Here is a 48,790-nt window from a genome sequence, read left to right as displayed (position 1 = left end):
CGCATGCGCGAGCAGCCGCACCGCTTGGTGTTTCTCGACGAGACCTTCGTCAACACCAAGATGACGCGCCTGCGCGGGCGCTCACGCAAAGGGCAGCGGCTGCGGATGAGCGCCCCCTTTGGACACTGGAAAACCGATACCTGTCTCGCAGGGCTGCGGTGCAGCGAGCTGTGTGCACCGTGGGTGAGCGATGGCCCGATCACCCGCTTGGCGTTCGAGGCCTACATCGAGACACAACTCGCGCCGACCCTGCGCCAAGGCGATGTGGTGATCCTCGACAACTTGGCTGTCCACAAGAGCGAGAAGGCCGCGCAGTGTCTGAGAGAACGCGGCGCCTGGTTCCTGTTTCTGCCCGCTTATTCGCCCGATATGAACCCGATCGAGCAGGCCTTCGCCAAGATCAAAGCGCACCTGCGCAAGGCCGAGGCCCGAACGTTCGACGCGCTCTGGCGAGCGCTCGGTGACATCTGCAATCTCTTCGAGCCGCAAGAATGTTGGAACTACCTCAAGGCCGCCGGATATGCGTCCGTTTAACCGTCCGATGCTCTAATCAAACTTCGGTTGCGCGGTCGCGCTATTCTCCTGCCGCTGCGCGCCAGGACTCCCTAGTGCTTCAATAGAGCCGTGCTGCTTTCCCCATTTGCCGCTCAACCTCGTTGTAGTAGCTGACGGCCTGTTGCACGGAACGGTGCTGGGACTGCTGCATCGCTTCGGGCAGCGGCACTCCTGCGCGGGCGGCCTGAGTCAGATAGCCTGAGCGCAACCCATGGGCGCTGAACAATGCCGGGTCGAGCCCGGCCTGCCGGCACCGTTTCTTGACGATGTCGTTGACTGCATCCCCGCTGATCGCGCCTTGGCCCATTCGTCCCCAGCGGTCGATTGCCCGAAACACTGCTCCATCGGCAATTCCCGACCTATCTAGCCACATGGTAAGCGCTTCGGCGGGACGTCCGATGAGAAGGACGCGGGACCCGTCATCCGCATTGCCGCGCTTTGTACGCCCGAGACGAATTGCAAAGCAGGGAAGTTTAACCGATTCCGGGTCCCGAGGGTTGGCTGGCACCGGCGGGAGAGCCTCGATGTGATCGACCCGTAAGGCCGCCAGTTCCGAGCGCCGGCGGCCGCCGGAGGCAAAGGCGGTCAGGAGCAGGGCGCGGTCGCGCCTGTCGACAAGCCGATTCAACACGCACGTGGCGAGCAGCCGGTCGAGCACCTCGCGGGTGACCGCCCGCTGGCTCTTGCGCTGCGGCGACCGGGCACTGGCCCGTACGGCGAACTTCAGAGCCGTCTTGAACGCTGGGGTCGCGAAAGCGGGGGCAAGACTGCGCCAGCGATGCAGGGTGGCCCAGCTGGCGAGACGCCGGCGGACGGTCCCCGGCGCGTGCGGCCCGTCCGCCCGCAGGAGGCCTTCGGCTTTGAGGCTCGCTGCCACCGCCACTGGCATGCCATGACCCGGATCGGTCTCGCGCCGGACCGGATCCCAGAGATGATGAGCCAGGAATTTCAAGGCGAGGCCCTCGGGCGCTGGCCAGGGGAGGGAGAGCTCGGTCGCGGCCAGCGCCCAGCCTTCTAGGTAGCCGAGATCCGAGGCAAGGGCGCGCAGGGTGTTCGCACCCATACCCTCTTCAGCCAGGTGCTTGAGGGTGGCGACAACCTCGTCCGTCAGCAGGGCCGCCAGTGCCTCGCGCCGGTCCGCCGGAAGAATGCCGGCGAGGACGTCGAGTTCATTTGTGCGCCGCAGGTGCGGATCGTCTAGGCGATTGTTCGGTGACTGGCTCAAAAATGGACCTCATGTGCCTGGCTGAATGACCTTTCTACGAGGGACGACCATAACATCCTTAATGGGAGGGACATTAGAGAGTGATTGCTGATCGACGGGGCGGTGAGCGCTGGCATCTTGCCGCGGGCTGCAACAACATCAGGACCGTGCAGGAGCCCCGTTGCTGCGGAGGGGTGGACGGTGCCGGTGGTCAGCTCATCGAACGGCTGTCCATCGCCGCCACTGCCGCGCGACGGTCGGGTTTGAGAGTAAGGCCCGAGGCTCAATTGGTGCCGACGATGTGAACCAAGGCGCCGGTGGTCACCGACTTGCGGTCCATTTGGGACCGGGTGCCGGACGACTCGACGGCAGGGCAATGAGGAGTTGGGTCCCTCCGTCCTCCTCTTCGGGTCTGTGTCAGATCACGAAAAAGTCCTTGTACGACAGCTTCAGTTGCTTGCTGATGGTCGCGAACTTGATCTGCGAGGAAACGCCTGTCCCATCGGGATCGTAATACAGAGTGCCCTTGGCTTTGTCATAGATGATACGGTCGTCCCGATCATGGGCCTTGCTACCGGTCCAGAACGCATCCTTCTTCAAGACACCAGCCTTGCCGATCTTGGAGAATGCCGACCGCGCGAGGTGGATGCTGTCATCTGCGACGTTGAAATCAGCGATCCGATCGTAATCGGTCTTACTCGGCCTGGTCTTGAAAACGAACGCATCCTTGCCAGCCTCCCCGCGGAGCGCATCAATACCTGCACCTCCGATGAGAGTGTCATCACCGTTCCCGCCGGACAGGGTGTCTTTGCCCCGTCCTCCGACCAGGCGCTGGTCAATCGGCGGCGTCACTACTGGCGGGGTGGGGTTATCTTCATAGGTCACGTCCGTGACAAAAATCGTATAGGTCTTCTCCAGGTAGAGCCCCTTCGGATCCGTGACCCGAATTGTGACCTGATGGGACTGCGCCTGCTCGAAGTCGAGTTTGCTCGGATCGGCAACCACGAGTGTGTTGTTGACGATCTTGAAGCGGCCGCCGGCGTCATCCGTCAGAGAGAGGCGTAGATTTGGCGTATCACCCGCGTTGGGATCACCAGGTGTCAGTGCGCCCACGTAAGTTCCGGCATCGGATCCTTCGGCGACTTTGTTCCAATGGAGGGTCAGCGTGGTGGGAGCATCGTTGGCATTCTCTATCACCACGGACGACGTGGTGACGCGGCCACCGGCGTCCACGACACGGATTTGGACCGTCTTCTCACCAACGGACAGATAACCCGTCTCCAAATTCTGGTATGTTACGGCCCGTAGCACCTCGGTGACCCGCTCGGACGTGGCGTTGCTGTTGAACGAAAACGAGAGAGTCGTGGCCGCTCCAAAGACACTGTATGTACCGATCGCGATCCCATCGACGTAAACAGTTCGAAAATGTTCGCTCGTGCTGTAGGTGACACGGTCCGAAGCTGTCAGTCGCAGTGATTGCTGCGGACTGAAATTGTCCTGTATCGAAACCTGAAGCCCGTGAAGTGTTCCTTGATCATCAGAGACGGTTGCGTTCTGTCCAACGTCCAGCAGCACGGACTGCCCCGCTGCGATGATCACCCGGTCTCCCATTAATCCATCGAGGTGAGGGGCTTCGTTGCTGGTTGTCACGCCAGAGGCATCCGTGACGTGGTCGATGCCACGGTCGCGGAGCTGTAATCTCTGCTCGTCTGTCAGCGTCACACCGTCAAGAATTAACGCATCATTGTCGGTGCTCCAGGACTCGAACCTTAGCGCAAGGCTAAGGCTATCGGTCTTCACAGTCGTGCCATCCGACTGGATCGCGATGCGATCGAAGTCCAGGACGGCCTTGCCTCTGAGATCGATGTCAGATCCACTGAGCGAAAGCCAGTCATAGCCCCCACGGCCATCGATCGTTTGGACGCCCGCGAGTTGTGCGCCGGTGATAACAATGGTTTCGTTGCTGGCTGACCCGTAGATTTGCTCAAAGTTTCTGAAACCGGCGGCACTTGCCAGATTGAAGCCGCCACCGCCGAGGAGTTGGAAGGTGTCTAGGCCCGAGCCTCCGTCAAAGTAAGCGCCTGCGAGCTCGTAGTCATAGACACTGACAATATCGTCGCCATCGGTCGCCATGCTTTAGCCCGCCCTTAACCCAATCCTTGCCCGGGCCATAGGCCCGAACTTAGATCCAGTTGTATATCCCGGCTGATAGATGAGGAAAAGGTTCTTGCTCCCTCACCGAAAGTCGCACCTTGGCTGGGCCAGAGCGAGATCTGCACTGATGTTGCTTCAGCGAAGGATTTCAGGATACAATCTTTCACTGCGTCACGTTAGAGATCGAGTGCTCGTGTGCGACAAACCGGGCTTGCCGAGGGCAGCGTCTTCCCGGTTCCAGAAAGAGCGCAATGGGGCACCCCGCTCTTATTCCAAGAAGACAGTGTGGATGCCGGATGTAGCCCTGCCAAAATCCTGCTTCCATGGCAGGCGTGGACCACGAACTGGCTGGCGCTCGGGGGCGCTGCTCCCGCCTAAATAAGAGGCAGGTGTTGTGCCCGGGTAGGGTCGGGGCTCGCCACGGCTCGGAACGGAGACCGAGCTTGGGAGGCACAATCGCGGCTGCTGCAGCGTCTGCAGGGTGCGTGGAGAGACTGCTCAGACTATGCGCGAGGCATCACCGTCGTCACCACAGCCGCCGAGGCCGGTTAGCGCTGTGGCCGCTGAAACAGCCGCAAGCCGATCGGCATGGCCAGTAGCCGGATCTGGTGCAAGCGCCGGTACCAATGCCAAGGCGGGGCGGGTTGTGTGACGCTCCCGATAACCAGGAATTATCGGGAGTGAGAGGGCTTTATTGAGGACATGTTGACAGATTGAAGCTATGGTTGATTTTGGTCTATTTAGCGAAGTTTAAGTGAATGGTATTAGTGACTTAGGATCAATAGCACGCATTCTTGCGTTTTGCGCCTACGTCCCTTTCAGCGAGAGATGCATCTCGAAGAAAGCACAGTGCCGCCTCTGGGCCGTTACGATCTACTTGCCATGCCTGAACTGAGATCATTCCGCCGGGCTAAAAGATCTCGCATGTCGGCGTTATGCAAGTCAGCCAATCAAGACAATCCGGGATGACGTTGTCGAGATCCTTAAGCTGAAGAACGGTGAAGCATCTGCACTCGCGAATATCCCAATCTCGGTGACGCCACGTCTTTTCCTAGATAATAGTTTCCGGACCAATTCGGTTCTCTCAAAGACATTTGTCTTGATGCTTGCACAGCTCAATCCGCGTTCGTTTATATCTGGTGTAAAGACCAACCTTAGTGCTGTGTTGAAAGAGTACAACCGTAATGAATTTCATCATGTTTACCCGCGGCAACTTCTGAAGCATTCCAATCAAGATGCGTTTGATGACACATGCTTTGCCAATATTTGCTTCCTGTCGCGATCAGATAACAACACGATCAGTGGGGCAGCACCCAGCGCCTATAGAGCGAAGCTGCCTCAAGGCATCACGGAAATTCTTGAGTCGAACTTGTTGCCAGCTAGCACTTTCAGCGATGACTTCACAGTCTTCGCTAATGAAAGAGCGGACTTGCTCTCGGCTTACGCCTCCAAGCTTGTAAGCTAACATGCAATGCACTTCGACTTGCCCCCGTCCTCGTAGGCTTGGGTCGTCACTGGATAGTGATGAATAGCGAGGATTAGATGCCAGATCTCGGTTATCGGGAACGCGCGAGAAGCCACCTTCAAGAGGCGGCGGGTCTGTTAAATCAAGGCAGCGAGTCCGCGTTGCGGGCAGCCTGCCTTGAGTTACGCATGTGTATCGAGGCCCTCACCTACGAGATGCTGCAGCGGTACCTGAGCGAGGTGCCCAACACAGCCATGGAGGCTTGGCAGCCGAAACGAATTCTAAGTCGTGGGCTCATAACTGCGGATCCAAATGCGGGCTGACACCAGCTTGATGGCGGCCGGAAGTTGTCTGGGTTCTTGTCGTAGCGGGTGGCAAGGCCGCGGAACTGTTTAAGCTTGTTGAAGAAGCGCTCCACCAGATTTGTGTAGCGGTACACAAAGGCGCTGAAGACAAACGAGCCCTTGCGGTTGCTCTTGGGCGGGATGTTGGCCCAGACATCCTGCTCCTGGACCTGCTGTCGAATGGCATTGCTGTCGTAAGCCTTATCGGCCAGCAGGGTTGCGCCCGGCGTCAGGTTGGCCAACAGTTCCTCGGCTGTGGTGCCGTCATGGGCTTGGCCCGGTGTGAGAGCCATGCGGATCGGGCGGCCTTCGGCATCCACCAGAGCATGGATCTTCGTCGTCAGGCCGCCGCGGGAACGTCCCATGCCACCATCTCGATCCCCTTTTGACCCGTCGCGCCATGCTGATGGACACGAACGCAGGAGGAGTCGATCATGATGAGATCGCCGTCGTAAGCGGCTGAGACCGCGTCCAGAATGCGGTCCCACACGCCGGCCTCACGCCAGCGCACGAACCGATTGTAGCATGTCGTGGAGGGGCCATAGCGCTCGGGGATGTCGCGCCAGGGCGAGCCGGTGCGGAAGCGCCAGAGAATACCGTTGAGCACCCGTCGGTCATTCACCCGCGGCACGCCGCGTGGCTTGTTGGGCAGCAAAGGCTCGACGATCTTCCACTCGAAGTCAGTCAGCTCATGACGACGCATCACATCCTCCCGTGACCGGGAGGTGAATCATCAACTCGCTGCAATGGAAAGATCTTTTATGAGTTCACGCCCTAGAAGAGCTTCTAGAAACGGATCCACTCGCTCTTGTCGAATGGACGATGACGACCAAGGGCCGCGATGGACAGGAGGTTTCTCTTAGTACCGAGCGCAAGCTGGACCCAAGTTGGGCCACGAAGGTTTATGATACCTTGGGTAACTTTTTGCACGTTCCTACTGTTCGTGATGTTAGGAAGGGCAGGGGGTTAACCTATGAGGAGAAGCGCCAGCGTTGCACTGAATATGCTGATCGCCTGCAGGCTATTCTGGGTTCTCCAATCCATAGTATTTACTTGCCGGTTCTATTCCAGATGGAGTGTGAATGCGGTTTTCAGATCACTCGGCGAGTTGAGTTTAAAAGGCCCGGTGACTTGATCACATGTGGCCAATGTGGCTCACAACACTACTTTGATAGCATCGTTGATGGAAAGGTGCGGCTCAAGCCAAGACGAGTAAATTGGACCTGCGGCTGCGGAACGCAAAACATTCTTCCAGTTCATAGGGCAAAGGTAGGAGTAGAGGTCCGATGCACGAACTGTGAGTTTTCCGGTCGCGTCGTGCAGGCCTTCAAAATATTACCGATTTCCGAGGGTGAAAGTAGCTAATTGAAAGTCAGCGGCAGCAAATTGAGAATCCCGCCACCGTCACTACTCAAGCCCCGTCGTTTTGGGCGCGCTTGCTTCCATCTCTTATACGGTCGGCTCCCGATTCCTGGAGCGCTCTCTCCTGCGAGTGCCTAAGCTCAACGGTATCTTTCCCACTGCGCTCTCCAGCCGCAACGGCTTGCAAGCCTGGCCCTTGCTCATCGGCGAACCGCGAGCCCGGGTTGTGAAATCCTTCTTTTTGAACCTCTGCCGCCATCGGAGTTCCATTTGCCGTGATGGGGAGAGCCTGCCGATTATCGTGACAAGACAGAGACGGCAACAATGCCGGAGAGGATCCTCAGCCGAAGCTCGCGGGACCGGTGGCTGCTGACTGGGCTGGCGTATCTCGAACACCAACTGCATGAAGCTGGTGTGCAGGTCTGGTAGAATAAGCGGAGCGGGGTTCCGGTTAGAAGCTATAGAGCCGGATCAAGGTAACACTCTATGTACAGATGCATCGGGAATTTTCGAAGCGTGGACAGGGTCGCAGCAGCGGCTTCCAGCTTGCTGCGTACCACTACGAGCCACGGCCGCTCGTCGGGAAGGTCACGATCTAGACGCTTATGTTCATAGCGCGGGCGCGCTGGAATCGAGGGGACGATCTCGGCGGGTGTCCGCACCCTGCACCTGCGGCGCTCCCGGTATATCGGATTGGCCAAGTCCCATCTGCAGCATGTGCTGACGGCGGCCGCCATAAACGTCATTCGGCTTGGTGCCTGGTTCGCGGGCACGCCGCTCGCGCAAACCCGTCAATCCGCATTCACCAAGATCATGACGCTTCCACCCACCGCATGAGGCATTCGCCAGCAGTATCTAAACCGAAGCAAGTCCACACTAGCGCTGACCCCGTCAGCGGAGGACTTGGCTCAAAATCTCTTCAAAAATCGGACTCATGGACGAGTTGCTCGCGCCGTAATCGAGCATGAGCCATTCGATGAGGCCTTGCGACCCGGCTGGTACGCGGTTGCAGGCTAGATCCTCGGTGATCCTTCGCAAAGCATGAAGGGACCTATAATCGATACTGATCTCCGCGCGCCGCCGCTGGAGGGCGTCATGAAAGGCGCAGCACCCTGAGGACATCTTTGGTAGCTTGGTCGAAGCGCCATTCTTTTGCTTCGGCCCAACTCAAGACAATCTCCATGTAGTCGTCGGCTCCGATGTCGTCATCTGCGCGTTTAATTGGTGCGGTGTCGAGTGGACCGGCCTCCCCAAGCGATAACGGGTTCTCACGAACCGACAGGATCAGGTCCAGCGTTGCATCCTTGGTCGGCAGAAGAGCCTCTCTAGACACAGGTGCTTCCGGGTCCACAAGATCTTCAAAAATCAGTCCGTCATGCTGCTTGAAATATCGCGAGTGGGCAACGTACTGCTCGAACAGTTCTGGATGCGATGTATGGAGAAAGAGTGCCCGTTGCGCAGCAATTCGCTGAATGCCGGGTGCCTCAACCAAACACACGGACCCGAGTCGGTTTCTACCATTGGCGCTGAGGCGCTCCCATTCCCGGCAAGAGAGTGACACCACTGAGCCGAGCTTCCCAGCGCTCCCACCGAAGGAGGCGAAGAAGAGAGCGACCCGCAGGTCCCAGGTGACGTCAATCAGCCAAGTGCCGACGCCAAACTCATCCTTATAGTGCTGCACCAAGGCGACAGCCTGCTCCTCCGAGAGTTCAGGCCGCGTGGCCCGCAACGCCGCGACCACAACGCCTAAGCGCTTCTCGGCTTGCTTGGACTCCTCATCACTGAGGCGGAAAATCCACGGGATGAGGGCGTGCTCGTGATTGTTGGAACCGCGGAAGATATGGGTTAGATTTGGGTCAGAGCGCCAGTACGGTGACTGCTGGGCGGCCACCGTCAATGCCACGGCTGCTTGGTAGACGTCCTCATAAGGAACATGGGGATGGATCCCCATTTGCTCAAACTCAAGCTCAGATTCAAGCTCAGATCGTATCTCGTTCACAGCATCCCAAAAGCCGTGGGGCGGACTGACGTTGATACGTTCCGCATCAGTCATTATGCTCTTGAGCGACTTCCAACGTGTCACGATTGCCGCACGGAAGATCTGACGCTCAGGTCCGTTGTACGATGTTGGCCAAAGCAGCTCCACTTCGCGCAAATTTCGATAGATTGTCCGCCAGCGTGACACGCGAGACCTCAATCCTGATCACAATGGCACCAAGGTGGCGCTACCAGTCAAGATCGCTAGGCTACACTATCTTCAATGAGCGCACCATATCGTTCCGATCAGGTCCGCAGAGTGGTGAGTCTGACGCCGCTGGAGACTATGCGGATAGCCTCGGCCTTTGTAAAGGCGACGGAGAATACGATTGTCAGCAAGCGCTTTGCCAAGAAGCAACAGATGCAATGGAGCCGGCGCGGCGCGCACCTGCTCCTGCAGACGCGGACCAGAGCCCTGGACGGCTCGCTGCGTGCCGCAATCGAACAATGGTATCCCGGCATGATGAACGACAACAATAGGAGCCACAGACGGGCCGTCGCTTAACTGCCCCACAAAAGCTCATGCTGTCCAACTCCACCGGTAACAGAACCGTGCTGGGCCGCCTGTCAAAGCGTGGCAACCGCTACCTCGGCTCCCTGCTGGTTCAGGCCGCCCGCGCTGCTGCTCAGGCCAGCCAAATGGCCCGAGCAGCAGCTTTGGGACATGACTCACGGACTTTCAACGCGCCTGCACCACAACGTGCTTGCAGCGGCTCTGGCCAATAAGCTGGCGCGGATTGCCTGAAGCGTGCTGAGCCAGAACCGGATCTATGAACCACGAACCGCGGCTGTAATGGGTTAAGGGCGGTATCGCCTCGCCATCACCTGCTTGGACCTCGCCGAGGTCTGCGAGAGGAAGACGAGATGGAGAACGGTTACGCCGTTGCATGGGTGCTCTGGCGACCCGCTTGGCCGTGAAGGGCCGGTCCGCTCATTAGAACGGATGCGCACGAATATCCATGACAGCCAGGAGCGCTGTGCCCCGAGGGAAGGATACATTAGCACAATGCCAACATCGCCATCTCGAAAGTCTCTTGGGACGAACGGCCGGTCCATACATTGAGGTCAAAGGCCGTCTCAAAGCTTAGCCTTATGAAATTCCACTCACCCCGCAGATGCAGATGGTCGCCTGATCTCAAACGCGTGGTGCCTCGACACCAATCTGTGCGCTCTACGGTTGTGTTCTGGCCCTCTCCTGAGTTATCCTAAATTTCCTGGTGCAACAACAAGCGCGGGGAATGACATGTCATCAAGTGCTATGGCTACTAACTTGGTGAACACAACCCCTCGCGCGAAGATCCGCGGCTTTGTTGTCGACAAGAGCACCGGCACTCCGTTGCAAGGCGTCGTCGTTCTTGATGTCGCACAACCAGACGAGAATGTACAGTTCCCGCTCGGAATGTTGGTCTCAGACAGCGCCGGCTACGTATTGTTCGACCTAGGTCCTGTCGCTGCAACTAGGTTAAAACGTTTATGGGTCGAAGCGAGCGGTGACGGTAATAACCGCGCAGAAGTTACGGCCACGCAAGCGCCCTACTTCTTCATACTAAAGGTAGATACGAAACTCGCACTTCCGGACCATCGGGTAACTTCCATCTTGCCAGAGGCCGGATCTCACCGATTGGGAGCTCTCCCCCTATTCGTTTTCTAGCAAGTCGGAGGCGATCATCGGAGAAGGTGGCTGTCAGACTCCGCAACCGTCTTCGATCGCCGAGCGTGAGTTCCGGTTCTACCGCATCGTGCGTAAGAGCGACCCGAAGGCCGCAGAAAGCGAGGGAATGCGCGAGAGAGGCGACGCCTCTTTGCACTTCATCGAAGCCGGGCAAGCAGCGGACGGCCTCGAAAGGCCGGTCCAATTCGGTGAGATCATCGATCTGCGTCAGCGCTGGTTTCCGCTCAGCCACTCGCTCGGCGAGATCGTCTACAGCCTGCCGCTAGCACCGTGCGAATCCGTCAATCTGGCCGTAATCGATTGGTCACGGACCGACGTTGCCGTCCGCACCGATAACATATCCGCTAGAGAGCAGCTCCTTCATCGACAGCGGCGCGATCGCAGCATCGAGGAAACGATTGATGCGAGCATCAGGGAGACGCAAGGCGGCTGGTCGCTGTTAGGAGGGATCGGAGCTGTGATCCCTGATACGCCGGTTGCTATAGCAGTAGGCGGCGCTCTCACGAACTCGTGGGGCAATCGCGAGCTCGACGCCAGCGACCTTCAAGAACTTAACGATACGATCGTCCAGAGCTCGTCAGTGGTACGCAACTTACAAAGCACGGTCATCGTCCAAGCGACCCAGATAGAAAGTAACGTGGTGCAGACACGTACCGTGACGAACCACAATCATTGCCACTCGCTTACCATTCAGTACTATCAGGTCCTCCGCAATTTCAAGATCACAACAGAATATGTCGGCCGCCGCGCGGCCGTTCTCGTTCCTCACCCATTCCTCAAAGTCGAGCGGGCGGAGGTGCTTCGATTTCGGACGACTCTCGAGGCTGCCCTGCTCGATCCGGCGTTGAAGCCCCATTTCGACGCACTAGTCCGCCTTCAGATTGGCGATTTAGCGTACGAGACGCCGCTCAAATTAGACAAGCCCACTATTGAGCCAGAGACTGGCGCGGGGGAGACATATTTCAGCGGCAATTTCAAAGATACTGTGCAGGCCAATGCCGTCATGGACACAGGTAAGCTGATCGAGAAGGACAGCTCGGTCCAAGTGGTCGCGACCAGCGAGGGAATCAAATTCAGCATCGACGCAGGTGTTGGCTACGGGCCCGGGGGCGATGTAAAGACCGCGGACCAGCGTTTCCCCGGCAAGGATCTACATGAATATGCGCTTCTGGCGCAAGTTGGTTCTACGTTTCATGAGGTGGGCGCCGGCGCAACATTCTCCGCAACTGAGGATGGGACGCTTAGGTTTCAGTTCAACGATTTCTTTCTCACGGACAACTCGGGCAGCGCTGAGGTTGATGTCACGGTCACAAGGCCGAGCAAAGCGCCTGAGCCGGAGCCTGGCAATGACGCGAGTAAGCCCACTCAGCCGACCAAAGCGAGCGACACTGTTGCCGAACAGGTTCTATTGACTCATCTGAAAAACAATCCCGGCTATTACTGCCGCGCCATTTGGCTAAGCATGGATCCGGTTGATCGACGGTGGCTCCTCGAGAAGATCCTGCAGGCCCATCCAAACGTCCTCGCCACGATCGACGAGACGCCATTGGGGGTCAACGGAAACTATGTTGCTTTCGCTTACAATTCTGAGAACCCAGCAGAGATCTCGCGACCGGCCCCTTGCATTGATATCGTCAGTCTACCGGTGCGGGGCCTGTTCGGCGAGGCGCAGCTAGGACATTGCAATGCATGCGAGAAGCGCGACGTGACGCGCTTCTGGCACTGGGAAGAGTCGCCGTGCGAGCGTCCGCCCACGATTCAAGGCATCACGCCTGGTCCAAAGGGACAGACTCCGGATATCCAACCTACAAACCTGCCTTCGCCTGTCGTTCAGATTATGCAGCCACCGGCGGCACCGGACCCAGTCGGATTGGCGGCAGCCATGAATCTTCTCAGTCAGCCGAACATCTTCCGCGACATGTCAGGTCTGACAGAGGTACGGCAGTTGTTGTCAGGCTTAGTCAGCGGGGCCGTTGGATTGGAACAAGCTCGCGTGCTCGCAAGCCAAGTCCAGCAGAAACTCTCGGTGGCGACAGACGGGAGCCGTGGGCCTTCTCCAACAACTGCCCCTTATGAGCCCGATGCTGCCAGACAGGTCGACCGGCTCGACGCAATCGACTATGCACGCGAAAAGGGACTAATCACTGAGGCAGATCAGCGCGATTTAGCAAAGGCTAGTCTTGGCGGTAAAATTCAACCCAATGTCACACTGGCAGGCCTTCCGTCAGCGGCGCCGCCTGTGGCGGCAGCCGCTCTTGTGAAGGCGGTCGGCGACATGTCAGTGGAAATCGTTAAGAATATCACAGCGAAATTCATTGCAGCCCCAGATTTAAACATGGACAAAATTGTGGGCGGCTATACTCACCTAGCCGGATACCCGAATGCCACACAATATGCCAAAAGCCCACCATCGCTTGAGGCGCCGGCACCATTCAATATAAATCGGCGCATTATTCGGTTCGACAACCTTCGAGGGGGTGCAGTTCTAGACGGTTTTATCGGTCGCTTAGATGTGAGCTGGATTGACGATTCCTATCTTACCTATTCAGCAATGAGCGATACAGATAAAAAGCGCGTCGATCAGCTTCAGAAAATTATGTGCAAGTCCGACATCAACGCTTTGCCCTTAGGAAGGGTGGGGGGCGCACTGAGTATGGTTGAGGTGAGTCTCGACCTTGCAGTAGATAAAAATGTACAAGAGTGGCGCCCTCAGGAAGATATCGGCGGCAACTTTTTCTTACGCCCTAAGGTTGTGCTGCTTATAACGATAAAATTAACGCCAAAGATTGTGAGTGGAACGGTGACGCAGACATTTCCGATCGAATTAGATCGCATGAAGGGAAGAGTGATCAACTATATTGTCCAGGATAGTGACGGTACAAGCGAAGAGGCATTTGACTTGCTGCAATTCGGTGAGTACATGCCGACTTATAACTTGTGACTTGCTACATTTTGGGGCAAGCGCAAGATCTGCTCCCAAACACAGCAATCCGGGAGATCGGATCGGTTTCTCGGATCTGGTTTGACGCATTTCGTGCCCAACCGCCTGAAGCGAAGCACCGGCAGTGCGATGGAGCGGCAATAGCCGAAGGTGAGGCAAATCCGCCTTACGCCAGACCATCGCCACAAACAGTCGTCAGCAGGCACCGTCAGAGCTTCTAGCTCGTTAAATTGTTGGGAATCTGATCCGCGGACCTTCATCAGGGCCAGCGGCGCGCCAGCCGCACTCACAGGCCGTAGATATGACTGCCCCCGACCACTTGCACTCACGTTCAACAAAACCCTTGCCGGCAGGCACCGTCCAGATATGACGGTGCTCATAGAGAGCTGCCACGCACTCCGGCATAATGGAAAAGCGACCACTGCATGGAGGCCGCTGTCGACGTCGCGTTCTCTACCCTGCCACGGACTTCGTCCGCGACACGAGGAAGCGTGATAAGCCGCCGGGGCGGTGCGGCTCAGTCTACATCGAACGGCGTCTGCGATCCTGAGGCGGTCGGTTTGCTGGCCGCATGAATTCCCGTGGTCGTGCGGCCATGCCGCCGGGCAAGAGCCGTGATATCCTTCAGGCCGACGAGCCGTAGAGTCAGGTGGCTAGCTGGCGGGCCGCGCCAGGCTAGGGCAAGGCGGTGGCGCACCAGCCGGCGCTCAGCGAAGCGCCAGGCGGTCGCGCCGACTGCTGCGGCGTCGGCACAGGAAAGGCTCGGCGGCTCGAACGAGATTGTAAAACTGTCGAACGGCTCCGACAGGCCCCGTCCCGTGGCCTTCACGTAGGCCTCCTTCAGCGTCCAGAGGCGGAAGAACCGATCGTTGCGCTCGCTGTAGCCGCAGTCCGCCAGCCAGTCCAACTCCTCACGGGTGAAAACCGTCGCCGCGACGCCGAGCGGGGCTTCGCGGTCTGTCGGCTCAACGTCAATCCCGACAGGCCCGTCGGGGCTCGTTGCCACGGCGACGAGCCCGTCTGTGTGGGACAGGCTGAAATGGAGGCCGTTGGGGTGGACAAGGATTGGCTTACCGTACGCCAGCAACGCAAAACTACAAAGGCGCGGTGCAACTCCCGTCTCCCCAGAGATCACCGCCCGCTTGAGCGCATGTGCGACGACGTGCTCGCGCCGATGGCGTTCGTGGATGAAGCGCTCTGCGCGGTTGCGTTCGTCCGCGTCGAGGAGTTCCCAGAGGTCCGGAGGAAGCGTGTCCGGCGCAAGCGACGGATCAGCTGCGAAAATAGAGATCCTCATGCGCTGCTCCCTCGACCCGGCCTGCGGGCGTGTGGCGCTGCGATGGCGCGCGGAAGGTTACGACGGCGCAGCTGTCCTGTCGAGAAAGGCTGATCCTTGCGGCGCTGCTTGCGCAGATCCCCAAATCGGCCGCGCGTCCTGCGCCTCAATGCGTGTAAGGCAACTATTGTCTCACGAATTCGAAGAACTCCCGCGAGATATCCTTGAAGACACGATTTTCCTCGGTGCGGTAGCCCGTGGACGCGATGCTCGGAACCGCTCTAATCTCCATGAGGGTCGAGCACAGAAAGGCGCCCTCAAAGCCGGCCAGATCGTCGGGAACGACATCGCGCTCCTCGTGCGGGATGCCGAGGCGCTCGCAGAGGTCGAGGATCACACGCCGTGTTACGCCCGGGAAGACGTCTTCGTTGAGAGGGGGCGTGACGACGCCGTCCTGCCCAATAAAGAACACGTTCGCGGCCGACGCTTCGGCAATGCGTCCTTCACGGTCGAGCATCAGCCCGTCACGGGCGCCGCCCCTCTCAGCCTCGCGGCGGGCGAGATAGCTGTTGACGTAGAGACCGCAGACCTTCCAGCGCACCGGCATCGCGCGGCTGGAGATGCGCTCGAACGTCGACAGCTGGCAGGGAACGGCCTCGGACGGTCCACGCCGGACGGGGACACCGAAGATTGTGACGTCGACCTTGCGGCCCTCGGCACCAGTGAGCCAGAGCTCGGGGCCGCCGCGATAGACAATCGGGCGAATGTAGTAAGTCTGCTTCGGCTCCCGCTCGAGCAACGCCCGGATGCCGTCCTCAAGGTGGGCGGCCGTCCACGGTACAGTCATGCCCATCTGCTGAGCGCCGGACACCAGCCGTTCCAGATGCGCGGCGGGCTCGTGGAGATAATGGTGATCTCCGTTCCAGTACGCCATGAGCCCGTCGAACACCCCGGTTCCCATATGAAACGAAATGCTCGCGACCGACGGTGAGACCTTCTCGCTCCGCACAATCGCGTCGTTGTGCCAGCAGTAACGTGTCAGCATATTAGTGGCTCCCTGTCACCGGCACGAGCGGGCGGGCGAACAGACGCTCACAGGTCTTGCTGATCGCGTCGAGGCGCGGCGCGAGCGCTGTCCAATCATCTTGTAGTCGGACGAGAGCGGCCTCCCCGTCGCCGTCGAGCCCTTGCAGTGCAGTCATGAGGCGGGCGCGGACCGACGGGCCGAACGGATTCGTCGTTTGGATCTCGACAACAGTCTCCGGATCGCCGGCCAGCATCCGCCCGAGCGCGGCGAGGAGGAGGTGGTAAGGAAGAGGACCGATTTCGAGCGCGATCCCGGAGTTCTCGTCGCGCAAGAGGCTCGAGAATGAGAGCAGCAGCGCGTGCGCGGCGAGCTGTCGCTCCGCGAGGAGTCGATCATGATGCACAGCGTCGAGCGTGACGATGGAGGCGCCGGCGCCCCGAAGGAGGTCGAGGACGGTGTCGCTCCTCGGCCCCGGCCGGTAAGGGACCACGGCAATCGGGCGATCTGTCCACGCGAGCTCCGGGTTGAAGAGCGGATTGATGCCGATAAATTCGGCCCCGGCCGGCACGCGCGCGGTCCAGGTGGCCGGCTGCGCCTTGACTGATAGCGTCTCGACCAGCAGAGCCGCGTCTTTCAGCTTTGGGCCGATAGCCGCGAACGCCGCACCCGCCACCGTGAACGGAAGAGCGAGAACCACGTAGTCGGATCGGGCGATCGCACGCGCTGCGTCTTCGCTGAGGTCGGCGGCGTCGCTGAGGATAATGCCTTGGTCCGCGGCTCCTCGGGGCGAGCAATCGACCATCAGCACTCGGTCGCAGATCGTCTCGAACCGCTTCGCGAGTTCTCGTCCGACGCGTCCCGCGCCGACGATCGTCGTGCTTACATCATTTGCTTGCACCGTTCGGTCCCCCGCAACTTCTGCAACCCCCAACGAGAGAGTTTATGCAGCTTCCAGCTTGGCCACCGATCCAGCAACGAGCTCACGGACGTCGCGGTGCATGATCGGTGTGTCCTTCTCTCGGTTGGCGAGTTCCGCCAAGTTGATGAGGTCGGACAGGCGCGACAAGCGACGCCAGTCTGAGGAAAGCTCGCCGCCTCCCCCTACATAACCGTCGTAGAATCCGTCCGACAGGCCGGGAGCGAAGCGCTCCTCGTAGCGCAGGATCGTGCCGACATCGAAAAGGGGACAGCCAGAGAAGGCGAACTCCCAATCAAGGATCGCGGACACCTCCCAGCGGCCACCGCGCTCCTGGACAAGGATGTTCGTCGGCTTGAAGTCGCCGTGGATGAGGCGAGGGGCGAGATTGATGCCGCGCATCTCGCCCGCTTCTCGGAGAACGAGCCGCCGGAGGCGGTGCGCGAGCGACGGCCCGAGCCTTGCCTCGGCGCGCCCGGTGTCGAGGGTTCCGAGAATGAAAGAGGACCAGTCTTCGAGAGGCGGCCCTGGTGCGAGATCAGCATCGAACAGGCCCGGTTCGGCGAGACGAACCGCGTGCACCGAGGCGAGCGACCGCCCGACGGTGTGACCGAGCTCTCTCGCCGTCGCGCTCATCCGGCCCTCGTGCATCAGCACGTCGTCGAGCCGTCTGCCGGCGGCGAATTCGGTGACAAGGTAATGCGGCGATCCCTCGAGACCGCCCGGTGCGATATGAAGCACGCGTGGCGCGGGAGCTCTATCTCGGACGAGGCCGAGTACACTGGCCTCGCGACGGCAGGAATCACCGGAACGACAAACGCGTACAACCACTGCGGATCCGTCATCGAGGACGACGCGGAGATTGGTGTGCCGGTGGCCGCCAGCGAGCGGCGCGACTTCGCGAACGGCAGCGTCGGAACGCCAGCCGGAGAGCGCGCGCTGCGCCTCCTCGGGCGGCACCTCGACAAGGGCGACCGACCGTTCCCAGCCTGCTTCAATCAAAGATCTCGAATCCTCCGGCATCGGCGTATGGTACACGAATCCGGCCGGACCCGAAACCGCCTCCTCGGGCTACGAGTCCGTCATACCGTGCCGCTCGCTCGCCATTCTGAAGCGATTCTTAGGAAGTTGGCGAAGAGGGCATGACCGTGTTCGGTCAGCACCGACTCGGGATGGAACTGGACTCCAAACGTCGGCGCAGTTCGGTGGGCCAGCCCCATGATCTCGCCGCGGTCGCTACGCGCTGTAACGCGAAGCGGAACAGTTCGAGCCGCTTCCGGCAACTCGACGGCCAGCGAATGGTATCGTCCCGCGCGAAATGGCGTCGGGAGTCCATGGAAGACGCCGCTTCCGTCGTGGTGAATGGTCGACGCCCGTCCGTGCAGCGGCTCGCGGGCGTGCCGCACGACGCCCCCAAAGACTTCGCCAACGCATTGGTGGCCCAGGCAAACGCCGAGGATCGGAATCGTTCCCGTTAGTTCGCGGACGAGCGCCATAGATTGGCCGGCATCGCGAGGTCCGCATGGGCCGGGGGAGATGACGGCGGCGCCCGGCGCGAGCGCGAGGACGCCACGCACGTCTATGGCGTCGTTGCGGACGACGCGAACCGTTTCGCCAAGTTCGGCCAGGTAACGCGCCACGGTGAACACGAACGAATCGTAGTTGTCAATCAGGAGAAGCATGGCTGGCTCGGCTCCTCGTCCTCGAAAGCCTGCAGGATGCGTTCGGCCTTATCTAGCGTTTCCTGGTATTCCGCATCCGGCTCCGACGACGCGGTGATGCCGCCGCCAGCGTGGAACGAGGCCAGCCCGTTTTGGAACACAACGGTCCGAATGGCGATGCTTGTGTCCATGAAGCCATTGAATCCGAGGCAACCGATCGCCCCGCAGTAGACGCCGCGCGCCTCACGTTCGAGTTCAGTGATAATCTCCATGGCGCGCAGCTTTGGAACTCCCGTCACCGAGCCGCCCGGAAACGCGGCGGCGAGAAGGTCAAGCGCCGATTGTCCGTGCGACAGCTGTCCGGTCACCGATGATACGAGGTGATGAACACCGGCGTAGGTCTCGAGCACTGTCAGCGACGGGGTTGCTACGCTGTGTGGTCGGCAGACGCGGGAGAGATCGTTGCGCAGCAGATCAACGATCATAATGTTCTCCGCACGATCCTTTTCCGACGCGAGAAGCCGCTCGGCGTTCCGCGCATCCTCTTCCGGCACGACGCCACGCGGCGCCGTTCCCTTGATGGGGCGAGTCTCCACGGCGCCGTTCTCGACCTTCAGGAACCGCTCCGGCGAGCTCGACGCCACGGCCCAGTCCCCATCCTCAAGATACGCGCAGAACGTGGCTGCATTTCGGCGTCGAAGCTTAAGATAAAAGGTCCATGGATCGTACAGGGCCGGGAGTTCTAATATAAAGCGTTGTGATATATTCGCCTGATAGATGTCTCCGTCAAGGATGTACTCTTTGACTCGCATGACAGCTGCCTCGAAATCCTTTCGAAGGAAGTTGGAGCGCCACGCCGCGCGGCCAATCGAAGGCGCGTGCCGCCGCGGAATCGGCCAAGCCGGAGCGAGCCGCGCGGCGAGGGCCGCGGCTCGGGCTGTCGCGCGCTTCGCCCTCTCACCCGTCGTCGCGGGATGGCCGGACGACACGATCCACGCCCGCCGGACGGCATGGTCGAAGGCAACCACGACGTCGTAGAGCCCGAGCGTGATTTCGGGCATCCGCCCCACTGCGGCCGCCTCTGGGCGCGGCAGCCGCTCGAGGAGCCGTCCAGCCTCGTAGCCGAAGACGCCGATCGCACCGGTCTGAAACTGCGGTAAGTCGTCGGCGCTCTCCATTGTGAAGCGCGTCAAGAGGTCTGCTACCGCGTTGAACGGCGGCCCTGCCACTGGTCGTCCGTTCAGGAAGACCCGATTTCCGTCGACGATGAGCCGTCCGAACGGGTCAGCCGCCACATAGGAGTGGCGCCCTAAGGAAGGGTGCTGCATCGCACTGTCCAGAAAGGCGAGGCCTCCGAGAGGCCGTAGCAGCTCCGCCGCTAGTTGCGGTTCGATCCAGCCGATTTCCTGCACGTGGAGGCCGCACTGCATCGCCTGCCTCCAACCTCAGGCGCGATCGCGTGTCGACCGGGGGCGCATGTCGGTCCAGTTCGCCTCAATCCACCGGAGGCATTCCTCGCGCGTTCCGGTGACGCCGACCGCATGCCAGCCGGCGGGCCGCTCCCGATGCGCTGGCCAAATGGAGAACTGCTCCTCGTCGTTGACGACGACCTCGTGAGGTAAAGTACTGAGCGCAGTGTCGATCATAGGCGGCACCTCATTGTTGGAGCACGTCGGGCGGGGCAGCGAGCTCGCGGATGGCATTACTGCGCTCTGGCGCCCCGCCGGTCCGGCCGAGCGCAACCTCGATTCGCTGCGACAGCCCGTCATCGATCCGTTCGACGATGGCGAGCGCGCCGAGCGTATCGCGCAACTGGTTTGGGCTTGATGCGCCGGTGATGGCGGTGTCGACGTCCGGGTTCCGGAGCACCCAAGCAAGAGCCATTCGGCTCGGCGTTGTGCCGATTTCGCGGGCGAGGGCGTTTACAGCACGAACGCGCTGCAGAACGTCTGCCTCCTCGCTCCCCAGGGCAGCTTCACGCAGCCATGCGTACTTCCTTAGGTCGAGCCGGCCGTTCTGTGGTTCGCCGTCGTCGTAGCGCCCTGCGAAGAGCCCGTAGGCGAGGGGCGACCAGACGGCGAGCCCAATCCCAACGTCGGCCTTTAGCTCTCTCATTTCCCCTTCAACCTTATCGCGCGTGAGGAAATTGTACTGCACCTGCTCGACTTGCGGCGGCACGAAGCCATCCGCGCGGGCGATTCGGCACGCCTCACGGATCTGGAACGTAGACCATTCCGACGTTCCCCAGTGCAGGATCTTGCCCTGGCGGACGAGGTCGGACATGGCGCGGACGGTCTCTACCAGCGGCACGTTCTCGTCGTAGCGATGGCAGAAGAAGAGATCGAGATAATCGAGTCCGAGGCGTCGGAGTGTCGCATCGCAGCCCTCGAACACGTGCTTGCGGCTGAGGCCCCACGTATTGGGACGCCGCCCGTGCACGCCCCAAAACACTTTGCCCGACACGAGAAACGTTTCGCGCGGCCAGCCGAGACGGCGAAAAGCGCGGCCGAGCGCCGCTTCGGCCGCGCCGCGCGCATAGGTTTCCGCGCAGTCGAACAGGTTCACCCCGCGTGCGTACGCGAGGTCGAGGACGGCGGCGGTCGTGTCGTCATCGACGCACTCGCCGAATGTCGCCCAGCTCCCGAGCGAGATCGCGCTGACCTCAAGCCCTGTCCGGCCGAGCCGTCGATACAGCATCGGCGGTATTGCGCTATTCATGATGATGCTCCGGTGATGCGGTGCCAGCACGACCTGAAGGCGGCGGGAAATATCCGAGGGTGCGACCGAAGGCGATAAACCGCACGAGCCACGTCTCACTCGGGATGGGATAGGAAAAGCCGAGCGCCTTGAGCCGCGCCTCAGTTTCGGACGTGTCGGGATACTTGGCGCGCGTCCGCGCCTCGGCACCGTCGACGACGGGGAGCAGGCGGCCTAGTGCCGCCGACCACCGCGGATCTTGCCCGATCTGCGCGATAGCGCGCTTGAACGCCTCGTGCGTAAGCACCTCGATCGGATACCCATTCGCCCGCAGGATCGTGATTAGGCGGTCGTGTAGAAGCCGATGCGGATTGCGAAGCTGGAAGATAACGGACGACGGCTCGCCCGAACCGCACAGGAGGCGAACAGCGCGCGCCATCAGGTCGACGGGGATCAGGCCGAACCCGCGATCCGGTTGGTCGTGGGCGACGCCGAGCTCCATCAGCGCCCGCATGTAACGGCTGAAGAAGTGATCATCGATGTTACGCTGGAAGCGACCCGTCTCGGAGTGCGGTGCGACGGTTCCGACGCGCAGGATCGCGCCGCTTCCACCAGCCGCGAGGAAGCCCTGCACCAGCGACTCCGCAAGCCTCTTGCTTTCTGAATAGGGATCGCACCGCACGGCCGGATCGGAAGAAGCTTTTACCCCGCCAAGGGCGCCCTGACGGACGTCGGCGCCCGTCTCGCCGTCAACGGCCAAGGTCGAGAGATGAATGAGGCGAGCCGGGCACCCGGCACGCGCCAATGCGACGAGCTCTGCGACGCCGTCGCGGTTAACCGCCAGGATCTCGTCACGCCGCCCGGCGTGGCGGACGTCGGCGGCAGCGTTCACGATGAGGTCGCATCCGCACGCGAGCGCCAACCAGTCTTCCTCGCCGAGACCGAGCCGCGTGTGCCCGAGGTCGCCTGCGACGACGCTTATCCGATCGGGAAATGCCGGGGAGCGGTCTGGAAAGTACCATCGATACTGCTCGCGCAGGCGCGCCAGCGCAGCGTCGTCGTCGGCGGCGCGGACGGGGCAGACGATCCGCGCCGACGTCATCGCGGCGAACTCCTCGAGAAGATGGATGCCGAGGATGCCCGTTGCCCCGGTGAGAAGGATCTTGCGCGCGTCCCGCACCAGATCGCAACCGGACAGCGAAGCAGCAGCGGCCGGTCGGACGTCAGGCCCACCGGTAGGTGCCGACGCGATTGGGGGTGCCACTCCGGCGCCGGCGCTACGTCCAGCGATCGCGGCGGCGAGGTGGCCGATCGTGCGAAGGTCGAAGATCATCTGAGGCGAGACGGGCGCGCCCTTCGCCCGCAGCAGGCCGGACACATGCACCGCGCGGAGCGACGTCCCGCCGCTGGTAAAGAAGTCGTCGTCCGTCGAACGCTGCCGGGCGCCGAGCACCTCGTCCCAGGCACGGGCGACGAGACGCTCCTCGTCGGAAGTCGGTGGCCGGAAACTCCGGTCGGACCCAGCGTGGGGCGGCGGGAGGGCGGCTCGGTCGAGCTTTCCGTTCGGGGATAGCGGAAAGGCAGTGAGGACCGTCACGCTCGAGGGCTGCATATACTCCGGTAAACGCCGCCTCAGGACGTCTGCGACGTCGACGGCGAGACCGCGCCGGGCGGCGGCAAGATTCGGCTCGTTGGCGAGGACCGTGCACTCTGGCGCGGTGGGCCACCTAGGCCACGCGTCGGCGGAACGGGTGAAATAGGCGTCGAACGTACCTAGTGGGCAGCCGCGTAGGCAGCTCAGCCGCAACGTGAAGCCCTTTGCCTCTGCGAGTTGGCGCAGATCGTCGACGACGACGCCTTCGCCTTCTGGTGCGTTGCGTTCTCCGTCCGCCTCTCCCACTGTGGTGGCGAGGAGGGCGTAGCGTCGCACATCCCCGACGAGCCGAGCGTCTGGTATTCCGGTCAACGCGAGCGGTGTCCCGTCGGCCGCTTCGAGCGCCTGTCGAATCCGCTCGAAGCTCCAGTCCTCAGCTTTCCAAGATCGCCAGTCGGCCGCGACGATCCGCGCTTTGACGGGCCGCTTATGGAGGACGGCGTCGAAGCGGTAGCGCGTCATTTCGTTATGAAGCCGCCCGCGCCGCGGTTCCGCCTCAATCAGCACAACGCTTTTCGCGTTGTGTAAATTCGGGCCGAAAAATTGCGGATGCAATACCAACTCTTGCTCCGCTTCCATTCGGTCACGTGCGCGCCGTAGCACGTCGGCCGCGGGCGCCTCGGGGACGCGCTCCGCCTCGAGGGCCACATGGAACGTCTCGAGAAGGGGAAGATTACGTAAATCCCCGAGGAATACGAAGCCGCCGGGCCTAAGGCGGCCCAGCAAGTCGTCGATCAGCCGGCCGAGCCGCGACGAGCTCGCAAGGTACTGCGCGACCGAATTAACGATGATGACGTCGAAGTCCACCCCGACGTCGAGGTGATCAGTATCAACCTCGTAGAGGTCAACCTGATCCAGCGCGCGCTCCGCCAGCCGCGCACGAAGGTCGGCGAGCACCCGCGGCGAGATGTCCGTGGCAGCGTAGCGCGAGCAGTAGTCGGCGAGATTCAGCAGCACTAGGCCTGTCCCGCAACCGATCTCGAGCACTCTCAACGATCGCTCGCGCAGCGCGCCGGGCGGAACGCGGGAGAGAATTTGCTGGAGCGTTCCATTGAGCCACTCTTCCATATGGTCGATGGGCAGCGGCTCACCGGTAAGCGTGCTGTTCCAACCTGTGAAGTCGTTCTCGCCGGCCATGTGCCGACGTCGGCTCGAATAGGTCGTCTCGAAAAGATCGCGCCAGCCTCCGATCTGCCGCTCCTCAAGGTCCGCCGCTCGTCGCGCGAGGGACGGCTCATACGGGGTAACGTAGGCGCTGAGCCGCTGGTCGGACGGGTCCGCTCCATCGACGACCACCAGTCCGCGGGCGACGCCCGGCGCCGCCTCAAGCGCAGTCTCGACTTCGGCGAGCTCGATTCGGAATCCGCGGACCTTCACCTGACGGTCGGCGCGACCGAGGAACTCAATGCCGTGCTCCGGCGTCAAGCGTCCGCGGTCGCCACTGCGATAGAATCGCTCGCCGTCGAGAGTGACGAATCGGGCGGACGTATCGTTGGGGCGGTTGAGATAGCCGCGACCGACGCCGGCGCCACCGATCCAGATCTCGCCGTTGACGTTGATCGGCAGCGGCAATCCGGCCGCGTCGCCGATTCGGACCGCCGTTCCCGGCAGCGGAACGCCGATCGGATGGCCGGATGGGGCCGCGTCCCGCTCCGCGATGTAACAGGTGCAGAAGATCGCCGTCTCAGTCGGCCCGTATGTCACGCAGACGGTAGCCTCCGGGAACACGTCGTGCAGCGTCCGGAGGAGAGCGGGCTGCACGACGTCGCCCCCCGTCATTACGCGCCGCATCGCTGGGCAGCGTTCGACGCCCTGCGTCGCGAGGGCTGCAAGGAGGTGCTGCATCAGCCCCGGCACCGCCTGGAAGGAGGTCGCCTCCTGCAACAGCGGAACGACGCGGGTCGGGTCGAGCGTCTCCTCGCGCGTGAGGAGACGCGCTCGGCCGCCACTCAGGATCGGGGCGAACAGCTCGTAATAGAAGACATCAAACGTGCTCGCCGCGAGCACGAGTCCGCAGTCCGCTGGGCCGAGGCCGAGTCTATCGCGGCAGGCGCATAAGGTATTGACGATGTTGCGATGCTCAATCTCGACGCCCTTCGGCTGGCCCGTGCTGCCGGAGGTGTAGATGACGTACGCGAGGTCGGACGCGAGGGCCACCGGGGGCGCTGGCGCGGCGCCCGTCGGGGCGGCTGTGACGTCGACGAGGACAGCCCCAGCCTCGGCAAGGCTAGGACGGGTCTGACTCGACACGACAATGACGCCGACGCGCGCATCCTGCAGCATGAACGCGCGCCGCTCAACGGGCTCAGCTGGATCGAGCGGCAGGAACGCCGCCCCCGCCTTCAGCACCGCGAGGGTCGCGACGACCAGCGCAACGCTTCGTTCCGTGCATATGCCGACCACGTCTCGAGGCGCGACGCCGTGCGAGATTAGAGCGCCGGAGAGGCGGGTCGCCCACCAGTCGAGCTCGTCGAATGTCAACTCGTTCTCGGCGTCGGAGAAGGCAACCGCGTTCGGAGAGAGCGCGCACTGTCGCTCAAAGATCCGGTGGAGACAGTCATTCGCGCCGGCGGGCGGCACCTGTCGCTCGCGCGCCGATAGGTCTGCGGCCTCCGCCGGCCCAAGCATCTCGATGGCGCTGACGCGCCGATCCTGAGCTCCGCCGCAGGCTTTCAGCACGCGCGTAAAGTGGGTGAGGAAGCGCTTCGCAGATCCGGCATCCAGGATGTCGACGTTGCGGACGAGCCGAAGCTTCAGCCCCTCCTCCGTACGCCAGATGCTGAACTCAAGGTCGAAGCGGATGACGTCCTCTCCCGCAGCGAGCTGCTTAACGGTGAGGCCAGGGAGGCGCAGCGGCGTGCCGGTCCCGCTCTGCAGTGCAAACATGACCTGGATCACCGGAGTGTGGCTGAGAGCGCGGTGCGGGGAGAGCCGCTCAACGATCTTCTCGAACGGCACGGCTTGGTGCTGAAGCGCGCCGAGCGTTGCGGTCCGTACGCAACGCAAGACGTCGCCGACCGTGTAGGTCGGGTCGACTTTAACGCGTAGCACGATCGTATTCACGTAAAGACCGAATGAGGTTTCCGCCTCGGGATCGGCACGATTCGCGGCGGGCGATCCGAACACGAGGTCGGTCTGCCCGGAGTAGCGATGGAGAACGATCGCGAACGCGGTCGCGAGCATCATGTAGAGCGAGGCGCGGGCGTCTTGTGCCGTCTTCTCGAGCCGAATGACAAGGTCATCCGTCACCAAAGCTTCATGGCGGGCGCCGACGAACCGTGCGACGCGCGGTCGTGAGCGCGCCATCGGCAGCTCAAGCATCGGTGCATCGCCGAGGTACGCCGTCCACCAGTCGAGTGCGGCGCGTCCGTGTTGGCTCGACAGAAAGGCTCGTTCCTCCCGTAGGGCGTCGGCGGCCGGTCGCGGCGTTCCCGCAAACCGCAGCGGGCGACCGTCGAGCGCGGCCGAATAGCCTTGTTCTAGTTCGTGGTGGAACAAGCTGAGCGACCAGCCGTCGGCGATGATGTGATGAAAGACAGCGGTCAGCACGTGCTCCGTGTCCGACAGCCGGACGACACCGAACCGCATCAGCGGTGCAATCGCCAGGTCGAAGGCCGTCGTGGCCGCACGCCGAATCTCGCGCGCCGCTGCGGCACTTCGTTCCGACACAGGGAGGTCCGAAAGATCGACAACCTCCGGTCCAATGTCGACTGCGTCGCCGAGCGCGCGGTAGGGATGGCCGTCACGGCTTGGAAACGACGAACGCATCATCTCGTGCCGCGCCGCGAGCGTCGAAAGCGCGACGCGCAGCGCAGCGACCGATAGCGGTCCGGAGACTTGGTGCGCGGTCGCGATCGTGTAGGCGCTGTTGTCCGGGTTCATTGTCTGCAGAAACCACATGCGTTTCTGCGCCGATGTCAGGCCGTCGTCGGGGGCGATGCGATCCTCTGGGTCCAACCCCGGATCGCCGCTGGAGCAGCTCGCGTGCCCCGGTTTCCGCTCGCCTCGAGCGACGCTCGTTTCGTCGCCGGCATCGTGCCCCGACCGCGTGCGCTGCATCGCCGGTACCTCTTTCTAAAAGACTTCGTCGCGCTCCATCGCGGAAAATAGCTTACGCATGTTCTCCGTGTCGAAGCCGGTGTTGGCGGAGCGGGTGACAAACTCGATCTGCATCCCGGTGTTCGGATCGCGTCGACTGAAGGACTGATCAAGTCCTGGACCGTGAATGATGTCCGTTAAGAGGTCTGCGCCGCGTGCCTTCACATCTTCCAGCACCTCATCCTGGTTCTCCACCTCGATCGCGAGATGTTGGACACCCGGTCCGTAGGCGGCGATGTAGCGGCTGACGTTCGACTGCGGAGACGTGCCCTCGCACAGGACAAAGGTTACTCCTCCTGCTCGCATCGTCGCGGTATTCATCCCGCTCACGTCTCCCTCAATGGTGCGGCGCTCGACGAGATAAAAGCCGTATTGGTCGCGGAACATCGCGATCGCTGCCCCAAGATCGCGGACCGCGATTGCAACGTGGTCGATGCACGATGCATTGCACGCGAGAGCGCTCACGCCTGGAGACTCACCGCCGCCGTCAACAATGGCTTGTTCGAGGCGACATGCCTCGTCGATGACAAGGCCGTATATGCGCTGCAGGAAATCCGCATCGATCCCGCCCCCGGCGGCGAACGCAGCTGCGCGCGCCCTGACGACCGCGACGCGCCCCGGCTGAATCACAGAAAGGCCATGGGACCGCTTGTGCTCGGCGATTTCGGCACACACCGCGAAGCGTTCGCGTAGCGCTTCCATTAGCGCGTCGTCACACGCGTCCAGCCGGGCGCGGAGCCGCTCAAGCTCGGGATCAGAGGTAGCCGGCGTTCTCATTCGTTCCTCCATCCAAGGTAGGTGCGAGATTGTCTCGAGAATGTGTGAGGTGCGGCTCCGCGTCCGGGACCGGTTCGCACGCGCGGACGGTAAGGCGGTCCTCGACGAGGTTTGCCTGTTCGAGGAGTGTTGCGCGGTCGAAAATGTCGGCGATATCAAGCTCAATCCCAAAGCGTGCACTTATTGCCGAGCAAAGGCGGATGGCACGCATTGAATGGCCGCCAAGAGCGAAGAAGTCGTCGTAGCGGCTGACGCGCTCCGCGCCGAGGCACGTCTGCCAAAGGTCTGCAAGCGCGCGCTCGACCGGAGTCTCCGGGGCCGCGTCGCCGAATCGGGGCAAAGGGCGCGGCAGGGCGGCCGTGTCAAGCTTCCCGTTCGGCGAGCGCGGCCATGTGTCGACAATGCAGTAGTCGGACGGCACAGCCGCCGATGGAAGCCGGGCAAACAAAGCCTCGCGCAACCGTCGCTGGAGTCGATCCGGCGAGATCCCTCCGTGGCAGTTCGAGTCAAGCTCGACGTAGGCGGTAAGCCGAGTCTCGCCGCTAACGTCCCGAGCGCCGACGACGGCAGCCCGGAGGACGCCGGGCTGTTCACGCAACGCGATCTCGGCTTCCATTGGGTGCACGCGAATGCCGCGGATTTTGACCTGTCGGTCGGCACGACCGGTGCATACGAGCGTTCCGTCGTGCTCGACGCGAGCAAGGTCGCCGGTGAGGTAGAGTCGCGCACCCGGCATGCCAATCGCATCCGGCACGAAGCGTTCCGCGGTGAGGACGGGATCATCGAGATAGCCGGTCCCGACGGCGGCTCCTCCAATAGCCAGCTCGCCCTCGACCCCGGGTTCCGCAGCATTGCCGAGCGCGTCGAGCACGACAACATGGACGCCGTCAATCGGCCGCCCGATGGGGACCGACGGACCCACCTCAGTCCCGGTGACGCGATGCCACGTCACGTCCGCGGCCACTTCGGTCGAGCCGTAAAGGTTGACGATCCGAACGCCAGGGATCCGGCTGAGCAGCTCGCGTGCGAGGCTCACCGGGAAGGGTTCACCGCTGACGCTCCATCGCCGCAGACGTGGAAGCGAGGCCGCGAGGTCAATCGGCAGTCGGAGAACCTCGGACAGCATCGATGGCGTCAGCGTCACGCGCGTTGCGCCGCCCGACCCGAGCGCGGATACCAGGCGCGCGGGATCGGTACCGTTATCGTCAACTATCATGGTTGGGAAGCCTCGCAGGAGGGTCGCCCACATCTCACAGAACGAATCCACGAAGCCAATCGGCGTGCGCATGGAGCCAACTTCGCCCGGCTCGAACGGGTCGGTTCGCCACTGCCACGCGAGCCGGCTCATGACGGCTCGATGCGGGACAATGGCAGCACGCGGCACGCCCGTCGAGCCTGATGTAAAGATGACGTAGGCCGGGGCCTCCGGGTCATATGCCACGGGTTCCGGCGCTTCGACAGCCGGATGGTCTCCGTCGTCGGCGCAGATCAGCGGTCGACCTGGAAGGCGCCCGACCGTCGCCCGCGTGGCAAGAACGACGGAGCATCCCGCGAGCCCGTAAAGCTCGGCCAGCCGCTGATCGGGGTGGGCGGGATCGAGCGGCACGTATGCGCCGCCGACGGAAAGAATCGCCAGCGCCGACGCGACGAGATGGGGTGAGCGCTCCATGCAGACCGCGACGCGCCGGCCTCTGCCTACCCCGACGGCGCGAAGACGGCCGGCCAGTGCATCGACGAGCGTTCGAAGGTCCGCATACGTCCAGTCGCCGGTGTCCGAGAGGATGGCAGGCGCCATGGGTGTCTCCGCCGCCTGCCGGGCGAAGGCGAGATGGAGGCAATCCGCGGCGGCGGGTCGGGGGGCCATCGGCGGCACCGCGCGCGGCCACCATGCGCATGCCCCGTCGGGACGCGCCGCAAGATCCGACAGCGTCTCGCGGTAGCACCGTGCTACGTCGGAACGTGCCTGGTCGTCCACTTCGCGCCCGAATTCCAGCGCGAGCCGGATCGTGTTCTCGGCCACGTCGCGGCGAAATTGCGCGGTGAGCGGAAAGTAGGTCTGATCGAATCCGCGCACGTCGACGACCTGAATCGCGGAGCCGTCGCCGAAGCGGCGGTACGGGTAAAAATCGGTGAAGTTGAAGACAGCATCACTGGCGAAGTCTGTGCCGGCGTCCTCCAGCATCTGCGCGAACGGATAGGCGCGGAACGCCAGCGCTTCCGCCTCGGCCGCGTGCATGTCCTCAATCAGGCGCCGCCACGTGTGTCGGGCGAGTGCGGCACGAATGGGAACGGCATTGAGGAATAGCCCAATCGCATTGCCGCCGGCCTCGGTTTCAGGCCGGGCGTTCGCCATCAACGCCGTGGCGACCTCAGCTTGCCCGGTGAGGGCGGCGAGCGTCCTCACGTGGGCTGCGAGGAGGACCGACTTCACGGACACGCTGAGTTCGTCCGCGACCGCGAGAAGCTGATGCGATAGTCCAGGCGGGAGCTCCACCTCGTGGCGGACGGGCGCACGCGATGGCTTCGCCGCGAGGCAGGGCAGCCGGGTGGCGGGCAGCGCCTCCATGCGCGCGCGCCAGAACACGCGCGCGTCTGCCGAACGCAATAGCCGCATTTCGTTCTGCAGGAACGTCGTCTGCACGTCGCTGTCGGGCTGCGATGAAGCCACCGCACGCCCGTCGATCAAGGCGCCGTATGCGGTGACGAGTTGCGTCAGCAGCAGGGTCGCGCTCCACCCGTCGAGGAACGGCTCCACCAGCGTCAGCGACCACGCCTCGTCGCTAAGGCGATGCACCATAAGGCGCCATAAGGGCGGCGTCGACCAGTCGAACCGGCGGGCGCGCTCCTCGCTGAACCAGCGCGCGAGACGGCGCTCCTGCGCGGAGGGATCGAGCTGACGCCAGTCGGTGACGACTAGGGACGGTTCTACGTGGGGGTGGACTCGCTGTGCGACCGCAGCGTCGGCCTCGAACACAATGGCGCTGCGCAGCGAGGGATGTTGCGCCATTACAAAGGCGGTTGCCCGGCGCAGCGCGGACTCGCAAAACGGACCTGTTAGCCGGATGGCGGTAAGGTATGCACGGTAGTCAGTTCGGCTCACCGATGCCGCCACGAGCTGCGCGAGAAGTCGCGACAACGGCAGCGTTTCACTGCCGGTCTCCCCCGAGTACGCCGCCGCGACCGGCTGGCGTCCGTTTGCGCGCTTGCACTGGCTTGCGTGCGCTGCGAGCGAGCGAATCGTAGAGTGGCGGAACACATCTGCTACCGTGACGTCGAGCCCCCGGCTGCGAAGCTCGGCGACGAGCCCTATGCTGCGGATCGAGTCGCCACCCGCGGTAAAGAACGATCGGTCGATGTCGTTGTCGGCGGTGCCGAGGACAGCGCGCCATGCCTGCGCGACGAGGCATTCGTCTGGAGTGCTCGGCCGCGCGCGGTCGCATTGCGCGTTGTCTAGCGCGTACGATCTAACCTCGCGCAGTCCGCGGCGGTCAAGCTTGCCGTTTGGTAGAAGCGGGATCGCGTCGACGAGGACAAACTCCGACGGGATCATCGGCAAGGGGATGCGCTGGGCGAGCGTCGATCGGAGCGCGTCCGGCGTCAGCTCAGGGAGGCGGACCGCCACGACGGCGACGAGGCGGGCACCGTGAGCGCTGTCATCGAGCCGAACGGCAGCCTGCGCGATGCCGTCGATCCCGAGGAGCGCCGCCTCGATCTCTCCGGGCTCCACGCGACAGCCGTTGATCTTGATCTGGTCGTCGCTCCGGCCGACGAACTCGATCAGTCCGTCGGCGCGCACGCGCGCGAGGTCACCCGTCCGGTAGAGGCGTGCGCCGGGGGGGCCAAACGGGTCTGCCACGAAACACTCAGCAGTCAGCGCGGGCCGGCCGACGTACCCTCGGGCGACCTGCACGCCGCCGATCCAAATTTCGCCGACGACGCCGGTGGGAACCGGCTCCATCCACTGGTCGAGGACGTGGATCTGCGTGTTGTCGATCGGCCGTCCGATCGGAACGGATGCGCTGTCTCTGGTCTCGCGAACGTCGAAGGCGGTCACGTCAATCGCTGCCTCAGTAGGTCCATAGAGGTTCGCGATGTCTGCGCGACAGCCGCGCACCAGATGGTCGGCGAGGTTCGTCGGCAGCGGTTCGCCACTCGTCACGATCAGCCGGACCCCCGCCAGGCTCGCAAGGTTGCCGTTTTCTAGGAACGCGTGGAGCATCGACGGCACGAAATGCACGATACGGATCTCTTCGCGAACTATGAGTGCCGCGAGAGCGTCGGCGTCCCGGTGTATCCCGGGCGGTGCCATCACCAGTTGGCCCCCAAAAGCGAGCGGCCAGAATAGCTCCCAGACCGACACGTCAAACCCGACGGGCGTCTTCTGGAGGACGGTCTCGCCGGGTGCGAGAGCATAGGCGCGCTGCATCCAGGCGAGACGGTTGAGGATGGCACCGTGTGAGATTCCGACGGGCTTGGGACGGCCGGTCGAGCCCGAGGTATAAAGAATGTAGGCGAGGTGGTCCGGGCCGGGGGAGGCAATGTCGGGCTCTTCGAAGCCGGCCGCGCTTGGTGACTCTGCGATCTCATCGAGCTCGACGAGCCGCCGTGCGGTACCAAGCTGGCGCGCGACCTCGCTCGCCGCGAGCACGAGGTCTGGGCGCGCATCATCGATCAGCGCCTGCAGGCGCTTGGAGGGATCCTCAGGGTCAAGGGGAAGGAACGCGCCGCCGCTGCGGAGGACCCCAAGCAGCCCGGCGACGAGGTCGAAGCCTCGCGGCGCGCAGACCGCGACAATACTGTCTGGACCGACGCCAAGACGCCGTAGCGCCGCCGCGATGCTGGCGCTACGGCGCGCGAGCGCTCCGTAGCTGTGATCGCGGCCGTCGGCCCGGACGGCGCAACGGCTTGCCGCGGCCCGGGACGCCCCTTCGATGGCATCCTGGAGCGTCCGCCACGGTGGCTCGGGCGCCGAAGATCCTTTCGCGCGCGCGAGGATCGCGGCTCTCTCGGGCGGTGGCATAAGCGGCAGCAGCGCAACCCGCTCGTCAGGCGCAGCGACGAACGCTGCCAGGAAATGGCTGTAGTGTGCTGCCATCCTAGCGGCCGTCTCGGCGTTGAAAATATCCGCGTTGCATTTCAGCGCGACGCAAAGACTTTCGTCGCCGGTCCGCTGACGCAGGCTGAGTTCGAGGTCGAATCGTGCGGTCGCGGTGTCGAATAGGAGCGGTTCGGCCTCGATGGCTTCGGAGAACCGCAGCTCGGGCCGTTGGTAGCCGTGGTAGTCAATGAGACACTGAAATACCGGATGGCGATCGAGACGACCGGAATCCTCGACTAGGCAGTCGAGCCGCAGGCGATCATGCTTGTGTGCGCCGACGAGATCGGTGTGGACGCGCGACAAGAGCGTGCGTGCGGTCGGATCGTCGGTGGTGTCGGCGCGCTGCACGAGGAGGTTGGCGAAGAGGCCGACTACGTCCTCACTGTTCTGAGCTCGGCGGCCGTCGACCGCGAATCCGACGACGGTTTCGGCCTGCCCTGAGTAGCGCGCGATCCAGGCATGGAACGCGGCGCTGTAGACGGTGAACGGAGTCGTGCGCGCCGCGCGGGCTAGGCGGCCCACCTCCGCCACCAGCGTTCCCGTGAGGGCCGAATGAGCGGTGACCCCCACGAAGCTCTGCAGCGCGGGTCGGCCACGATCGCCAGGGATCGTGAGCGTGTCAGGCGCGCCGGCGAGCCGGTCCCGCCAGTAGTCGAGGTCGCGCCTTGCGATCAACTCCGACTCGGGTGACCACTCGGCGCGCGAAAGGTCGAGAAACGTCGCCGCGGGCGGCGGGAGCCTCCTGCCTTCTCCGCTCGCTGCGTTCTCGTAGGCGCGGCCGAGATCGCGCGCGAGGATGCGGAGGGATATGCCATCACACACGAGGTGATGGATTGGCCATAGGAGGAGATGGTCACCGGTGTCGAGGCGGACGAGGCGCGTCCTAAACGGAGGAGCGCGAGCGAGGTCAAACGTCCGCCGTACCTCTGCCTCCGCAACCTCGCGCATGCGCGCCTCGCGCTCGCTCGCCGGCGTGCCACTCAGGTCAGTCAGCGGGAGATCGACGCGCTCGGGCTCGGTGACCCACTGCCTCGGCCCGTCCGGCCCAGCCGTTATGCGGGCCGACAGCATCGGGTGCCGCGCGAGAACCGCATCCAACGCCTGGCGCAGCCGGCGCGGGTCGAGTTCCCCGCGCAAACGGAGGCCGAATGGGATGACGTAGACCGCCATCTCGCCTGCAAGCTGATCGGCGATCCATACGCGACGCTGCGTCGGCGAAAGAGTGACCTCGTTCATGGCCGTCGATCCCTTGCATCTAGCTCGGCAGCGACCCGCGCTGCGAGTTCGCCGACTGTCGGAGCCTCGTACAGGACGTGAAACGGCAGATCGACCTGGAACTCTCGGGAAACCCTCGCCAACAGGTCAATCCCGAGGAGTGACTGGCCGCCAAGTGCGAAGAAGTTGTCGTCGCGGTCGACCGTCCGGCAACGAAGGACAGTCGACCAGAGGGCAGCCATGCGATCGTCGATCGCCGCGCTCGCATTGGTTGGGTGCGGAGCCACCGGAACCGCCTTCATGCCAGAGAGCGCGCCTCGATCAACCTTTCCGTTTGGCGTCGACGGGAGCGTGTCGTGAAACTGGATGCGGGTCGGAACGAGGTAGGGCGGAAGGCTTCTTTCGATGTGGGCGACGATTTCGGCGCGCGTCAGTCTCCGGCCGCGCTTCGGTACGATGTGGGCCGCGAGCTCGGCCTCCCCCCGATCGTCGCGTGTGATGACGATCGCCTGCTCGACGGCGTGGTGGCTAACGATCTCCCGCTCGATCTGCGCGAGCTCCACACGAAAGCCACGAATCTTTACTCTGTCGTCGGCTCGCCCCCACAGGACGAGCCCGTCCGGTCCAGCTTCGCTGCCGATATCGCCGGTTCGGAAGGCCGCTGCCTGCCCTGCAATGCCGATCGGGACGAAGCGATCGGCGTCGCGCCCGCAGTCACCGAGATAGCCGTGAGCGACGGTCGGCCCCACCACGACGAGTTCGCCGCGTTGGCACGGAAGCGCACGGCAACCGGCATCGTCAACGACGACGATCGCACTTCCTGGCACCGGCTCACCGATCGGGACAGGATCCTGCACCAGCGCGTCGGAATCGAAGCGGTGGCAAGCGACGATACCGGCTGTCTCCGTCTGGCCGTACATGTTGACGAGTGTCGCCTGCCGCGGAAGCGCCGCGAGGAGGCGGCGTGCGAGATCTGCGGGCAGCGGCTCGCTCGCCGATAGCGCGAGGCGCAACTGACACCAGCCGCCGTCCTTTGATGCCTCCGCCACTTCGAGGACCCGCCGCCAGTAAGAAGGAATCAGGTCGAGAACGCTGACTCGGTGCGCGCTCGCCTTCCGGAGGAGGAGAAGCGGATCGAGAATCTCATCCCGCGATGCGACGACCAAGGTTGCGCCGGTGCAGAGCGGCAGCAGAAACTGTCGGATCGATGACGAGAACCCCGCAGGGGCTGTCTGCAGGACTCCGTCGTCGCATGACAGGCGCAGGACACCGTCGAGAGCACCGAGGTAGGCCGCGAGATTGCCGCGGCCGACGACCACCCCCTTTTGCGTGCCGCTGCTGCCGGACGTGAACATGATGTATGCCGATCGGTCGTCGGACACATTGCTAGCAGGAGTGCTGTCTGTCTGCCGCTCAATCTCCCCACCATCCTGACGGAGGTCAAGGACGGGAACGCCGCCGCGAAAACTCGGGATGCCGTCATTGCTGTCCAGGATTGCGATATCAGGCTCAACAAGGCGGAGGATGGAGGCGGCCCGCTCGAGAGGCTGATTCGGGTCGAGCGGGACGAAAGTCGCGCCGGCTTTAAGACATGCCAGCATGGCGCACGCCATTGCAGGGCCACGCTCGAGCGCGACGACGACGCGGCTAGCCCCGGGGCGGCCTACCCGCGCACGCAGGACGTGCGCGAGACGGTTCGACCTCGAGTTTAGCGCGGCGTAGCTGAGGCTGTGGACCCCGTCGGTGACGGCGACGCGCTGGGCGAAACGTTCCCCATTGCGCTCGATCGTCCGCCACGGCGGGATCGGCGCCAGCGCTGTCGTTGCGGCCGCGGCGGCGAGCGCCTGCGTGTTGACCGGCGCGTTGACAGCGGCAGCCATAGGGTCGCTGTCAGGGCGGTCGGTCAGGACGGTAAGGAGCGTCGTGAAGGCGGTGAGGAGGCGCGACGCAGCGTCGGCGGAAACGAGGCCAGCGTCGTAGTCAAGGGCGACGCGGAACGTCGATCCCGAACCGTGCACGTCAAGCGCGAGCCGGAACGGCTCGCTGACGACGAACCGTTCCGCAAGGGCGAATCCCTGCTCCGCGGCGCGATCCGCGTCCTCGGCGGCGAACAGGTAGGCGGCACCGACGTGTCCTGCGAGATCGTCCCACGAAACGCCCCCAGCCTGCGCATCTTCCATCGTCCGGCCGAGCGCCGCGACCTCATCGCGGAACGAAGCGCCGGAATTTCCGCCGAGGACGTGCGGCAGGTAAGCGTCGTAGGGACCGGCGGCCCCGCGGAGGGCAAGGATCGTCCGTCCGGAGTGAAGCAGTCCGAGCAGCAGGCGTGGCGAACCCTCGATGCGCCGAAGCAGCGAAACCCATGTCGCGAGGAACACCGCCGACGGCCGGCTGCCGGTCTCAGCGCAGTATGCGCGCAAGACGACTGCTCGCCTCGGATCGAGACAGGTCGCGACGCGGCTCGGCCTGAACCGAGCAAGGGCGGCCGGTCTCGGTGGGCAGAAGGCCGCGATTGCTGTGTCGAGTTCGGCCGCAAGGGCACGCCGAGCCGCAGAAGTTGCCGCGAGCGACTCCTCGGACCAAGCCGCGTAGTCCGCATATTGGCAGGGCAGGCCGTCGGAAGGAGTTGTCCACAAGGACGCGGTGGGCCGATCTGCGATCGCCGCGGCGACGAGATCGAGCGTCGTCCCGTCCGCGACGAGCGACGGCAGGACAACCTGGATGCAGCTGCCCGCGCCGTGCGGAGCGATCCGGATGCCGAACGGCAACCGTATGAGATCGGCGATCGAAAGCGGCGTCGCGAGCGTCTCGATCTGCCACGGCGCTGTTGGGAGGATGCGCTGCATCGCGGCGACCAATCCCGGTGAGGTGACGATCTCGGTCCTTAGGATCTCGTGCCGCGCCGCGAGCGCCGCCCATCTCCGCTCCACCTCAAGGATGGGGATTGGCTCTTCAGTGATGAACGACAATAACGCCCTGAATGTCTCAGGCGCGCCGAACGACTGGATCCGTCGCTGCTGGCGGGAGAGCATGTAACCAGCGTTCTGCGCCTCGTTGACCGTCATGCATCAAGGGTCCGCCCGCCCGTTTTCCACCCGTCCGGGCGAGTAGAGGTCGCCGAGCGTCACCGCTATCAGGCGAGGTCCCCGATAGGGTGTCCTCGCATGGGCAACGAGCATGTTGTCGAGCACGAGGAGGTCGCCGCGCTCCCACGCGAAGCCGACTGCCTCCGCTGCATAGGCGGCGTTGATCTCGTCGATCGACGCGTCGGCAATGGCGCTCCCGTCGGCGAAGTAGGTCTGCTGCGGGAGATCCTCTTCGGGATAGTTCCTGCGGATCGCCGCGGCCGTGTCGTCGGGCAGCGAACGAAGGTGGAAGAAGTGCGCCTGATTGAACCAGACGGTCTCTCCAGTCCGCGGATGCGCTGCGATGGCATGTCGGTCCTGCCACGTTCGCAGGCGCCCGCCGTCGACCCACGCGTACCCGACCACGGACCGCTGGCAGATCGCCTCAACCTCCGCGACGTCCTCGGTCTGATAGGTCTCGCGCCACGACAGACCGACACCCCGATGATAGTTGCGCACGTAGCGGACTCCCCGTTCGAGGAAGGCAGCGCGCGTCGCGGCCGGGATTCGCGCGAAGACGCGACGGGAATCGGCGAGCGGCGTCCAACCGCCTTCGTCAGCCGGACGGAGGCAGCCGAAAAAGAGCCGCATCGGCCATTCGCGTGCGAAGGACATCTCGTTGTGGAAGAGGATAGACTGGTCCGCAGGAAAATGGGTCGAGGTCAGGACATCGCCGGCTAGCACGGTGCGGGGAGATCGTCGTTCGGCGTAGGCACAAAGGCTGCCGCACATCCGTTCGCTGATCTCCTGCAGGCGTTCGGGAGTATTGACCTCGAAGCCGCGAAATAGGATCGCGCCAAACACATCGAGCTCGTGGCTGAGGCGGGCGCTGTTCGCCGAGGCCCAGGCGGCCAGATCTACGCCCGCGAAGGACGGAACCGCTAACCGTGGCAAGTCGTGACCATCCTGTAGGAGCCCGAATGTCACGCTCTCACCGCCGACGGCGCGTCTGGTGCGCAAGAGCATCGCACCGCTCGCTTAAGGAAAATTCTTGTATAAGTGAGGTGTTAGATTAACGATGACGACAAGGTTCCTGCGGTCGAGAGTTCGCATCGAAACGTCCTCCTGTTTACGCAATTGCCGAAGACAGCTGTGAATTTCGGGACTTAGACTTGTTCAGTCGAGCGATTTTTACTGTTGACCGTATTTAGTCAAATAGGATAATATTTTCGAAGTTAATTTCCGTCAATAGTCCACAACGGATTATAAGATTAGGGCGCGGCAGAAAACGTGTCCAACGGCGTATTTAGTGCAACGAGAAGCTGCCGAAGTCGCCCTACGCTAGAAGCCGGCCGAGGGCACGCGTCCGACGACCTCGTCGGTATATGCATAGAGGTTGAAAACGTGATCGAGAGGCATGCGAGCTCAGCGCGATGTTCGCCTGTTCTGGGCTGCCGTCCGCGCGTGCGACATGGATGAGCAAATGGACAGGTGCGCAAACCTCACGCCGCCGGTTCCGCCGCTCCGGGCGATCTCCGCAGCGGAGATCGCCCGCTTCAACGCGGACGGCGTCGTCTGTCTGCGCGGCCTGTTCCAAGTGCGGTGGGTTGAGGCGCTCGCCCGTTTCGTCGAGCAGATCGCCCGCGATCCGGCCCAGCTGCGAGGTGCGGCCGTTCCCCCGACCACTTTTCTCGGTGACAGCTTTCTCTGGAAGACGTTCGACGAGTGCCGCGACTTTGCCTACGGATCGCCCGCGGCGCACATCGCGCAGCAGCTCCTCGGCTCGCAGCGCATTAATCTTCTCTTTGATCAACTTTTCGTCAAGCCGGCTGGATGCGCCGTCGCGACGCCATGGCACCACGACCACACGTTCTGGCCGCTATCCGGGACGCAGATCATGACAATCTGGATGGCGCTCGGCGACATTAAAAGCGACAACAGTGCGCTCGAATTCGTGCGCGGCTCGCACCGATGGGGTAAGCGGTACAAGGCCGTCCGTCCGGACCGTCTCGCCTATCTTCTAGAATCGGCGCTCGACGACCCGCCAGACGTCGAAGCGCGGCGCAGCGACTACGACATAGTGAGCTGGGACATGGAGCCGGGCGACGTGCTCGCCTTCGATGCCTTCGTCCTGCACGGATCGCCAGCCAACCACTCGATCGTGTCGCGGCACGCGTTCGCGACCCGCTGGGCCGGCGACGACGTGCGCTTCGCACCGGGTCCTGCGACGATGCCGCTGAACTGGCGTCACGGGCTGCGGCCGGGGTCACCCCTCGGCGGGCCGCTGTTTCCGCAGATCCTGCCCCGCCCGCTCGCGCACGAGCTTGGATCACGAGCCTACGGGCCCGAGCCGCGCGACCCCGAGCTGCTGGCGGCGACGCGACGTCTCTACCAGGAGGCCGAGTTGCGCCAACGTAAAGGAAGTGACGCGAAACAAGCGCCAGTCGGCGCCGACGGCTCTCGATTCCGTGGCGAGGCGCCGGCAAGTGACGAATAAGGGGGCCAGCTCGTGCCAGATCGGTTCGACCTCGATGCATATTTCCGCAGGATCGGGTTCGCGGGGCCGGCGCGGGCTGACGCCGCTACCCTGAATGCGCTCCACCGTCTGCACGTCCGCGCAATCCCGTTCGAGAACATCGATGCCCTGATGGGCCTTCCGGTGACGCTGGACCAGTCAGCGCTGCAGGAGAAGCTCGTGCGCGGTCGGCGTGGCGGGTACTGCTTCGAGCAGAACACCCTCTTCGCCGCCGCGCTCCGCACGGTAGGATTTGCTGTGAGCGGCCTCGCGGCTTGCGTGAGGCGGGCCGGATCGCCCGATCGTCCGCTTAGGCGGCTCAGCCATATGTTGCTGCGGGTGGACCTCTCGGACGGTCCGTGGGTCGCAGACGTCGGCTTTGGATCGAACCTCCTCGACGCGCCTCTGCGGTTCGCGTGCGGCGTCGAGCAGGAGACTCCGGCCGGACGCTACGTCCTTCGCGAGCACCTCGGCGCCGTCGGGATCCTCACGCGGACTCCGTCGAACTGGAGGTGGCTGTACGCGTTCGATCTCAACACTTGCCACTCCTCTGACTACGAGCGCGCGAACGCGTTTACCGCCACCGCTCCGCACATGTGGTCGACGACCTCGCTTCTCATCGAGCGGCTGACCGAAGACGCGCGCTACATCTTGTCGGGGACGCAACTTGTGGTGCAGAGTCGAGGTGGCGGAGTCACCAAACAGCGGATCGCCGGAGCTGGCGAGTTGGGCGCGGTACTTAATGGGGTCTTCGGCCTCGCCGTGCCGGTCCCAGTCGACCGGATATACCGCAAGATCGCTGTGCGGCCGACATGAGGAGCGCGGCGTGACGGACACACGAATCCGCGTCGCGGTGGTTGGGGTCGGCGGCTGGGGACCGGTGCATGCCCGCGCCTTCTCTAACCGCAGCGATGCGGAGCTGTGCGCGGTCGTTGATTGTGACCCTGGAACGGCGGACGCGAGGGGCAGGGAGTTCCGCGTCCCGTGCTACCTCGATATCGACGAGATGCTGCGCACGGAGCGGCCCGATCTTGTCAGCCTCGCCGTCACGAACACGCGACAGGTCGAGCCGACGCTGGCGCTTATCCGGGCCGGAGTTCCGCTCCTCGTCGAGAAGCCTCTCGCGTTCGCGCTCGCGGATGCGGACATGCTGCTTGCCGAAGCCGCCGAGCGGCGCTTGTTCTTTGCGATCAACTTCAACTACCGCTATGCCCGCCCTGTACGGCTTGCCTACGAGGCGATCCAGCAGGGAAGGATCGGCGAGCCCATTTTCGCCGCCTGGCGCTTTGAAGGCTCTAAATCCCCGACCGATCATCCGCACGCGAACCTCATCGAGACGCAGTGTCACGGCTTCGATATGCTCGAACACTGTTGCGGGCCGATCGAGTCGCTGATGGCGGAGATGACGGACGTGACGCAGGGCGGCTTCACAACTCTCGTCGTGTCGTTGAAGTTCGCGAGCGGCGCGGTGGGCTGCATTATCGGTTCCTACGATAGCTCATACGAGTACGCCAACACGCAGGTTCTCGAGGTGAACGGCACGACGGGACGCGTCATCGTCGAGGATACCGTCCGCCGTTTTACTTTTCAGGAGAAGGGCTCCGAGATGCGGCAGGTCTGGGAAACAGGCTACTTCAACGACTCGGACCGGACCATCCGCAAGTTGATCGACGTCCATCTCGACGAACTCCTCGCGGCATTCCGTGCTGGGCGCGAGCCACCGGTCCACGCCCGCGCCGGCCGCAGAGCGCTCGCGCTTGCTGAAGCCGCCATCGCATCCTGTCGGACCGGTCGACGCGTTCTGGTCGATCGCGCCGATGGGCCAATTATGCCTGTCGGTCTGCAGGGCCGCCCGCCCTCGCATGGGACGATCGTGGAAGCGAGGCTCTGATGCGCGATCCGCTAGGACGGCGCAGGCTCCGGCTCGGCATGGTGGGGGGCGGGCAGGGAGCGCTCATCGGTGCCATTCATCGCCTCGCCTGCAGGATGGACGGGCACTACGAACTCGTCGCGGGATGTTTCGCGAGCACGCCCGAGCGATCGAGATCGTCGGCGGACGCGATTGGCGTGAGTGCCGAGCGGGCCTACGGTTCGTTCGCCGAAATGGCTGAACAGGAACGGTGCCGCCACGACGGGATCGATGTCGTTGTCATCGTCACTTCGAACGACCTCCACTTCCCCGTGGCAAAGGCCTTCGTTGAGGCCGGCATCCACGTCCTCTGCGATAAGCCAATGACGATGAGCGTCGCCGAAGCGCGAGAGCTTGCCGCGCAGGTCGAGCGGTCCGGCGTAGTGTTCGTTCTCACGCATAACTACACGTCATATCCGATGGTCCGCGCCGCGAGGGCTCTCGTCGCTGACGGCCGCCTCGGAGTGCTCCGGGTAGTGCAGGCGGAATATCCACAGGACTGGCTCTCGACCCCGCTTGAGAGTGCCGGCCAGAAGCAGGCGCTGTGGCGCACGGACCCCGCTCGCTCCGGACCCGGTGGCGCCGTCGCGGACATCGGCACGCACGCGATGAACCTCGCGACGTTTGTCACCGGGCTGAGGCTTGAGGCCGTTGCCGCTGACGTTCACACCTTCGTCGACGGCCGGCGGCTTGATGATAATGTGCATGTCCTCCTCCGGTTCGGGTCAGGCGTCAGGGGTATGCTTTGGGCGAGCCAGGTCGCGCCCGGCACCACCAACGGCATCCGGCTGCGCGTATTCGGCGATGCGGCCGGACTCGAGTGGGCGCAGGAGAACGCGGACCGACTCTACCTGAACCCGCTAGGGCAAGCCCGGCAGATCCTCGAAAGGGGGCGCGCGTCGGGACCGGCCGCCGACCGCCTTTCACGGGTCCCGCCCGGCTGCCCCGAGGGCTTCGTCGAAGGGTTCGCTAACCTTTACGACGACGCCGCAGAACTAATTTGGGCAAAGATCGAGGGCCGCGCCCCCGATTCCGACGCCGCGCTGCTGCCGACGGTGCAAGATGGTCTTGAGGGCATGAAATTCGTTGAGGCGGTCATCGCGTCTGGCCGCAACGGCAGCTATTGGACGGGATTAGACCGGTGACGATGCGGCGGAGCAGCCTCCGACGTAAAGCAGATCATCGAATGCCGGCAATCCACGTCAACTCGACCGCGCCGTTCAGGGCAGACGAACCGTACGCACTGTCGCCGCTGGAGGCGCTGACCAGCGTCGCGGCCGCCCTGTCCTGGAGGCACACGGGAGGCGAGATCGTCCTCCATACCGACCCCCGCGGCCTCCGCTTCTACGAGGACAGCGGACTATGCGACGCCTATAGCGAAATCGACGTTTCCATCCTAGATGGGCGCCGCAAGGATCTCGGGCCATACCTAGCCGCGGCGCCGTGCCTAGGCAGAATGCTCGTTCTCGGCGCGATGGAACGGCCATTCGTCGCTCTCGACCTAGATTTCGTGCTCTTTGACGACGGCAGATTTCCTTATTCGGCAACGGATCTCTGCTGTTTCCATTGGGAGCTGCCGGCTTCGCCATGGTATCCAGAGGCGAGTGAGTTGTTCGTTCCGGCGGGCTTCGCGCTTCCAGACGGGCTCGATTACCTGTCGCTGGTGCCGAACATCGCCTTTCTCTATGTCGGCGACATAGCCTTTTTCCGTGCCTACGCCGCCATGGCTGCCGACTATGTAATGCGCGCGGTCGATCAGCAGACCGGCGTTGCTGCCAACAAGATCGCGATCTTCGCCGACCAGCGCCTGCTCGGCATGCTGGCACAGCGCAGCGCGCTAACGTTCGATACGCTGCGCAACGACATTTGGACCTGCGGCCCGGTCGGCGAGCGGTGGGAGGTGCTGGACTACGAGGGCGGCATTAGGCCGGCCTCGGATTTCCGAGATCTCGTGGCGCCCTTCTGGGTGCTCGACCGGCACCGGTTCGATCCCCGCAAGGAGGCTGTCGACTGCGTGCACCTGTGGTTCGAGAAGCCCCGTTTTTCGGAGGGCGGCCGGCATGCATCGCGCCGCACGCGTCTCATCGAGCGCCTAGTGGATCGCGTCAAGAAGGATTTCGGAAGCTTGCCCGTCGCAGGCAAGCTCTTCGACATTTTAGAAAGTTCCGGCTTCGGGATCAGCGCCCCACGGCAGTCCGTCAGGGGATCGACCCGGGGCCCTGCTGCATGACCGACTTCCAGGTCCCAGTATGCCTCGGAGCATTTGCGACCGGCCGCGGGAGGCAAGGGTAGTCCGATCTAGTCTGCAATCGCCCAATATCTCCCGCTCGCGTTGCGCGTTGGCCCTCCTCCTTTACAGATGGATCGCGCCAGTACTGTCCATGCCGGGCATGACAGCTAAATATTGATCAGGTGCTTCTAGAAAAGTCTGGATGTCACGGATATGAAATGAGAATGATCGCACGAACCGTGGTTCGGCGATTACTCTCCGGCATCAATCTATGTGATCAGTGTACGTTTGGTTAGAGTATAGACAAGACGTTTAAATCTGTCATCATGTGAGGTGTCCTTGCAGATAAAACTCTGAGGAGGTACGCAATGTATCAGGCAGAACGTGGCCTTGAAATTGGGTACGTGAACATCTGGGTCGAAGACGTTCCCCGCTCAGTGAAATTCTACGAAAGTATCGGCCTCCACAAGCGCTTCCACGTCGACACGGCGGATGGTGGGTTCGCCGAGTTCGGCACTGTCCTAGGAGGTGTCGGGTCGGATGCCGGGTCGGTCCGGCTGTGCATCTCCGGGATGAAGGAAGCCGAGCGGCTGTTCGGCAAGGCTAAGAAAAGGGGGGCGATCAACTACACGCAACTCGTCCTCGTCCACAACGACGTCGAGAGCGTCTATCGCGCAGCCGTCGAGGCCGGTGGCTCGGGGATCAACGATCCGGCGCCCGGCCCGTGCTGGGGATCCACTATCGCTCGGTTTTCGGATCCGGACGGGAACATGGTTTCGTTGATATCACGTATGAGCCCGCAACAGGTCGCTCTGCGTCTCTACGAGCTTGCAGGCCCAGTCGCGCTCGACGCGATCAAGGATCCGGAGAACGCCGACAAGCTTTCGCTCGACGCCTTGCCGCGCGGCAAGGGGGCGACTTTCCAGCCGGATGTCGAGTTCACGAAATACCTCGCAGGTTTCTCCGACGAGGAGCTTGCCAAGGTCTTCGCTGCCAGTGGGTTCTCGGGAATGGAGAGTGCCATCTTCGAGCGGATCCGCATCGTGTAGGTCGGGTTGCAAAGGATGCGGGATCGATGCGCCTTCCAGGAGGAGCTGCTTCCGCGCACCATCGCCGAGGCGCTGCAAATTCCCTTCTACCAGCGCCACTGGCGCGGCAGGAACGCGGCGATGGTCGCCTCTCTCGGTGATCTACCGTCCCTGCCGCTCCTCTCCAAAGATGAGCTGTCGGAAGCCGACGATCTGCTGCGCGACGGCGAGCGCGCCGTCACGCTGATCCACAGCACCGGGACGACTGGACGGCCGCTCGTCCGCTTCCGGGGGGAGGCCGAGCTCGCCGCCGTCCGTGCCGTAGCGCACCGTCTCGCGGAGGTGAGGGAGGCCGAGCCCGACGTCGTGTTCACGACGCTCGGCGCGAGCATTCACGGTGGCGGCGTCCCGACGCCGTCGCGTGCACACGTAGTTGTGATCGCGTGCTCGTCAAAGTGGCTCATCGACCATGCCGTCACGCTGATCCGGCGGAGCCCCATCATACCCAGCCTCGACGACGCCTCGATCGAGCTTCACGGTAGGCCTCGCCACCTTGCGATCCTCGCGACGGAGCTCGCGCGGTTCCCCATCTCGGAGCGGGTGCACGTCCGGGCTGTCACCTCGGTCGGGTACGGCATCAGCCGTTCGCTGAGGCGCTTCCTGCAGAGGACGTTCCCGAACGCGGCCGTTCGCGATACCTTCAGCCTATCCGAGATCGTCGCCGGCGCAGAGCGGTGTGCCAGCTGCGGCGGCTATCACATGGCGGCGCCCGTCGTGGCCGAGATTGTTGCGCTCGACGGCGAGGGACCTGCACCCGATGCGACGGGACGTCTCGTTCTAACCGAGCTCTTTCCGTTCTCCCAGCTGCAACCGCTAATCCGCTACGTGACAGGCGACATCGTACGCGCCGTCGCTAGGGAGTGCGAAGAGGGCGGTGGGTTCGACTTCGTCGGCCGGGCCGCCGTCACACCGGTCGCCGTTCTCGGCGGTCGCCCGTCGGTCGTGCTGTCGCCGTGGACTCTAGGTGAGATCCTCGAGGAGATGCCGGGTGCGGCGCGAAGCCCGCTCGGCAACGCACTGACGCCGCCGTACGACGTGTTGCCAATGGGACCGCCCTACCTCGATGCGCGTCTCGTCGAGGCTGAGGGCGGGCAGCGTCTCGTCCTCAGGGTCGGAGTCTCGTTCGCGCCGCAGCTCCACCCCGAGGCGGCGATGGCATTCGAGCGGGATCTCGTCACGCGGCTCGTCGAGGAGGACGTCCACTTCCGCCGTGCGCAGGCGATGGGCCTTCCTTGCGAACTCCGCCTTTGCCAGTCGGACGCCTTTCCTCCTCCAAGCAGTCTCGGAAAATGACGCTCGAGATCGAGGTTACACATCGCTACGCGGAGGTCCGGATCGACGCGGCTTCGATTGAGGCTATCCTCGAGCGCGTGAGCTGGCGGACGGTGCCGACCTTCGCGCGGCCCGGGCGTAGCGCTTGGTACGTGTTGCCCCGTCCCGCCGCCTACCCGGGCAGGCCCGGCGTCGAGTACCGCGCCGCCAAGCTGAAGGGCGTCGGCGCCTGGAACCCGCCCGATGATCCGCGGTCGGAAGTCCAGTGGAGCGAACACGCGGCGTCACCCCGGCCGCCATCGACGGCCGAGTACACATCGACTGCGCTCCTGCGCCACGTGGGTGTGTCGCGGGACGGCGAGTTCGCGGAGGTGACGAGCTCGCCCGCACCTTATGGCGGGATCCTGCACGAACGTGCCCTCCTCGAGTTTGACAACGCGACGTCGCTGCTCGAGCACGTCGTCCCGAGCATCGCTCCGCTTCTCGTCGTCCGCTATCCGGAGTTAAATTTCCGCGACCGGCCGATGGGCGCGGTCGTCAGCTTGTCACCCGAGGAGCAACCGTTCCGTGCGCATGTTGACGACGTCGGCGCCCCCGGATCCACGAAGCGAGAGTTCATCGAGGAGGTTTACCGCGCCCTTGAGGTGGCGGGAGATCCGGAGATTCCGATCGTGCAGTGGCGCGCAGTGGCGGCGGTCGCGCGGCGTGCGGGAGCGCTGCTGCGTGCGTTTGCCGAAGCTGGACACTACCGCTACTCGATGCAGCTCGAGAACTTCCAGTTCGACCGCGTACGGTCCGAACTGATCCTCACTGACCTCGACTCGTCGCAGAAGCTCGACGAACTGCCGGCGGAGCTGCAGGGTCTCGAGCTCTTACGCGACCTATCTGCGGGGCTCCACAAGCTTGCGTGGCGCCTGCACTACTTCGGGACGCTCGATCCGTGGTCGATCGAGCGGCTCCAGCGAACCGATCCCTTCGTTGAATTCCTGCGCGGTTACTTCGCCGAGTTCAACTCGCTCGATCTGACGCCAGTGGTGGCCCCGCTCTGGCGGCTGATGGTGCCGCACCTCTTCCAGCGGAGGCGCCTGATGGCGGTCATGGCGGGATGGGAACGCGAGCGCATCCGCAGCTACGAGGTCGACCCGCCGCTGTTCTGCTCGCTCGCGATGGTCCTGACGTTCCCCCTCCTCGACGCGACACCTAGCCTCGCCCGCCGGTGTGCCGGGCTCGACCGGTCGATACTTGCGCAAAAGATCCAGCGCTTCCTCGGGCCGCAGTCCTCGGACTATCTCGCCTTCCTCTTACGGTGACCCGTCGCCTCCTCCGCCGATCTGCACGCCATAAGACATGAGCCGGCCGGAGCAGATGGCTCCATTGCGCGCGTCGATCTCGAGCTCGGTGACGGATGCGGTCCCCGGCGGCTTCAGTCGCCGGTAATCGTTCGGCCACAGACCGAGGAATGCCGCGGCGAGGAAACGAATTGGTCCAGCATGGCTGACGACAACCATCGTGCCGGCGCGCCCTGCGCACGGGCCACTCACCAAAGCGGCGAGTGCGCCGGTGACCCGCTTCAGCGTTTCGGCGCGGGTCTCGCCACCGCCCCTGCGGATGTCCTCGCCGGAAAGCCAAGCACGCAGCGTGCCGGGATCGTCCCGCGCAATCTCCGCCATCGTCCGGCCGGACCAACTGCCGACGTCGACCTCACGCCAAGCGGGGTCAAGGTGGACGGATGCGTGCGCAAGACGGTATTGCAGGATGGAAGCGGTTTCGGAGGCTCGAGGCAGATCGCTGCTCACAATGGTCGCTACTTGGCGACGAGCGGAGAGCGCGTCGGCCAGCGCCGTCACCTGTCCGATTCCCGCGGCGCTCAGCCCCGGCCCCGCGTGCCCCTGAAGCAGTCCCGCGACGTTCCATTCCGTTTCGCCGTGCCGGACGAAAGCAACCCGGACAGGGCTGTCCGTCATCGATGGCCTCGCCGCTGCACGAATTCCGAAAGTGGCCGCCGGCGACGAAGCGGCGGAGATGCGAGCGCGGAGGGTAGCCCGCAGCGATGAGGAGAGGACCGCGGCGCGTCAACCGGAAACTGGTGAGAGGTTCGGGGAACCACAATCTCTAGCTTTTTGACCGGCTTCGAAGGTTTGCCGGAATTGCCCAGAAACCTGCTCCGTTCGAGAATTCCTTGTGGGAAAGGAGAGACCCGGGCCTCCGAGGTGCAGACCATGATGCCCAAGCTTTTCCAGCCGTATCAGCCTACTTCTAAATGTTAATTCCCCTCTGTGCCAACGTCAATAGAGGATCGGCTGAGGGTAGAACAACATCCAGTTTTCGTGTCTTCGCTTTCGATTCTGGAGTGGACCCCTGGTGGTGGACGGATTGGACGAGGGCGCTTGACTGGTTCTCTGGGTGTAGAACAGCATCGGGTTTTGATGCCAATCCGCATCTTTCAATGGTCGCGTCCGTCAATGAGTGTAAATTCGGGTGCGGTTTGAGGTGGCCATTGGTCAGCTCGCCTGTGGGGTGATTGTTAGGGCCTGCGGGTTGATCATCGGTGTTGCGAG

General features: G+C 63.2%; 29 protein-coding genes and 3 pseudogenes. 14 read left to right on the top strand and 18 right to left on the bottom strand.

The annotated features are described in order from the left end of the window. Nucleotides 1-534: IS630 family transposase (locus tag DDF70_RS21480; protein WP_114946867.1), on the top strand; the 534-nt coding region annotated here is incomplete at its 5' end. 79 nt (nt 535-613) lie between these two features. Here the strand turns inward: DDF70_RS21480 and DDF70_RS21475 are convergent. Beyond that, the gene (locus DDF70_RS21475) at nt 614-1,780 is read right to left on the bottom strand and encodes a tyrosine-type recombinase/integrase (protein ID WP_114946866.1); all 1,167 of its coding nucleotides are present in this window, start codon (nt 1,778-1,780) and stop codon (nt 614-616) included. A gap of 396 nt (nt 1,781-2,176) precedes the next feature. After that, nucleotides 2,177-3,892: a hypothetical protein gene (locus DDF70_RS21470; RefSeq protein WP_114946865.1), complete on the bottom strand. Its 1,716-nt coding sequence runs from the start codon at nt 3,890-3,892 to the stop codon at nt 2,177-2,179. A 1,120-nt stretch (nt 3,893-5,012) separates the two neighbouring features. Between DDF70_RS21470 and DDF70_RS36785 the strand changes: the two genes are divergently transcribed. Then, entirely contained in the window at nt 5,013-5,378 is a 366-nt protein-coding gene (locus tag DDF70_RS36785; RefSeq protein WP_162820561.1) for a hypothetical protein, read from the top strand. Nucleotides 5,379-5,659: 281 nt separating this feature from the next. Here the strand turns inward: DDF70_RS36785 and DDF70_RS21465 are convergent. Beyond that, nucleotides 5,660-6,425 (bottom strand): annotated as a pseudogene (locus DDF70_RS21465) (IS5 family transposase). 1,280 nt (nt 6,426-7,705) lie between these two features. Here DDF70_RS21465 and DDF70_RS21460 point away from each other — a divergent pair. Beyond that, nucleotides 7,706-7,921: pseudogene (locus tag DDF70_RS21460) on the top strand (transposase); the annotation flags it as partial. A 256-nt stretch (nt 7,922-8,177) separates the two neighbouring features. Here DDF70_RS21460 and DDF70_RS21450 read toward each other — a convergent pair. After that, nucleotides 8,178-9,269: an FRG domain-containing protein gene (locus DDF70_RS21450; protein ID WP_162820560.1), complete on the bottom strand. Its 1,092-nt coding sequence runs from the start codon at nt 9,267-9,269 to the stop codon at nt 8,178-8,180. Between the two features lie 141 nt (nt 9,270-9,410). Between DDF70_RS21450 and DDF70_RS21445 the strand changes: the two are divergent. The 3 genes and pseudogenes from DDF70_RS21445 to DDF70_RS21430 form a co-directional block, all read left to right on the top strand. Further along, nucleotides 9,411-9,626, top strand: a pseudogene (locus DDF70_RS21445) (ISKra4 family transposase); the annotation flags it as partial. Nucleotides 9,627-9,643: 17 nt separating this feature from the next. Then, nucleotides 9,644-9,847 (top strand): transposase, encoded by a 204-nt coding sequence (locus tag DDF70_RS39250; protein WP_245435594.1) that lies wholly within the window; start codon nt 9,644-9,646, stop codon nt 9,845-9,847. Nucleotides 9,848-10,860: 1,013 nt separating this feature from the next. Then, nucleotides 10,861-13,734, top strand: a complete 2,874-nt coding sequence (locus DDF70_RS21430) for a hypothetical protein (protein ID WP_162820559.1) — start codon at nt 10,861-10,863, stop codon at nt 13,732-13,734. Nucleotides 13,735-14,251: 517 nt separating this feature from the next. On the opposite strand, the gene DDF70_RS21425 is transcribed toward DDF70_RS21430, so the two are convergent. The 13 genes from DDF70_RS21425 to DDF70_RS21365 form a co-directional block, all read right to left on the bottom strand. Further along, on the bottom strand, nt 14,252-15,031 hold the full coding sequence (locus tag DDF70_RS21425; protein ID WP_114946860.1) for a 4'-phosphopantetheinyl transferase family protein: 780 nt from the start codon (nt 15,029-15,031) through the stop codon (nt 14,252-14,254). Nucleotides 15,032-15,194: 163 nt separating this feature from the next. After that, complete coding sequence (locus DDF70_RS21420; protein ID WP_114946859.1) at nt 15,195-16,055, bottom strand: aminotransferase class IV; 861 nt, start codon at nt 16,053-16,055, stop codon at nt 15,195-15,197. 1 nt (nt 16,056) lies between these two features. Beyond that, a complete protein-coding gene (locus DDF70_RS21415; protein ID WP_114946858.1) occupies nt 16,057-16,935 on the bottom strand; it encodes a prephenate dehydrogenase/arogenate dehydrogenase family protein in 879 nt (292 codons plus the stop codon). 42 nt (nt 16,936-16,977) lie between these two features. Further along, nucleotides 16,978-17,955 (bottom strand): phosphotransferase family protein, encoded by a 978-nt coding sequence (locus DDF70_RS21410; protein WP_162820558.1) that lies wholly within the window; start codon nt 17,953-17,955, stop codon nt 16,978-16,980. An 80-nt stretch (nt 17,956-18,035) separates the two neighbouring features. Continuing rightward, on the bottom strand, nt 18,036-18,635 hold the full coding sequence (locus DDF70_RS21405) for an anthranilate synthase component II (protein WP_114946856.1): 600 nt from the start codon (nt 18,633-18,635) through the stop codon (nt 18,036-18,038). Next, entirely contained in the window at nt 18,623-20,044 is a 1,422-nt protein-coding gene (pabB, locus tag DDF70_RS21400) for an aminodeoxychorismate synthase component I (RefSeq protein ID WP_114946855.1), read from the bottom strand. Before pabB ends, DDF70_RS21405 begins: the two co-directional genes overlap by 13 nt. A gap of 15 nt (nt 20,045-20,059) precedes the next feature. Continuing rightward, on the bottom strand, nt 20,060-20,260 hold the full coding sequence (locus DDF70_RS21395; protein ID WP_114946854.1) for an MbtH family protein: 201 nt from the start codon (nt 20,258-20,260) through the stop codon (nt 20,060-20,062). 10 nt (nt 20,261-20,270) lie between these two features. After that, on the bottom strand, nt 20,271-21,332 hold the full coding sequence (locus tag DDF70_RS21390; protein WP_205772461.1) for an aldo/keto reductase: 1,062 nt from the start codon (nt 21,330-21,332) through the stop codon (nt 20,271-20,273). Further along, complete coding sequence (locus tag DDF70_RS21385; protein ID WP_114946852.1) at nt 21,325-27,024, bottom strand: non-ribosomal peptide synthetase; 5,700 nt, start codon at nt 27,022-27,024, stop codon at nt 21,325-21,327. The genes DDF70_RS21390 and DDF70_RS21385 overlap by 8 nt, the downstream gene beginning before the upstream one ends. A gap of 15 nt (nt 27,025-27,039) precedes the next feature. Then, the gene (locus DDF70_RS36780; RefSeq protein ID WP_162820557.1) at nt 27,040-27,840 is read right to left on the bottom strand and encodes a chorismate mutase family protein; all 801 of its coding nucleotides are present in this window, start codon (nt 27,838-27,840) and stop codon (nt 27,040-27,042) included. Beyond that, the gene (locus DDF70_RS21375; protein WP_114946851.1) at nt 27,818-34,174 is read right to left on the bottom strand and encodes a non-ribosomal peptide synthetase; all 6,357 of its coding nucleotides are present in this window, start codon (nt 34,172-34,174) and stop codon (nt 27,818-27,820) included. The genes DDF70_RS36780 and DDF70_RS21375 overlap by 23 nt, the downstream gene beginning before the upstream one ends. Further along, the gene (locus DDF70_RS21370; RefSeq protein WP_114946850.1) at nt 34,171-37,218 is read right to left on the bottom strand and encodes a non-ribosomal peptide synthetase; all 3,048 of its coding nucleotides are present in this window, start codon (nt 37,216-37,218) and stop codon (nt 34,171-34,173) included. The genes DDF70_RS21375 and DDF70_RS21370 overlap by 4 nt, the downstream gene beginning before the upstream one ends. 3 nt (nt 37,219-37,221) lie before the next feature. Next, entirely contained in the window at nt 37,222-38,172 is a 951-nt protein-coding gene (locus tag DDF70_RS21365; protein ID WP_162820556.1) for a TauD/TfdA family dioxygenase, read from the bottom strand. A gap of 463 nt (nt 38,173-38,635) precedes the next feature. Here DDF70_RS21365 and DDF70_RS21360 point away from each other — a divergent pair, with 463 nt between their 5' ends. The 8 genes from DDF70_RS21360 to DDF70_RS21325 all read left to right on the top strand — a co-directional run bounded on the left by DDF70_RS21360 (nt 38,636) and on the right by DDF70_RS21325 (nt 47,542). Next, nucleotides 38,636-39,715: a phytanoyl-CoA dioxygenase family protein gene (locus DDF70_RS21360; protein ID WP_114946848.1), complete on the top strand. Its 1,080-nt coding sequence runs from the start codon at nt 38,636-38,638 to the stop codon at nt 39,713-39,715. Nucleotides 39,716-39,727: 12 nt separating this feature from the next. Continuing rightward, nucleotides 39,728-40,549, top strand: coding sequence for an arylamine N-acetyltransferase family protein (locus DDF70_RS21355; RefSeq protein WP_114946847.1), 822 nt, complete (start codon nt 39,728-39,730; stop codon nt 40,547-40,549). A 10-nt stretch (nt 40,550-40,559) separates the two neighbouring features. Beyond that, the gene (locus tag DDF70_RS21350; RefSeq protein ID WP_114946846.1) at nt 40,560-41,624 is read left to right on the top strand and encodes a Gfo/Idh/MocA family protein; all 1,065 of its coding nucleotides are present in this window, start codon (nt 40,560-40,562) and stop codon (nt 41,622-41,624) included. After that, nucleotides 41,624-42,787: a Gfo/Idh/MocA family protein gene (locus tag DDF70_RS21345; RefSeq protein ID WP_114946845.1), complete on the top strand. Its 1,164-nt coding sequence runs from the start codon at nt 41,624-41,626 to the stop codon at nt 42,785-42,787. The genes DDF70_RS21350 and DDF70_RS21345 overlap by 1 nt, the downstream gene beginning before the upstream one ends. A 41-nt stretch (nt 42,788-42,828) precedes the next feature. Next, complete coding sequence (locus DDF70_RS21340) at nt 42,829-43,872, top strand: hypothetical protein (RefSeq protein ID WP_114946844.1); 1,044 nt, start codon at nt 42,829-42,831, stop codon at nt 43,870-43,872. Between the two features lie 368 nt (nt 43,873-44,240). Continuing rightward, nucleotides 44,241-44,921: a VOC family protein gene (locus tag DDF70_RS21335; RefSeq protein ID WP_114946843.1), complete on the top strand. Its 681-nt coding sequence runs from the start codon at nt 44,241-44,243 to the stop codon at nt 44,919-44,921. A gap of 15 nt (nt 44,922-44,936) precedes the next feature. Then, nucleotides 44,937-46,253 carry a phenylacetate--CoA ligase family protein gene (locus DDF70_RS21330; RefSeq protein ID WP_114946842.1) on the top strand — a complete coding sequence of 439 codons (1,317 nt, stop codon included), beginning with the start codon at nt 44,937-44,939 and terminating at the stop codon, nt 46,251-46,253. Beyond that, on the top strand, nt 46,250-47,542 hold the full coding sequence (locus DDF70_RS21325) for a hypothetical protein (protein WP_114946841.1): 1,293 nt from the start codon (nt 46,250-46,252) through the stop codon (nt 47,540-47,542). Before DDF70_RS21330 ends, DDF70_RS21325 begins: the two co-directional genes overlap by 4 nt. On the opposite strand, the gene DDF70_RS21320 is transcribed toward DDF70_RS21325, so the two are convergent. Continuing rightward, nucleotides 47,534-48,196 carry a histidine phosphatase family protein gene (locus DDF70_RS21320; protein WP_114946840.1) on the bottom strand — a complete coding sequence of 221 codons (663 nt, stop codon included), beginning with the start codon at nt 48,194-48,196 and terminating at the stop codon, nt 47,534-47,536. The two genes, DDF70_RS21325 and DDF70_RS21320, sit on opposite strands and share 9 nt — an antisense overlap. Nucleotides 48,197-48,790: the final 594 nt, after the last annotated feature.

It is taken from the genome of Microvirga calopogonii (assembly GCF_003347665.1).
GTDB classification, from domain to species: domain Bacteria; phylum Pseudomonadota; class Alphaproteobacteria; order Rhizobiales; family Beijerinckiaceae; genus Microvirga; species Microvirga calopogonii.
The sequence above is the reverse complement of the archived record's forward strand: the minus strand, read 5'-3'. Positions and strand labels throughout refer to the sequence as shown.

What these genes read in the sequence shown, in the direction of transcription:
- pabB (WP_114946855.1), bottom strand. Translation starts at nt 20,044, where the DNA reads ATGCAGTGCGGCCTCCACGTGCAGGAAATCGGCTGGATCGAACCGCAA.
- DDF70_RS21370 (WP_114946850.1), bottom strand. Translation starts at nt 37,218, where the DNA reads ATGACGGTCAACGAGGCGCAGAACGCTGGTTACATGCTCTCCCGCCAG.
- DDF70_RS36780 (WP_162820557.1), bottom strand. Translation starts at nt 27,840, where the DNA reads ATGAGAACGCCGGCTACCTCTGATCCCGAGCTTGAGCGGCTCCGCGCC.
- DDF70_RS21335 (WP_114946843.1), top strand. Translation starts at nt 44,241, where the DNA reads ATGTATCAGGCAGAACGTGGCCTTGAAATTGGGTACGTGAACATCTGG.
- DDF70_RS21375 (WP_114946851.1), bottom strand. Translation starts at nt 34,174, where the DNA reads ATGAACGAGGTCACTCTTTCGCCGACGCAGCGTCGCGTATGGATCGCC.
- DDF70_RS21360 (WP_114946848.1), top strand. Translation starts at nt 38,636, where the DNA reads ATGCGAGCTCAGCGCGATGTTCGCCTGTTCTGGGCTGCCGTCCGCGCG.
- DDF70_RS21470 (WP_114946865.1), bottom strand. Translation starts at nt 3,892, where the DNA reads ATGGCGACCGATGGCGACGATATTGTCAGTGTCTATGACTACGAGCTC.
- DDF70_RS21385 (WP_114946852.1), bottom strand. Translation starts at nt 27,024, where the DNA reads ATGCAGCGCACGCGGTCGGGGCACGATGCCGGCGACGAAACGAGCGTC.
- DDF70_RS21320 (WP_114946840.1), bottom strand. Translation starts at nt 48,196, where the DNA reads ATGACGGACAGCCCTGTCCGGGTTGCTTTCGTCCGGCACGGCGAAACG.
- DDF70_RS21405 (WP_114946856.1), bottom strand. Translation starts at nt 18,635, where the DNA reads ATGCTTCTCCTGATTGACAACTACGATTCGTTCGTGTTCACCGTGGCG.
- DDF70_RS21390 (WP_205772461.1), bottom strand. Translation starts at nt 21,332, where the DNA reads ATGAATAGCGCAATACCGCCGATGCTGTATCGACGGCTCGGCCGGACA.
- DDF70_RS39250 (WP_245435594.1), top strand. Translation starts at nt 9,644, where the DNA reads ATGCTGTCCAACTCCACCGGTAACAGAACCGTGCTGGGCCGCCTGTCA.
- DDF70_RS21325 (WP_114946841.1), top strand. Translation starts at nt 46,250, where the DNA reads ATGACGCTCGAGATCGAGGTTACACATCGCTACGCGGAGGTCCGGATC.
- DDF70_RS21330 (WP_114946842.1), top strand. Translation starts at nt 44,937, where the DNA reads ATGCGGGATCGATGCGCCTTCCAGGAGGAGCTGCTTCCGCGCACCATC.
- DDF70_RS21345 (WP_114946845.1), top strand. Translation starts at nt 41,624, where the DNA reads ATGCGCGATCCGCTAGGACGGCGCAGGCTCCGGCTCGGCATGGTGGGG.
- DDF70_RS21420 (WP_114946859.1), bottom strand. Translation starts at nt 16,055, where the DNA reads ATGCTGACACGTTACTGCTGGCACAACGACGCGATTGTGCGGAGCGAG.
- DDF70_RS21395 (WP_114946854.1), bottom strand. Translation starts at nt 20,260, where the DNA reads ATGATCGACACTGCGCTCAGTACTTTACCTCACGAGGTCGTCGTCAAC.
- DDF70_RS21425 (WP_114946860.1), bottom strand. Translation starts at nt 15,031, where the DNA reads ATGAGGATCTCTATTTTCGCAGCTGATCCGTCGCTTGCGCCGGACACG.
- DDF70_RS21340 (WP_114946844.1), top strand. Translation starts at nt 42,829, where the DNA reads ATGCCGGCAATCCACGTCAACTCGACCGCGCCGTTCAGGGCAGACGAA.